This is a genomic window from Massilia glaciei (assembly GCF_003011895.2).
GTDB lineage: Bacteria > Pseudomonadota > Gammaproteobacteria > Burkholderiales > Burkholderiaceae_D > Telluria_A > Telluria_A glaciei.
In genome coordinates, this window is record NZ_PXWF02000297.1 from 1 (window position 1) to 55,949 (window position 55,949).

A 55,949-nucleotide genomic window follows, 5' to 3' on the forward strand; every position below is an offset into this window, starting at 1 on the left:
GATCGCTTTTGAATTGAGAACTGCTAATGCAGACCTTTGAATTTACGCCAATCAAGCGCAGCGATTTCGCGCTGGTGTTCCGGTGGCTGTCCGCGCCGCACGTCGCGCGCTGGTGGCACGACGACGCCTCGCCCGAGCGGGCCGGTTTCACGCGGGTCGCCGGCGGCGAGCTCGAGCCCGACAACCCCGCCGACAGCCGGCAACACCACATCTATGCCGCCGGGCCCGTCTTTGGCTTGGCGTAAGGTTGGCGCCGATATAATCGCTTGCATGCACATCCTGATCATAGAAGACGACCTCGACCTTGGCTTCGCGCTGCAGCAATCGCTCAAGGCCGAGGGCATCAGCAGCGAGTGGCTGCGCCGGCTGGCCGACGCGCCGCGGGTGGCGGCCGACCTGGCCTACGACTGCGCGCTGCTCGACATTTCGCTGCCGGACGGCTCGGGGCTCGAGCTGCTGGCGCGCTGGCGCCGCGCCGGCGTGACGCTGCCGGTCATCATGATCACGGCCCGCTCCGCGCTCGACGACCGCCTGGCCGGCCTCGACGGCGGGGCCGACGACTTCATCATCAAACCGTTCGCCACGGCCGAACTGGTGTCGCGCCTGCGGGCAGTGCTGCGCCGCTACGCGCAGCAGGCGAGCGGGATGTGGAACATCGGCGACTTGCAGATCGAGCCGCGCGGCTACAAGGTGCGCCTCGGCGGCGTGGCGCTCGAGCTGTCGCCGCGCGAGTTCCACCTGATGCTCGAACTGGCGCGCGAACCCGGCGTGGTCGTGCTCAAGGGCGTGCTGGCGCAGCGGCTCGAGCCGCTCGGCGAGGCGCTCGACTTCAGCGCGCTCGAAGTGCATGTCTCTAACCTGCGCCGCAAGATCGGCGCGCAGCGCATCCGCACCGTGCGCGGCGTCGGCTATATGCTGGCCGTATGAAGCTGCTCGAGCGCATCCTCAAACCGGTCGTCCGCCGCACGCTCGCGCGCCGCGTGATCATGACCTTGTTGGCGTCGTTCGCGGTGGTCTGGGTCGTGCTGGTCGCGTTCTATTATGCGCAAGAGACCGGGCAGGCCAATCTCGACGCCCAGCAGCGCAACCGCGGCGAGACCGTGGCCCTGGCGCTGGCGCAAATCGACAACGTCGAGCAGGCACGCACGGCCATGGCGCTGTATGCGGCGTTTTTCAACGCCAATTTGAAGCGCAACAACTTTCCCGGGACCTTTTTGCTGCAACTCGAGGACCGGCAGGGCAAGCGCCTGTATATGTCGCCCGGGGGGGGCGCGGCCAGCTTGCACGGCGTCGTCGGCGAACTCATCGACGTGAACGCCAACGGCCCGCGCTACCGCGTTTTCCGCGGCGACACCGCGCGCTGGACGGTGCTGGTCGGCGAACCCAGGCTCGACCCCACGCGCCTGCTCGAGCGCCTGTTCACCAACCTGGGCGTGTCGATTCTGATCTCGTTCCCGTTTGTGTTGCTGCCGACCTGGTTCGCGGTGTCGCGCGGCCTGCGCCCGCTGCGCCAATTGTCGGGCACCATCGAGGCGCGCGGTCCCGACGACCTCGCCTCCCTGGGAATCGACCCCAAGTACGAGGAACTGACGCCCGTCACCGCCGCGCTCGACCGCTTGTTCGCCCAGTTGCGCACCAAGATGGCGCGCGAGCACGCCTTCGTGCAGGATGCGGCGCATGAGTTGCGCACGCCGATGGCGGTGATCGCGGCCCAGGGCCACGTGCTGGCGCTGGCCGACGGCCTTGAGGAGCGGCGCGCGGCGGGCCAGCGGCTCGAGCTCGCCATTGCCCGCGCCTCCCACCTGATCCAGCAATTGCTCGACCTCGCCCACATCGACGCCCCGAGCGGCGCGGCGGGCGGCGCCGCGCGCGACGCCGCCCAATTGGTGCGCCAGGAGATGGCGAGCGCCACGCCGGCGGCGATGGCGCGCGTGATCGAACTCTCGCTCGAGGCACCGGACGTGTTGACGCACACGCTAGAAGCGCATGCCTTCGCGTCGATCGTGCAAAACCTGCTCACCAACGCCGTGCGCCACGGCAAGCAGGGCGGGCAGGTCGCGGTCGAATTGTTCAAGCACGAGGGCGTGCTGAACCTGACCGTGGCCGACGACGGGCCCGGCATCGCCGAGGCCGAACGCGCCCTTGTGTTCGAACGCTTCTACCGCGTGGCGGGCAACGACGCGCAGGGATCGGGTCTTGGGCTGGCGATCGTGGCGCAGGCGGTGGCGCGCTTGAACGGCTCGGTGCGCCTCGAGGCAGGACCCGGGGGGCGCGGCTGCAAATTCATCGTCAGGCTGCCCGACAAGTAGCAAGCGCGTGGCGCGCCACGCATCACCTTCATCACTATTTTCGGCGTTGTTCGCACGTCTTGGGACGCCATCGCCCGTCATTTTGCAAAACTTACTTACCTCACTGGAGAATCATCATGAAATGGATGCGCCGTGTATTAATCGCCGCCTTGGCCCTGGTGTTCGTGCTTGCCGGCGTGCTGTACTTTTCCGCTTTGCGCACCGAGAACCGGGTTGGCTTCCAGGGCGTCGAGGCGAAGGATAAGAACGGGCGCGCTTTCACCGTCGTCGTCTGGTACCCGACCACGGCGCGCACCTGGCCGGCATTTTTTGGTCCGATGCTGATGGACGTGGCGCGCAACGCACCGGTTGCCGGCCGCGCCTTGCCGCTCGTGGTGATCTCGCACGGCAACGGCGGCGGGCCGTTGGGCCACGCCGACCTGGCGATGGCGCTCGCCAACGCCGGCTACGTGGTCGCCGCGCCGATGCATATCGGCGACAACGTCGCGGACCAAAGCGCGGTCGGCACGGCCTCGTTCATCAGCGGACGCAACCAGCAACTGCGCGCGACCGTCGACCATATGCTCGAAAACTGGCAAGGGCGCGGCCTGATCGACCAGCGCCGCATCGGCGCGTTTGGATTCTCGATGGGCGGCTTCACCGTGTTGAATGCGGTCGGCGCCCGGCCCGACCTGCGCCGCATCGCCACGCACTGCGCCGCGGCGCCGGAATTCGCCTGCGAGGTGCTCGGCCACTTCAAGTCGCCACTATTAAAGGCCGATATGCCGGTTATCGGCGAGGCGCTGGTGCCGGACCCGCGCATCAAGGCCGCGGTGGTGGCCGCGCCCGGATTCGGTTTTGCCATGGCGCCGGACGGACTGGCCGATGTCAGCGTGCCGGTCCAGTTGTGGTCCGCCGATAAAGATGAAGGGGTGCCGTATGCGACCAATGCCAAGATCGTGCGCGACGCGCTGGGCGCCAAAGTTGAGTTCCATTCGGTTCCCGGCGCCAGCCACTTTTCGTTTCTCGCGCCGTGCAGTTTATTGATGCCGCCGCTTCCGATGTGCAAGGATCCAGGGGAGTTCGACCGGAAGGCCTTCCATGCCACCATGAACGCCAGTGTGGTCGCATTTTTCCACACCAACATGAAGCCCTCAGGCGCCGCCGGGAAATAAGCTTGTCCCGCAGCCATGGTGTGGGGGAGGGCAACGCAAGCCGCCGGTTGTACTGATCCTGTTTGTAGTGGATAATCCCTGCCCATGAACGATACCTCCACACTCCCCCCATTGCCCGACCGTCTGTCCATCGACCCGCGGAGCCCTCACCACGTCCCTGCCGTGTTCGAACACGATGTAGGCATCAAATTGAACGACAAAGAACGCATGGACGTCGAGGAGTACTGCATCAGCGAAGGCTGGATCAAAGTACCCGCCGGCAAAGCCGTTGATCGCAAGGGCAATCCGATGCTGATCAAGTTAAAGGGCAAGATCGACGTATTTTACAAATAAGAGAAGAAAGGCCGGTTCCGGTCTTGCACTAATTTCAAGAAAATGGCCAGCCTCGAACAGAGCGCTGGCCTTTTTTTGGCCAGGCCGGCCAGCCAAAAACGCAACCGGCCGGGTCAGCCAAGTTTGTTGTCGGCGATATGATAATGGGGATCTTCGAACTCGTTCACCTCCACCATCGCCTTGGCGTTGTCGAGCACTTCGAGGCAGTCGGGGCTCAAGTGCCGCAAGTGCAGCACTTTGCCCGCTTGTTGATAGCGCATGGCCAGGGCGTCGATCGCCTCGATCGCGGAATGGTCAACGACTTTGGCCTTGCCGAACTCGATGACCACATGTTGCGGGTCGTCTTTTGGCGAGAACAATTCTGCGAAATTTGCCGCCGAGGCGAAGAACAGCGTGCCCTCCAATTCGTACACTTTCCAGCCGGCGTCGTCGATGCGGGTCCGGACCGTGATTTGCTTGGCATGCTGCCAGGCGAACACGAGCGCGGCGAAAACGACCCCGCACAGCACCGCGATCGCCAGGTCGGTCAGGACGGTGATAACGGTCACGCCGATGACGATGATGGCATCCTGGCGCGGAATCTTGCGCAACGCTTGCAGGCTGCTCCACTCGAATGTTTTCTCGGCCACCACGAACATCAGGCCGATCAGCGCGGCGACCGGGATCATTTCGATCCAGCGCGACAGGAACAGGATGAAGCCCAGCAGGAAAAGTGCGGCCACAACGCCGGACAGGCGGTGGCGCGCGCCGTTGTTAATGTTGATCATGCTTTGACCAATCATCGCGCAGCCGCCCATGGTGGCGAAAAACCCCGCGACCACGTTGGCCGCGCCCTGCGCCAGCGATTCCTTGTTGGGGCGGCCGCGGGTATTGGTGATTTCATCAATCAGGTTCAGCGTCAACAGCGACTCGATAAGGCCGATGGCGGCAAGAATCAGGGAGTATGGCGCGATGATGTAGAACGTCGCGAGCGTGAACGGGACCTGCGGAATATGGAACAGCGGCAGGCCGCCGGCGATCGAGCCCATGTCGCCCACGGTCTTGGTTTCGATGCCGGCGCCGGCGACAATCCCGGCCACGATCAGAATCGCGGCCAGCGCCGACGGGACTGCGGTGGTGAGCTTGGGAAGCAGGTAGATGATCGCCATGGTCACGGCAATGAGCGCACCCATGACCAGCCACTGCCCGCCGTCCATCCAGACGCCGGCTGTCTTGAAATGGCCAAACTGGGCAAGGAAAATCACGATGGCCAGCCCGTTTACGAAGCCCAGCATGACCGAAAATGGCACCATGCGGATGAATTTGCCCAATCTCAGGGCGCCAAACAACAACTGGAACACACCCATCAGCACGACACTGGCAAACAGATATTCCACACCGTGTTGCACCACCAGGCTCACCATCACCACCGCAAGCGCGCCGGTGGCGCCGGAAATCATGCCGGGACGCCCGCCGAACAAGGCGGTGATGAGGCAAATGAAGAAGGCTGCGTACAAGCCCGTCAGAGGGCTGACATGGGCGATCAGGGCGAAGGCGATCGCCTCCGGCACCAAGGCCAGTGCGACGGTAAGACCGCTCAAGAAGTCAGTCTTGATGGCAAGAGCATTAAGATTTTTGGACAAAACGAATCTCCGGGAACGCGCGTGTACGAACGGCCATCAACAGGCGGCAAAAGGCACTGCGGCAATAGTAGGGGCGAGCAGAGGCGCTCAAAGGTGCAATACGGGGAACGGCGGCGCGCGGAGAACTACATCGGTGATGTCTCGATCAACTGCTGGAGGCTCACATTGTCGTACAAAATGAATTCTTTGTCAGCAACCCGTTGCTTCCGCCTCATTAAAATGCGAACGCAGGCCCCGCCGCGCCCACGCCCCGCCGCGCCCACGCCCCACATGTAGGATCTTTACTTGCGCACGCTTTCAACCGCGTGCAACTCGGCTGCCCGGTCGACCGACTGGTCGGCCTCCGCAAATCCCGCGCTGGTCGGAATTTTCAATTCGAGATGGCTGACGCTGGCGACCTGGACCACCCCTTTGAGCAACGACATCGACAACACGTGGCCGCCACCCTTGCGGTCGCGCGCGAGGTAATGCCAGTGGTAGCCGGGCACATTGAAGCCTTTGCTGAAACCCGGGCTGCGGAACGCCACCAGCGTGCCCGTCTGGGCGGGCAGATTGAACACCGACTGCGTCTTGCTCACTTCGGCCAGCGGCTTATAGGGTTTGTCCTGCGGCGAAATGGCGCGCGTCGTCAGTTCCCCGAACTGGCCGTCGAAGCGGATCGCATAGAACAGATTCTTGTTGGTCAGTTTCGTGTCCAGCCAGGCCTCGAGCGCCGCCATCGTCAGCGGGGCGTCGACGCGAAGGCGGGTCCCGGCCTTGAAGTGCGTGACGGTGGCGAACGGGGTTTTCTCGTTCGGCTTGGCGACGACCACGGTGCCGTCCGATTTCGCCTTGTATGCCACGCCGTCGACAAGCACCATCTCACCATCGATGCGATTGAAGGTGCCGATGCCGAAGTTCCCTTTTTTTCGCAATGCCGCGATCGTCAGGTCGCCTTCATACGCCCCCGCCAACAGGGCATCGATGGTGGCGTATTGGTAAAGCGTGGATTTGGGCGCTTGCGCAAATGCGCTGCAACCCAGTAGAAGCAAGGAGGCGGCGAGCGCGTTTTTCTTCATCCATTTCTCCGGCATTGATAGAATAATTTTGGCCAACTTCCAGCGTGGTTACAACTGCGCGATCAGCTCTTTCATCTTGAGTTTTGAGCCCATCTTGTGTTTGTGCTGTTTCAGCGTCTCAAGGATGAAGCGCAGTTCGTCGTCGCCTGGGCGTAAGGGACGAATGGCATCGGCCACCTGCGGGATGATTTTCTTTTGCATAAAGCGGCCGCCACTTCTGTATAGCTGGAAGCAAATGAAAAGGGCGACCACTGCGATAGCGCCGATCATGATTTCACCTTCATAGTCAGGTGCAATTAACCGTGCGGTGTCGGGAACGAACATCAGCAGTACGATCGAGCTGACAATCGAAAGAATGGTGACCAGATCGAACCGGATACTCTCGTAGTGCCTCTCGACTTTGGGTGACAGCGCCAGAAAGGCATCAAACAACACAGCCTGCCTTTCCTGCGCGGTCAGTTGTCCAGGTGTGTGGAGTACTTTGAGTTCCAAGCTGAGGCGGGTGGCCACCACCTCGTTCAAGTCCGGATACGTGTTCTCCAGCAGAACGTCGAGCGGCGCAGGCGTGGGATGAAACCCGGAATACACGTCGACATCCGTTTCGCTAACCGTTTTGCAAGTGGCGCAGGTGCGTCGATGGTAGCGCAGCGCGCCTTCGGTAAAGGTGAAGTAGTAGAGATGGAAGGCCAGTCCGACGCGGTCGATCTTGTGTGCGTCGATACCGCGGCAGTTAAGGCAAAAGTCCGCGACGTAACCTTTTTTTCGATAAACTTTCCTCTGTCCCCAAATCAACATTCAGGCTCCATCTTTTTTATTAATTGAAGTAAGCGGTTTTTTTGCTGCGGCCTTTGACGCTTCATTATGCGGGATATTTATTCACAAAAAGATAACAGGCAAAAAAAATCCCCCCAGAGCAAGCACATGGGGGGATGGTCGCGGCGGCGCGTGGTGTTACGCTGCGGCCGCTTCTTCCTTCGCCGGCAGCGCGATCTGGTTGTCGACGCTGAGCAGGTAGTCGTTGAAGACGTGCTCGGCCGACAGCATCTGGTAGCTGCCGTCCTCGCGCCTGTGGGTGGTGTCCTTGAGACGGTAGGTGTAGTGGCCGCAGGTCCAGCAATTGAAGTTGCGCATGTGCGTGCACAGGCAGGTCTTGTCCATCACCACGACGTTCTTCGCGTCGGGATTGGCCAGCACCTCGCGGTTGTAGGCATTGATGTACGAGCAGTTGCCGGTGGCGTCGAGCAGGTAGCCGTAGGACTCGCAGCCCGGGCGGATGCCCGAGCCGATCGCCGGCGTGCTCTTGAGCATGCGCATTGGATAGCCGGTCGGCGAGACGCCGTTGACGATGATGTCGTCCTCGGTCGCGCGCACGTATTCCTGCTTGACCTTTTCGGGCAGGCCGCACTCGTGGGTCATCGTGAAGCGGGTCGCGACCTGCACCCCGGAGGCGCCCTTTTCGAGGAAGGACACGGCGTCGGAACCGGTGAAGATGCCGCCGGCGGCGATCAGGGGAATGTCGAGGTTCTCGGCCTTGAGGAAGGCGTGGATCTCGTCCATGATGGTGTGCAGGTCGTAGTCGGCCCAGTCCATGCCGAAGCCGAGGTGGCCGCCCGCGAGCGGGCCTTCGACGATGACGTAATCGGGCAGGCGGTCGAGGCGTGAAATCTTGCGCAGGAACAATTGCAGCGCGCGCACGGAGGACACGATGATGCCCAGTTTGGCTTCGCGGAAGCGCGGATGGTCGGCGATCAGCGCGAACGAGCCCAGGTGCAGTCCGGCCGACATGGTGATGCCGTCGATGCCGGCGTCGAGCGCGGCCACGAGGCGCGTGCGCAGGGTTTCCTTCGGCGAATTCATGGTCAGCTTTTCCATGCAGTTCACGAAGATCAGGCCGGGGCCGCTCTTGGCCTCCATGGTCTTGCCGACGTGCAGGGCGGTCGCCTCGGCCAGGCGCGCCAGGTCGAACTGGACCACGGCCTTGTCCATGTTGTTGATGTTGAACTTGTAGGTCTTGGTCTTTTCCTTGACGAAGCTCGTGTCGAACTTGCGGTCGGAGACGTCCTGCACCATCGCGTCGGAAATGTGGCCGATGCCGCCCAGGCGCGCCGCTTCGAGGGCCAGTTCCGAGGTCGAGATGTCGACACCCATGCCACCGATCATGATGGGCACATATTGCTTGTCGCCCAGACGCAGGCGGAAATCATCAACACGTTTCATTGCTATCCTTAGACTACGGCGTTTCACGGATGCGCTAGCATGGCCGGCGGCGGTCGCTCTTGCGCATCCTCAATTCTACACGCATGCCCGCGCCGGTTAATGCCGGGACCGGCGCGCGCGGCTGGGATCAGTCGCGGAAGTTGTTAAATTCCAAGGGCATGTCGGGCACGTCCTTGCGCAGCATGGCCATGGCCGCCTGCAGGTCGTCGCGCTTGGCGCCGGTCACGCGCACGGACTCGCCCTGGATGCTCGCCTGCACCTTCATCTTGCTGTCCTTGATCACGCGGGTGATTTTTTTCGCGTCCTCGGTCTCGATGCCGTTCTTGATCTTGATGACCTGCTTGACCTTGTCGCCGCCGATCTTCTCGATCTTGCCGAGGTCGAGGAAACGCACGTCGACCTTGCGTTTGGATAATTTATTGGTCAGCACGTCGCGCACCTGCTCGAGCTGGAATTCGGCGTCCGCGAACGCGGTCAGCTCGACATCCTTCTGCTCGACCTTGGCGGAACTGCCCTTGAAGTCGAAGCGGCCGATGATTTCCTTGTTGGTTTGCTCGACGGCATTCTTTACTTCGACCATGTCTGCTTCTGAGACGACATCAAATGACGGCATAATAGAGTCCTTTATGTTGCAAATTGTTGAATGCCGATATTTTAACGGACATTGGCGCGGCGCCGCGCCAAAACCCTCGAAATACATGAATTAGTAGCCTTATTCAACAAAAAACTGGTAGCCAATGCACCCAAACCTCGCGATCACCCCCGATTATTCCCTGCGGCAACTCAACACCTTCGGCATCGACGCCCGTGCGCGCGCCTACTTGAAGGTCGTGTCGACGGCCGACCTGGGCGCCGTGCTGGCCGACCCCGTACTGGCCGCGATGCCGCGCCTGGTGCTTGGCGGCGGCAGCAATCTACTGTTCACGGGCGACTTCGACGGCTTGGTGTTGCATATGTGCATGCAGGGCCGCGGCATCGCCGGCGCCACCGACAGCCACACGCTGGTGCGCGCCGCGGCCGGCGAAAACTGGCACGGGCTGGTCCAGTGGACGCTCGCGCAGGGGCTCGGCGGACTCGAAAACCTGTCGCTGATCCCCGGCACGGTGGGGGCGGCCCCGATACAAAATATTGGTGCGTACGGCACCGAAATCAAGGACGTTTTCCACAGCCTGACGGTGTTCGACATGGCGACCGGCGAAACGCGCGCGATGGACGCGGCGGCCTGCCGCTTCGGCTACCGCGACAGCGTCTTCAAGCAGTCCGGCGGCGCCGGGCTCGTCATCGTCGATGTCACGTTCGCGCTGCCCAGGGCGTGGCGGGCCAATCTGCGCTACGCCGAACTGGCGCAGGCGCTCGATCAGGCCGGCGTGCGCGATCCGGACCCGCAACAGGTGGGCGACATGGTGGTGGCGATCAGGCGCCGCAAGCTGCCCGACCCGGCCGTGATCGGCAACGCGGGCAGCTTTTTTAAGAATCCGCTGGTCACCGGCGAGCATTGCGCGCGACTGCTGGCGGCGTTCCCGGCGCTGGTGCACCACGCACAGGGCGACGGCGGCGAGAAGCTCGCGGCCGGCTGGCTGATCGACCAGTGCGGCTGGAAGGGCAGGCGCATGGGCCAGGCGGGCGTCTATGAAAAGCAGGCGCTGGTGCTGGTCAACCATGGCGGCGCGCGCGGCGCGGACGTGCTCGCGCTGGCGCGCGCGATCCAGGCCGACGTGGCCGAACGCTACGGCGTCGCGCTCGAGACCGAACCGGTGTTCGTCTGATTTACGCGGCGCCCAGCGCCGCCATCAGCCGAAGTGGCAGACGTAGTCGACCTGGTCGACGGTCTCGATCTCAAACGAGGAGTTGGCCGCCACTTCGAACTGCTGGCCGTCTTCGTAGGCTTTCCATTCGGTCTCGTTGGCCAGGCGCACGCGGCACAGGCCGCTGACGATCTCCATGGTTTCCGGACGGCCCGTGTTGAACGTCAGCGAGGACGGGAAGATCACGCCGACGGTCTTCTGGCTGCCGTCGGCCAGCAGCAGCGTGTGCGAGATGCACTTGCCGTCGAAATAGACGTTCGATTTTTTGGTGACGGTGACGTTTTGAATCGTACTCATACAAATCCTTGAAAAGGCGTTAGCGGGAAGGGGGAAGGGCGGGCACGGTTGAGGCCTCCGGCGCGGCCACGACCACGCGGTCGCGCCCGTCCGATTTGGCCGTGTACAGGGCGCGGTCGGCGCGCCGGACCAGCATCTCGGTGCTGCCGCCGGGGCAGGGGATGGCGCTGGCGACGCCGATCGACATCGTCACGATCGGCCCGTGCTTGTTGGCCGGATGCGCGATCGCGAGCGCGCGCAATTGCGACAGGCAGGCCTCGGCGACCATGCGCGCGCCCTCGAGGTCGGTCTCGGGCAGTAAGATGGCGAATTCCTCGCCGCCATAGCGCGCGGCCAGGTCGGCCGGACGCCGCAGCTGCGAGGCGAGCAGGCCGGCCACCTGCCGGATGCACTGGTCGCCGGTCACATGGCCCAGGCTGTCGTTGTAGCTCTTGAAACTGTCGATGTCGCACATCAGCACCGACAGCGGCTTGCCGTCGCGCCGCCCGCGCTGCCATTCGGCGCCGATGGCCTCGTCGAAACGGCGCCGGTTGGCGATCCCGGTCAGGCCGTCGAGCGCGGCCAGGCGGCGCAGTTCGACATTCGCCTCGGCCAGCGCGGCTTGGCTTTCGTGCAGGCGGCGGAAGGCCTCGTCGCGCTGCATGCGGTTGATGTGGCCGGCCGAGTGGTAGCGCAGGCGCGCCAGCAGTTCGACCCGGTCGGGCAGCTTGATGAGGTAGTCGTTGGCGCCCAGGCCGAAGCTGTGGGCCTTCAGTTTCGGGTCGTCCTTGGCCGACAGCACGATCACCGGCACGTGTTCGAGCGTCGGCTCGCTGCGGTACTGGCGCAGCACGCCGAAGCCGTCGACGCCGGGCATGACCAGGTCCTGCAGGATCACGGTGGGCTGGAACTGGTGCGCCTCCTCGAGCGCGAGGGTGGCGTCGGTGAGGCTGTGGAATTCGATGTCGGCCTGGTTCTCGAGCATCCGGCGCACGGCCTCGCACACGATCGGCTGGTCGTCGACGAGCATGACGCGGACCTTGTAGTTGCTTGGCGCGGGTATGCGCGGGACGGGTGGCTTGATAACGGCGGGCATGGCGATCTTTGGTTTGGCTCGTTTTTTGGTTGTTCTTGGTTGTTCTTGGTTGTTCTTGGTTGTTCTTGGCGCGTTCTTGGACCGCTCTTGGAACGATCGTGCGGCCGCGCGGCGGCGTTCGGACGCCGGCCCGTGTTTACGGTCTGGCCCCGATTTTAACCCGCAACGTCTGCCCGATGTTTTCCAAAGGTAAAATCAATTGGGCAGCGCCGAGTTCGGCGGCCGCGCGCGGCATGCCGTAGACGGCGCAACTGGCCTGGTCCTGGGCGATCGTGGTCTTGCCGGCCAGCCGCATCTGGAGCAGGCCGGCGCCGCCGTCGCGGCCCATCCCGGTCAGCAGCACGCCGGTGGCCGGACCGCGCCACAATCGCGCCACGCAATCGAAAAACACGTCGACCGAGGGCCGGTACACATACTCGAGCGGCGCCGCCTCGTAGCGCAGGCTGCCGTGCGCGCCGAGCACGAGGTGGTCGTTGGTCTTGGCCACCTGCACCGCGCCCGGTTCGAGCCGCTCGCCGTGCTCGATCGCGCGCACCGGCATGAGCAGTTGCTCGCCAAGCCACTTGGCGAACTGGGGCGCGAAATTGGCGTCGATGTGCTGCACCACGACGATCGCGGTCCCGGGCGGCGCGACCCAGCCGGCCAGCACCCTGGCGACCGCCGCCGGGCCGCCGGTCGAGGCGCCGATCGCCAGCAGGTGTTTGACCGGGCCGTCGTTGGTGGCCTCGGGCGCGCGTTCGGGCGGCGGCTCGATGCCGCCTACCCGGATCAGTTTGCCGATGGTCTTGATCTTGGCCAGCAGCTGCTCTGGCCCGGCGCCGGGGCCGGCCTGGACCGGGGTGGCGGTGACGTCGAGCGCGCCGGCGCCGAGCGCGCGGAACACCTGGCTCACGTTGTCCTTGGGCTCGCTGGTCACGACCAATATCGCGCACGGCGAGGCGCGCATAATCTGGCGGGTCGCCTCGATGCCGTCGAGCTCCGGCATGTTCAGGTCCATCAGGATCAGGTCGGGCCGCCTCTCGGCGCACATGCGCACCGCCTCGAGGCCGGTGCGCGCGATCCACAGCACCTCGTGTTCGCGGGTGGCGGCGATGATCCGGCGCAGGCTCTCGGCGGCCATGGCGACGTCGTTGGCGATCGCGATCCTCACGGCCGGGCCTCGCCGATCAGGTCGCGCACGGCGTCGAGCAGGGTCTCGTCGTGGAAGCTGCCCTTGGTCAGGTAGTAGTCGGCGCCGGCCGTCATGCCGCGCGCGCGGTCCTCGGCGCGGTCCTTGTACGACACGATCATGACCGGCAGTTTGCGCAGGTCCGGGTCGTGCTTGATCAGGCCGACCAGCTCGATGCCGTCCATGCGCGGCATGTCGACGTCGGTGATGACCAGGTCGTAGCCGCCGGCGCGCACCATGTTCCAGCCGTCGATGCCGTCGATGGCGACCTCGACCTGGTAGCCGCGCCCGAGCAGCAGCTTGCGCTCCATCTCGCGTACCGTGAGCGAATCGTCGACCACCAGCACGCGCCGCGCGCGCCGCTCGGCCCTGCCGTCCTGGCTTAGGTGTTGCAGGACGCCCTCGCCGAGCAGCTTGTCGATCGACAGCAGCAGGTCGGGCACGTCGAGGACCAGCACCGGCGCGCCGTCGTCGAGCAGGGCGGCGGCGGCGATGTCGCGCAGCTTGCCGAAGATCGGGTCGAGCGCCTGCACCGCCAGGCTCTGCTCGCCGCAGATGCGCTCGACCACGAGCGCGTAGCGGCGCGGACCGGAGCCGATCACGACCACCGCCAGCTCGTCGGCGCCGGACTGCTCCTGGCCCAGTTCGAGCACCTGGGCGGCCGAGACCAGCCCCAGATGCTCGCCGCCGAAGTCGCAGAACTGCTTGTCCTCGAGCGTGTGGATGGCGCTTTGGGCCACGCGCAGCACGCGCTCGACCTTGACGATCGGGATCGCGTAGGCCTCGCCCAGCACCTGCACCACCAGCGCGCGCACGATCGATTGCGTCAGCGGCAGCGTGAGCAGGGCGCTGAAGCCGGCGCCAGGGCGCGCCTCGACCCGCACCGTGCCGTTCAACGCGCGCACGGTCGCGTGCACCACGTCGAGTCCGACGCCGCGCCCCGAGATGTGGCTGGCGCTGTCCTTGAGGCTGAACGCGGGCAGGAACAAAAACTCCATCAGCTCGGCCTGCGACAGCGCCGCGGCCATCTGGGCGTTGGCCATTTTGCGCTCGAGCACGCGCGCGCGGATGCGCTCCGGATCGACCCCGCGGCCGTCGTCGCTGATCTCGATGGCGAGCATGCCGGCGCGGTGCCTGGCCTCGAGCCGGATGGTCGCCAGCGGCTCCTTGCCGGCGGCGCGGCGCTGCTCCGGCGTTTCGAGGCCGTGGTCGACGGCGTTGCGCAGCATGTGGTTGAGCGGGGTCTCGATGCGCGCGAGGATGTCGCGGTCGACCAGCGTGTCCTCGCCGGTGATGATCAACTGGGCCTGCTTGCCGAGGCTGCGCGCGAGGTCGCGCACCATGCGCGGGAACGCCTGCACGCCGTCGCGGAAAGGGCGCATGCGCAGCGTCAGCACCTCGGTCACGAGCGCCTGCGACACGCCCAGCTGGCGCCGTTCGTAGGCTTCGATGTCGGCCATGTGTTCGAGCACGAACTGCTTGAGCGGGCGCGTCTTGGCCAGCGCCTGCAGCGAATGCTCGGCCAGGCTGGCGTCGCCGCCGGCCACGATCGCCTCGTGCAGCAGTTCGATCGAGTTGACCAGGCTGGCCTGGTTGCGCTTGAAGCGCTGCAGCGCCTGCACCAGGGGCTGCATCTGGTGCGCGTTGATGCGCGACTCGCTCGCCAGCCCGAGCAGGCGGTCGAAATTCTGCTGCGCCGCCTTGGGCGGCGCGGCGGCGGACGCCGGCGCCGCCTCGGGGTCGGCTTCGGGGCCAAGTTCGGGGCCAAGTTCGGGGCCGGGTTCGGCCGGCGTGGCCGACGGTGGCGGCGGTGGCGGCGGTGGCGGTAGCGGTGGCGGCGCGAGCGGCGGCGCCGATTCGATCGCGGCGATGCCGACGATCGCGGCGAGCGTGTCGCCGATGCGCTGGGTGTTCTTTGCCAGCCAATCGCGCAGCGCGGCGTCGGACAGGGTCGAGAACCGCATGATCAAATCGACCCCGGCCAGCAGCGCGTCGATGCGCGCCGGCGTCAACGCCAGCCGGCCCTGCTGGGCCGCGACGAACGCGTCCTCCATCGCGTGCGCCAGCTGCACCACCACGTGCAGGCCGACGATCGAGGCCGCGCCCTTGATCGAGTGGGCCGCGCGCATCAGGGCGTCGACGGTGCCGCCGTCGCCGGCGCCGGCCTCGAGGTTGAGCAGGCCGCCGGTCAGGATCTGCACCTGCATCTCGGCCTCGAGCCGGAACAGGTCGCGCATCGAGAACTGGCTCAGGTCGGCGTCGTCGCGCAAGACCTCGCGCATCTCGTCGCCCAGGTCGCCGCCGAGGTCATCGTCGCCCATCTCGTGGCTCATCGCAAAAGCCCCTCCAGTTGTGGTCCGACCAGGGCCGCGTCGAGCACACCGATCTGCAGCGCGCCGTCGGTCAGCACGCCGCCGATGAAGGGCTGGGCCCCCTTGTTGACGGTGGCGGCAGGCGCGCGCAACTGGCCCGCGCCGTGGCGCACGATGCCGCGCACATCGGCCACCGGGAGCGCGAACTGCTGGCCGTCCCACTCGACGACGAGCAGGCGCGCAAAGGTGTGGCGCCCGCTCTCGGCGGCGGTGTCGTGCTCGTCGATGCCGAGCAGGGCGCCCAGCGTGATCGCCGGCAGCAGGCGCCCGCCGACGTTGACGATGCCAAGCAGGCCGCGCCCGCCGCGGTGCGGCAGCCGGTGGCTCGGCACCAGCGGCGCCACCGAGGCGCAGATCCCGGTCGGCAGCGCCAGCCACTCGCGCCCGATGCGGAACACCAGCGACGACATCTCCGACGGCGCGCGCGCCGGCGCCGGCTCGCGCAGGCGGCCAGCCCATTCTTCGCGGTACTGTTGGCTCACGGGACGCTGCAGGTTGCGCTGGGCGGCGGCGGAATACACTTCGCAGTTGCGGCAATGGACATGCCGCACCAGCTTGTCGCAGCTTTGGTCGCCGCTCACGCCGATCCGGTTCCAGCAGTCGACTATCGGCACCGCGCCCGCCACGGAGACCGGATTGGCGACGGGATCGGAGGCCGGATTGGAGGCCGGATTGGCGCCGGATTCATGCCTCATGCGCCCACCCCGCGGCCGGCGTGGCGCCGTTCGTAGACGCGCGCGGCGCGCTGGCGCAAGGTCGCCGCCTCGTCTGGGTTGCCATCCTGCGCGACCCGCAGCGACAGGTGGCACAGGGCGTCGTAGTGGTCGGGCTGCAGATAGACGCAGCGGCGCAGATGGCCCTCGGCCGCCGCCTGGTCGTGCGTGAACTCGCTCACCAGGGCCAGGATGAAATAGGCCTCGGCGGTGTCGGGGGCGCCCGCCAGCACCGCCTGGCAGGTGGCCGCGGCCGCCGCGAATGCGCCCTGGTCGGCCTGGGTGCGCGCGTCGGCGAGCATGGCGCGCACGTCCTGCGGCGCTGGCGCCGCCGGCGAAGCGGGAGGCCGCAAATCGGGACGTGGCGCCGCCGCAGGTGGTGCAAGCGGTGGCGCAAGCGGCGCCGGACGCGCAGCCGGCGGCCGGACGGGGCGCGCCTTGCGCGGCGGCTGCGCCCGCGCCGGCGCCGGCCCATCCACGCCCAGCTTGTGCAGCGCGAAGGCGCCGGGCTGGCGCAACGCCTCGAAACCATGCCGGCAAAAGGCGGGCACTTCGGCATAGCCGGCAAACAGCAGGCCGTCGTCGGCCAGCAGCGCGCCCAGCTTGGCGATCGCGGCGGCGACGGTCGCCTCGTCGAAGTAGATCAGCAGGTTGCGGCAAAAAATCACGTCGTAGCAGCGCGCGTTGGCCACGCTGTCGATCGTGAGCAAATTGCCTTCGGCGAAATTGATCCGCGCGCGCAGCGCCGCGTCGATCCGGTAGTCGGCGCCCTCGGCCACGAAATGGCGCTCGCGGAAGGCCAGGTCGTCGCCGCGGAAGGCGTTGCGCGTGTATAGGCCGTCGCGCGCGCGCGCCAGCGCCACCTTCGACAGGTCGACCGCGTCGATGCGGCAGGCACCCGGCGCCACGCCGGCGTCGGCCAGCGCCATCGCCAGCGAATACGGCTCCTCGCCGCCGGCGCATGGCAGCGACAAAACGCGCAGCGTGCGGGCCGGGCGCGCGGCCAGGCGCGCGCGCAGGAAATCGGTGGCGGCCACGAAGGCCTGGGCGTCGCGGAACATCCACGACTCGGGCACCACCACCAGTTCGATCAGCGCCTGCAGTTCGACCGGCGACATGCGGCGCAGGTATTCGTCGCGGCCGGCGATGTCGCGCTCGGCCATGCGCTGGCGCAGCGCGCGCTCGGCCTCTTCGTCGCTCAGATTGAGGCCGGTGGCCTGCAGCAGCAGGGCCTGCGCCTTCACGCGGCCACCGCCTGCGGCTGGAACAGCAGCGCGCGCGCCTCGGCCGTGAGCAACTGGGCCGGTTCGATCAGTTGCAGCATGCCGGCGGCGGTGCCTGCGACCTGCCCGAGGAAGGGCGCGGCGCGCACGCCGCAGTCGCCGAGGGCGGCGTCGGGCACGGTTTCGACGCCGGTCACGTGCTCGGCGAGCAGGCCAAGCAGGCGCAGCCCGCCGTCGACCGGGTAGTCGAACAAGATGATGCGCGAATCGAAGCACGGCTCGACCGGCGCGCCGCCGGCCAGGCGCGCCAGGTCGATCACCGGCACCGGCTGGCCGTGGAAGTCGAGCACCCCGGCCACGAAGGCCGGCGCCAGCGGCAGCCGTTTTAGCTGGGCCGCAGGCAGCACGCGCGACAACGCGGCCAGGCGCAGGCCGTAGCGTTCGGCGCCGATCAGGACGGTGAGCACCTTCATGCGGCGCGCTGCTCCTCGACCGCGAAGGTGGCCACGCTCGACTGCAGGTCGCTGGCCGCGTACTGGAGCTGGTGCACCGCCTCGCTGGTGGCCTTGAGCGACTCGACCGTCTGCTGGGTGGCGTCGTTTAGCTGCATCATGGTGTTGGAGATCTGCGAGGCGCCGACCGCCTGCGACTGCATCCCCCGCAGCACCAGGTCGAACTGGGGCGCGAGCTTTTGCACCTGGCCCATGACGGAGGTCAGTTGCTCGCCGACCTGGCGCACCTCGCCCACGCTGCGCCGGATCTCCTCGGAGAATTTGTCCATGCCCATCACGCTGGCCGAGACGGCCGACTGCATCTCTTTGAGCATCTGCTCGATGTCCCAGGTCGAGACCGAGGTCTGGTCGGCCAGGCGCCGGATCTCGGTGGCCACGACCGAGAAGCCGCGCCCGGCGTCGCCGGCCTTTTCGGCCTCGATGGCGGCGTTGAGCGAGAGGATGTTGGTCTGGTCGGCGACCTTGGTGATCGTGATCAGCACGCTGTTGATGTTGCTCGCCTTTTCCGACAGCGCGGCCAGCTTGGCGTTGATCGAGTCGGTCGCCGACACCATCTGCTGCATGGTCTGGTCCATGCGCTTGAGGTTGCCCTGGGCGTCGGCGGTGGCGGCGGTGGTGTAGTCGGCCACGGCGGTCGCCTCCTCCATGGTGCGCAGCAGTTGCGAGGTGTTGGCCGAGATCTCCTTGGTGGTCGAGAGGATCTCGATGCTGGTCTGAGCCTGGGCCACGCCGGTGGCCTCCTGCTGTTTGGACGAGGCGGCGATCTCGGTGGCCGAGGTGGTCACCTGGATGCCGGCCTTTTGCACATTGTTGAGCAGCTTGCGCAGGTTCTCGACCATCGTGCGCAGGCCGTCGCCGAGGCGGCCGACGGCGTCGCTGCCGCTGATCGTGACGTTGCCGGTCAGGTCGCCCGAGGCGGCCTTCGAGACGACGTCGAGCAGGGCGTCGACCTTGGCGCGCAGCAGGTTGGTGGCGGCGCGCTCGTTGGCCTGGCTGTCCTGCATGGCCTGGGCCATGCGGTTGAATTCGACGCTGACCTTGCCGAGCTCGTCGTTGCCGACCACGCCCGCGCGCGCCGCCTCGTTGCCGGCGGCGATCTGGCCGACCGCGGCCATGAGGTTGTTGAGTGGCGTCAGCAGCGCGCGCGCGAGCAGCAGCGCGACCACGCCGGCCAGGCCGATGCACAGCGCGCCGCCGAGCGTGAGCAGCAGCTGCATGCGCTCCTGCAGCGCGGTCGACTCCTCGAGGCGCTTGGCGAGCAGCCGGCTTTCCTCGGCGCTGACCTGGTCGACCAGCCTGCGCGCCTGGGAGACTGCGGCAAAGCCGGAGTTCAGTTCCGGGAAGGCGCCCGCCGGCGGCTGGCCCGCGCCCAGCGCGCGCCGCTTGGCCAGCAGTTTGGAGATGACGTCGTTGTTCCAGGCGTCGATCAAAACGCGCAGTTGTTCGAAGCGCGCCTGTTGTTGCGGGTTGTCGGCGGAGAGGGCGATCGCCTTGTCGAGGTGGAACCTCAGCGCGGCCTGCTCGTCGTTGTCGGGCGTCAGGAAGCGCTCCTCGCCGGTGAGCAGGAAGCCGCGCACCTCGTTCTGGATCTCGAGCATCGCGGTCTGGACCTGCTCGGTTTCGCGCAGCACCTCGAGGGTGTGGCGGTCCCATTTGTTGGCCACCGACAGGCGCTCGAAATTCAGATAGGCCAGGCCGAGCAGGAACAAGATGATGAAAATGATCGAGCCGAAGCCCAGGTAAAGCTTGTTCCTGATGGTCAGGTCTTTGAACATGTCGGCTCCGTTGCGCTGTTATCGACCGAATGTTAACATTTTGCCGGGCAACATGGGCGTTTCGCGCGGCGCGCGCGGCGATATTTATCGGCGCGGTGATTCGGGTTGCGGCCGCCGCTCGCATTGCCGCTTACGTGGCCGCCTACATGGCCGCCTACATGGCCGCTTGCGGACCATTGCCGAACTTGGCGCGCAGGCGCAGGCCGGGCCGCTCGACGGCGAGGTAGAGCAGGGCGCCGGCCGCCAGCGCCGCGCCGTTGTAAATACAAAAAACTGAGCAGGTTCGAGCCCACCAGCGCGGGCCGCCAGTTGGCGTCGATCCAGTGGTAGACCTGCTTGTGCGTGAGGTACAGGCTGAAGGCCATGGCGGCGATCGGCGCGGCGCCCGGCACGGTCACGCGGCCAATCCAGCCGTGGGGGCTGGTGGCGGCGGCCACGATCAGCGCGAGGCTGGCGGCGAGCAGGGGGAAGCCGAACACGCTGCCGGCAAAGCTTGGGAAGTCGATCCAGGTCGCGGCGGACACGCCGCCGAGGCCCGCCGCCAGCAACAGCGGCGCGCGCGCCATCGCCCACGTCCACCATGCGGGGCGGAAGCCCTTGACCAGCGCCAGCAGCACGCCCGCCAGCAGGGCGTCGAGGCGCGCGTAGGTCGGATTGTAGATGCCTTCGATCCAGAGCAGGACGAAATCGTTCTCGCCGCCGCGCGTGTGCACGAATGGCGCCAGCTCGTGCTGCCAGATCCAGGCGCGCAGCAGCATGCCGCCGGCGAGCAGCAAAATGGCCACTGCCGCGGCCAAGGCCGTGGCGATCCCGTCCCGCGGCTGGCGCGCCAGCAGCCAGACCACGGCTGGCAGCAGCAGGTAGAAATGCTCCTCCACGCACAGCGACCAGGCGTGGGAAAAGGCGCGCGCGTTGAAGTAGTCGGGGAACAGATTGGTCGTGAAAGTGAGGAACTGCCAAAGCGGCGCCATCGACGCGGCTTCGGCGCTGGCCGGCAGCGCGACATACAGGGCGAGCACGGCCAGGTAGGCGGGCAGCACGCGCAGGGCGCGGCCGGCGAAGAATTGGGCCCAGCGCGGCTCGGCGCCGAGGGTGTAGGGTTTGAGCAGCTGCCAGCCGATCAGGTAGCCGCTCAACACAAAAAACAGGTCGACTCCCATGTGCCCATGTGCCCATGGCGCACGAATGCCGGCAGCGCCACGCCGAAGCGGCCATCAAGGTGGTACAGCATGACGGCGCCGACCGCGAGCGCGCGCAACAGGTCGAGGCCTGGCAGGCGGTGTGTGGATTCCTGCACCGGATTGCACCTGTTAAGTTGGAATGAAGCGGGCAAGGATGCCGGCCGCGTCCCCCGGCGGGAAGCGCGGTGCGACGTATCGACGGCGGCGGCGATCAATGGCGAGCTGGTGCGGATAAGCCACCCATGGTACCCAAAGTTTCGTAACCGGGGTCTGACCCCACTTACGAAAGATTCCTTAAGTGGGGTCAGACCCCGGTTGCGAAACTATTGCTTTTGCTCCAACGCTATCACTCGATTGGCGCACGGATTTCCGAGTTATTTCGCAACCGGGGTCTGACCCCGGTTGCGAAAGATTCCTTAACCGGGGTCAGACCCCGGTTACAAAATGTTGCTCATGCTCTGGCGTTTTTTGGTGGCGCCGGCCGCCTGTCCGACCCTGCCGCAAGGCGACCCGCACCGGTGCGGGACGTAAAAAATCCCTTCCCGCGTCGCCGCCGGAAGGGATTTTTTTTCGTCGCGCCCGACGCGAAGCCGTTACTGCCCGCGCTTCTCGCGCGCCACAGCCGCGATCCGCATGCGCAGCGCGTTGAGCTTGATGAAGCCGCCCGCGTCGGCCTGGTTGTAGGCGCCGCCGTCCTCGTCGAAGGTGGCGATGTTCATGTCGAACAGCGAGTCCGTCTTCGAGTCGCGCGCGACGACGATCACATTGCCCTTGTAGAGCTTGACGCGAACCCAGCCGTTGACGCCGAGCTGCGTGTGGTCGATCAGGGTCTGCAGCGCGAAGCGCTCGGGCGCCCACCAGTAGCCGTTGTAGATCATCGAGGCGTAACGCGGCATCAGGTCGTCCTTGAGGTGCGCCACCTCGCGGTCGAGCGTGATCGATTCGATCGCGCGGTGGCCCTTGAGCATGATGGTGCCGCCCGGGGTCTCGTAGCAGCCGCGCGACTTCATGCCGACGTAGCGGTTCTCGACCAGGTCGAGGCGGCCGATGCCGTGCTTGCCGCCGACCCGGTTCAGTTCCGTCAGCACCGTGGCCGGCGACATGCGCACGCCGTTGATGGCCACGATGTCGCCCTTTTCGTATTCGAGGTCGAGGTATTCGGCCGCGTCCGGCGCCGCCTCCGGACTCACCGTCCAGCGCCACATCGATTCCTCGGCCTCGGCGCTCGGGTTTTCGAGGTGGCGGCCCTCGAAGCTGATGTGCAGCAGGTTGGCGTCCATCGAATACGGCGCGCCGCCGTTCTTGTGCTTCATGTCGATGTCGATGCCGGCGTCGGCCGCGTACTGCAGCAGCTTCTCGCGCGAGAGCAGGTCCCACTCGCGCCACGGCGCGATGATTTTCACGTCGGGCTTGAGCGCGTAGGCGCCCAGCTCGAAGCGGACCTGGTCGTTGCCCTTGCCGGTGGCGCCGTGCGAGATGGCGTCGGCGCCGGTCTCGCGCGTGATCTCGATCAGGCGCTTGGCGATCAGGGGGCGCGCGATCGAGGTGCCGAGCAGGTATTCGCCCTCGTAGACGGTGTTGGCGCGGAACATCGGGAACACGAAGTCGCGCACGAATTCCTCGCGCACGTCGTCGATGTAGATGTTCTCGGGCTTGATGCCGAACTTGATCGCCTTGGCGCGCGCGGGCTCGAGCTCCTCGCCCTGGCCCAGGTCGGCGGTGAAGGTGACGATCTCGCACTGGTAGTTGTCTTGCAGCCATTTCAGGATGACCGAGGTGTCCAGGCCGCCCGAATAGGCCAGCACTACTTTTTTAATATCGCTCATGGTGGTTCCGATTTCGTTGAATGGGGGGAGGGCGGAGGGAAGGCGCGGTTATTCGCCTTCGATCCGGCCCAATAACAGGTATTCGATCAGCGCCTTCTGCACGTGCAGGCGGTTTTCGGCCTCGTCCCAGACCACCGACTGCGGGCCGTCGATGACCTCGGCCGAGACCTCCTCGCCGCGGTGGGCGGGCAGGCAATGCATGAACAGCGCGTCCGGCGCGGCGCGCGCCATTTTTGACGCGTCGACGATGAAACCGTCGAAGGCGGCCAGGCGGGCCGCGTTCTCCTTCTCGTAGCCCATGCTGGTCCAGACGTCGGTGTTGACCAGGTGGGCGAGCGCGCACGCATCCGACGGGTCGTCGAAGAAGGTGTAGCGGTCGGTCGACACCAGCGCGTGGTCGATGTCGTAGCCTTTCGGGGTGGAGACGTTCAGGTGGAAGCCGAACACCTCGGCCGCCTGCAGCCAGGAGTACAGCATGTTGTTGGCGTCGCCGATCCAGGCCACGGTCTTGCCGGCGATCGAGCCGCGGTGCTCGACGTAGGTGAAGATGTCGGCGAGCACCTGGCACGGGTGGTGTTCGTTGGTCAGGCCGTTGATGACCGGCACCCGCGAATGGGCCGCGAAGCGCTCGATGATCTCCTGGCCGAAGGTGCGCACCATGATGATGTCGCACATGCGGCTCATGACCTGGCCGGCGTCCTCGACCGGTTCGCCCCGCCCGAGCTGGCTGTCGCGCGTGTTCAGGTAGATCGCCGCGCCGCCCAGCTGGTGCATGCCGGCCTCGAACGAGAGCCGGGTGCGGGTCGAGTTTTTTTCGAACACCATGACCAGGGTGCGGTCGATCAGGGGGTGGTAGATCTCGTAGTTCTTGAACTTGCGCTTGATGACCTTGGCGCGCGCGATCACGTAGTCGAATTCGGCCAGCGTGAAGTCGGAGAACTGCAGGAAGTGCTTGATCGGTTTTTTGTTAGACATGTTGCAACTTGGAGGAGTTGACCGCCGGCCGCATGGCGCTGGCGGGGGGTAAGCCCGGGGTTAAGCGCTTCAATTATAAGGGTTTTCCCTTTGGCATGTGAAAGGCGGCGGCGCGCCTTTCGTCGATCGTTTTAGTAGATCTGCCCCGGCGCGCCGTCGCCGTGCGCCGGCGCCGACACCGGCAGCTCGAGCGTGAACGTGGTGCCGTGCTCGGCGCTGCTGCTGACGCTGATCTGCCCGCCCAGCAGCGAGGTCACGATGTTGTAGCTGATCGACAGCCCGAGCCCGCTGCCGCCTTGGCCCAGCTTGGTCGTGAAGAACGGGTCGAAGATGCGCCCCAGGTTCTCGGGCGGGATGCCGCGCCCGTCGTCGCCGAACTCGACGATCACGCGGCCCTCGGCCGTCATGCCCGCCGCCAGCCGCATGTGCCCGACCTGGCCGGGGCCGAACGCGTGCAGCAGCGCGTTGTTGATGAAGTTGGTCGCGACCTGGCCGAACGGGCCCGGGTAGCTGTCCATCCCGACCGCCTCGTCGACCGCGAGCGCGATCTCGTGGCCGCTGGCGCGGATCCGGTTCATCATGGTCGCGACGATCTCGTGGCACACCTGGTGCAGGTTGAAATTGCGGCGCTGCTCGGTGGTGCGGTCGACCGCGACCTGCTTGAAGCTGTTGACCAGGTCGGCCGCGCTGGTGAGCCCGCGCATGACCAGCGTGGCCGCCGTCTGCGAGTCGGCCACGAAGCTGGCCAGCTCGGAGCGCCGGATGCCCTGCCCCTCGAGCTGGGTGGCCATCCGCGTGGCGCGCTCCTGCATGGTGCTGGCGATCAGCAGGCTGTTGCCGATCGGGGTGTTGAGTTCGTGCGCGACGCCGGCCATGAGCGAGCCGAGCGCGGCGAGCTTCTCCTGCGACACGAGCTGGGTCTGGGCGTCCTGCAGCTGGCGGTAGGCCTCGGCGTTGTCGAGCGCGATGGCGCCGTAGGCGCACAGGGTGCGGAAGATCATGCGCTCGTTGTCGTCGTAGGCGTGCGAGCTGGGCGCCCGCACCGTCATGGCGCCGATCGCGCGCTCGCCCACCGTCAGCGGCACGCTCAGCGCGCTGACCTGGTCGAGCGTGATGATCTCGCGCCGCTCGCGCAGGCAGCGCGCCGGGTCCGAGCCGGGGTCCTCGGGCGGGCGCGCGCCGGGCGCCAGCTCGCGTCCCAGTTCGACCCCGTAGGCCAGGCTCAGCCCGGCGGCCGAGTCGTCGCTGCGGTAGATGGCGAAGGTGGTGGCCGCGAGCAGGGCGTGGATGTGGCGCCCCAGCGCGTGGAACACGGCCTCGGCGTCGAGGTGGGCGGTGATCTCCTGGCCGATCGCCGAGAGCCGCTCGAGCGCGGCGCTGGTGCGCTGCAAGAGCTCGGCCCGGCGCGCCTCGGACTCGGCCAGCTCGCGGTGGTGGTGGCCCTCGTTGCGCGCGTGCTCGGTGCGGTGGTGCACCTGCATCGCGACGGCGCGGTTGGTGGCCTCCTGGTTGTGGATTTTTTCGCGCGCCGCGCCCGCCTGCAGCGCCACCTCGTAGGCGCGCGTGTAGTCGCCGGCGCTCGCGTGCTCGCGCGCCATCTCCTCGTACAGCTCGCCCGGCACGGTGTAGCCGTCGATGGTCGCGGCGACCTCGAGCGCGCGCTGCAGGTAGTGCAGCGCCGCGCTCAGCTGCGCCATGCCGGGCGGGCCGGGCAGCCGGTGGCGCGCGTGGATCATGGCCATCACGCGCAGCGCCGCGATCTGGTTGTGCGCGTTGCGCCGTTCGCTTGCCATGTCGGCGGCCGCGCGCGCCACCGCCAGCGCCTCGAACGCGCGGTTCAGGTGGTTCAGCGCGTGGGCCTGGCCGCGCCGCGCGATGCTGCGGAAGTCGGACTGGTCGAGCGCGTCGGCCCGCTCGAGCAGGCGCGTGAAGGCCTCGAGCGCGCCGTCGAAGTCGCCCTGGGCCAGCGACAGGTCGCCCAGGTATTGCAGCGCGATGGCGTAGCTGCGCGCGTTGGCGAGCGGCTTGAGGATGCCCAGCGCCTCCTGCAGCATGGCGTGCGCGGCGTCGAGCTGGCCGAGGCGGCGCAGGGTGTCGGCGGTGTGCATCAGGCAGGCGCCGATGCTGCGCGGCCAGCCGGTCGGGCGCGCCAGCTCGAGCGCGCGCTGCATCCATTCGAGCGCGGCGTGGTGGTCGTTGAGCAGGGTGAAGTCCTCGCCGATGTTGGTGGCTGCCGTGATGGCCGCGCGCAGTTGGCCGGTCTCGAGCGCGGCGCCGTAGCAGCGGATGTAGTAGCCGGCCGCCACGCCGTAGTCGGTCACGTCGCTGGCGGCGAGCCCGAGGAAGTCGTTGACCCAGGTCGCCAGCGCCGGGTGCATCGGCGCGCAGGCGCGCTCGAACTGCGCGCCCCAGCGCGCCACGGCCGCGTTGCGGTCGCGCAGCACGGCCCAGCGCGCGGTGGCGGCGTCGGCCAGCTCGGCGCGAAGGCCGTCGCCGGCCCCGCGGGCGGCCTCGGCGGCGCAGTGGAAGTGGGCGTCGCTGGCGGCGTGCTCGCCGCGGTCGATGCTGATCCAGGCCAGCAGCCAGCAGGCGTCGGCGCGCCCGCGCAGGTCGCCCAGGGCGGTGAAGCGCCCGAGGACCGCCCGCGCCTGCAGGCCGGCCGCCTCGAGCGCGCCGGCGAGCCATTCGGATTCGGCCTTGATCAGGGTCATGCGCGCCTCGGCGCCGGCGCGTTCGGGTTCGGGCAGGGCGGCGGCGGGCAGCAGGGCGAGCACCTCGTCGGCCAGCGCCAGCGCGCGCGCGCTGTCGCGCTGGCGCAGGTGCCAGGACAGCGGTATCAGCAGGGGCAAACGGTCGACGCCGCGCAGGGGTGCCAGCGACGCCTCGAGGCGCGCCACATCGTCACTGACCGCGAACATGTCCATCTGCCGGCGCTCCCCAGGATTTTTGAGCAATTGTATGCCCTTTTATGGGCAAGCTGCCAACACGATCGCGAAAAAATCAACAAAAGAACCGGCGCCGCAAACCGGCGCGGGGCCGGCGCCGGTGTCAGAGGCTAAGAGTTTTTCTGGCGTGATGAGCGGTCATGATCGAAAGACTCTCAGCCTCTCAGTACAGCGTCTGCGCCGATTCGTGCAGCAGCTGGCCGTACAGGGTGTGGCGGAAGCGCGCGATCTTGCCCTCGCCGAGCGCGGCGAGGATCGCGCATTGCGGTTCGATGAGGTGGCGGCAATTGTAGAACTTGCAGCCGCCGAGGTAGGGCCCGAACTCGCGGAAGGCGCGCTCGAGCATGCCTTCGCTGAGGTGGTACAGGCCGAACTCCTGGAAGCCGGGCGAATCGATGATCGAGCCGCCGAACGCGAGCTGGTACAGGCGCGTGAAGGTGGTGGTGTGCTTGCCGGTGTCGAGCGCGGCCGAGATTTCGCGCACGGCGATGTCGGCGTCGGGCACGAGCAGGTTGATCAGCGAGGACTTGCCCATGCCCGACTGCCCGATGAAGATCGAGGACTGGCCCTGCAGCAGCGGCATCAGGATCGCCACCGCGTGCCCGGGTTCGGCCCGCGCCGAGACCTCGTGCAGCGGGTAGCCGAGCGAGGTGTAGGTGAGCAGGCGCTCGCGCGCCTTGGCCAGCGAACCGGTGACGTCGGTCTTGTTGAGGATCAGGTGGGCGTCGATGCCGGCCGCCTCGGCCGCCACCAGCGAGCGCGAGATCAGGTCGTCGGCGAAGCCGGGCTCGGTCGCGACGACGATGAACAGGCGCGTCAGGTTGGCCGCGAGCAGCTTGGACTTGTACTGGTCGGAGCGGTACAGCAGCGTCTTGCGCTCGGCGGTCGACTCGATCACGGCCTGGTCGTCGGAGGTCTTGACGATGTTGACGATGTCGCCGACGGCGATGTTGGTTTTGCGCTGGCGCGTGACGCACTGCAGTTTCTGGCCCTCGGCCACGGCCACGTAGTGGCGCCCGTGGCCGGCGATGATGGTGCCGCTCAGTTTGCTCATGCGGCCGGCCGCCCCGCGTACAGCGCGTTGGCCCTGGCCGCGCAGATGAAGTCGTTTTGCGAGATGCCGTCCACGGAATGGGTCGAGAAACCGACCTCGCACTCTTTATAGGTGACCAGCAGGTCGGGGTGGTGGTCCTGCTCGTGCACCATGGCGGCGAGCAGGTTCACGAAGGCGATGGTCTCGTGGTAGTCGCGCAGCGCGAAGGCGCGCACGATCTTGCCGTCGGTGTGGGTCCAGCCGGGCACCTCGGCCAGCAGGGCGGTGATGGCGTCGGCCGGAAGGGCCGTCGCGGCACGGGTGCAGTGTTGGTCGAGCAGGGTCATGGGGCCGCCGTGGTGAGGTGTGCGATCCGGACCGAGGCCGGAGGATGGGAGTCGTAGAAGGTGGAGTGGAGCGGGTCCGGCGTCAGGGTCAAGGCGTTGTCTTCGTACATTTTGACCAGCGCCGAGACCAGGTCGCGCGCGTCGGTGTGGGTGGCGGCGAAGGCGTCGGCCTCGAACTCGTGCTTGCGCGAGCTGATCGAGGTCAGTGGCGAGAGCACGAAGGTGAACACCGGCAGCACCAGCATGAACAGCAGCAGGGCCATGGCGTCGGTGCCGTGGCCGTGCACCGGGTCGACCCCGAGGCCGAGGTAGAACCAGTCCTGCGCCTTGAGGTAGCCGAGCAGCGCCAAAAAGCCGAGCGAGACGGCGAACATGACGGCGATGCGCTTGACGATGTGCTTGAGCTTGAAGTGGCCCAGCTCGTGCGCCAGCACCGCCTCGATTTCCTCGGGGGCGAGGCGGGCCAGCAGGGTGTCGAAGAAGACGATGCGCTTGTTGGCGCCAAAGCCCGAGAAATAGGCGTTGCCGTGGGCGCTGCGCTTGGAGCCGTCCATCACGAACAGGCCCTTGGAGGAGAAGCCGACGCGCTCCATGAGCCCCTCGATGCGGCTCTTGAGGGAGGCGTCGTCGAGCGGCGTGAACTTGTTGAAGAGCGGCGCGATCAGGGTCGGGTAGACCACCATCATGAGCAGCTGGAAGCCGCTCCAGAACAGCCAGGCGTAGAACCACCACAGCGGGCCGGTCTTGTCCATGAGCGTGAGCACCACCCAGATCAGGGGCAGGCCGATGGCCGCGCCCAGCAGGGCGCCCTTGAGCATGTCGGCCAGCCACAGCTTGATGGTCATCTTGTTGAAACCGAAGCGCTGCTCGAGCACGAACTGGCGATGGTATTCGAACGGCAGGTCGAGCGCGGCGGAGGCGAGCGCGAACGCCACCAGCAGGGCGAGCTGGTGCCACATGCCGGGCCCGGTTTGCGCGAGCACGGCGCCGGACAGCCATTGCAGGCCGCCCAGCAGGGTGAAGCCGATCAGCAGGGCGCTGTTGAAGAGCAGGGAGGCGATGCCGAATTTGGTCTTGGCGACGGTGTAGTCGGCCGCCTTCTGGTGCGCCCCGAGCGCGATGCTGGACGCGAATTCGGCCGGCACGGCGGCGCGGTGCGCCAACACGTGCCGGATCTGGCGGTTGGCGAGCCAGAACCGCAGGCCCAGCGTCAAAATGAAGAAAGTAACGAACAAAACCGAAAACGCGAGTGAATACATTCTGTGCCTGTGAGAAAATGCAGGATTGATTAGGCTAAGAGAGAATTATGTCACAAGCGACCGAAATGGCAGCACCGGCAGTCCCGGTCCGCCCAAATGAATTCAACCTGGTGTGGTGCGACATGGAGATGACCGGGCTCGACCCCGACACCGACCTGATCATCGAGGTGGCCGTCGTCGTCACCGACATGCACCTCAATATCATCGCCGAGGGCCCCGTGTTCGCGATCCACCAGTCGGACGAGGCGCTCGACAAAATGGATGCGTGGAACAAGGGCACGCACGGGCGCAGCGGCCTGATCGAGCGGGTCAAGGCATCGACCGTGACGGAGGCGCAGGCCGAAGCCGAGCTGATCGCCTTCCTCAAGCAGTACGTGCCGGCCGGCAAATCGCCGATGTGCGGCAACACGATCTGCCAGGACCGCCGGTTCATGGTGCGCGGCATGCCCAAGCTCGAGGCGTTCTTCCATTACCGCAACCTCGACGTGTCCACGCTCAAGGAACTGTGCAAGCGCTGGAAGCCCGAGATCGTGTCCGGCTTCAAGAAGCACCAGAAGCACACGGCGCTGGCCGACATCCTCGAATCGGTGGCCGAGCTGGCCTATTACCGCGAGCATTTCATCAAGCTGTGATGCCCCGGCGCCGGGTCGCCCTTCGCCCCGGCGCGGAAATTGTCCCCGTATGATCTAATTGCCTTCCTTTAATTTTTGACTGCGGTGCGCGGGATGGAGAACGACCACATCGGATGGCTGGGCAGGCTCTTGCCGCCCACGAACACCGCGGGCGCTCTCGAGCGCGTGCGCGCGGGCGTGGGCGCCCTGTTCGGGCTGGCGCTGACGGCCATGCTGACCGTGATGCTGCTCGGCGAGAGCGCCGCGGCGCCGTTCCTGGTGGCGCCGATGGGCGCGTCGGCCGTGTTGCTGTTTTGCCTGCCCGCCAGCCCGCTGGCCCAGCCCTGGTCCGTGATCGGCGGCAACACCATCTCGGCGCTGGTCGGCATCGCCTGCGCCCAATCGATCGCCGCGCCGATGGCGGCCGCGCCGCTCGCCTGCTGCCTGGCGATCGGCGCCATGTTCTCGCTGCGCTGCCTGCATCCGCCGGGCGGGGCGGTCGCGCTGACGGTGGTGCTGGCCGGCCCCGCCGTGCACGACGCCGGCTTCGGTTTCGCCGTGTTTCCAATCGGCCTCAACGCCGTGCTGATGGTGCTGGCGGCGTTGTTGTTCAACAACCTGACCGGGCGCCGCTATCCCCATCCGCAGCAATCGGTGATGCAAAATGTGCATGAAACCAAGGATGTCGTCGCGACCGCGCGCGTCGGCTTCAGTTCCGAAGACCTCGACGTGGTGCTCAAGCGCTACGGCCAGGTGCTCGACGTCAGCCGCGGCGACCTCGAGGACATCATCCTCGAGACCGAGATGCAGGCCTACGGGCGGCGCTTCGGCGTCATCAGGTGCGCCGACATCATGTCGCGCGACGTGGTCACGCTCGACTTCGCGACCGAGCTCGACGAGGCCTGGCGGCTGCTGCGCCTGCACAAGGTGGGCACCTTGCCGGTGCTGAACCGGGCGCGGCGCCTGATCGGGATCGTCTCGGTCGTCGATTTCCTCAAACGCATCGACGTCGGCGCCTACGCCGCGCTCGGGGCCGGCATGCGCCGCCTGCTCAGCCGCACCCCCTTCGTGCACTCGGAAAAACCCGAAGTCGTCGGCCAGATCATGACCGAGCGGGTGCACACCGTGCGCGACGACACCCCGATCGTCGAACTGGTGCCGCTGATGGCCAATCTGGGCGTGCACCAGATTCCCGTGGTCGACGCCGAAGACCGCTTCGTCGGGATCATCACCCAATCGGACCTCATCGGCGCACTCTACGAGAGCCGGCTCAGCGAGGCCCCTGTGTTGGCTGGCGCACGGTAAGGCGGGGCGCTTGCGCGTATCATGGTCCCGGTGATGTCGAACGGCATTGCCCCACACACGAGGAGAACCACCATGACGAACGACACCAAAGATACCCAGCAAAAAGGTCCCCAGCCGCAAGGTCCGCAAAAGGGCGACCTGAACGCGAACGAACAGAAGGCGCATGAAGACGAGGTCGCTGGTCGCCACCAGAACGATGGCCAGAAGGGGCACGAAGGCGCGAACAAGGGACCGCACCGTAATTGATTGGGTTAATTTCTGTCGCGGCCCGGTTTAGCGCGCGGCCCGACCGGGCGCGCCCTGACTGCGGCCCGACCGTGCGCGGCCCGACCGTTCGCGGCCCGACCGTTCGCGGCCCGACCGTTCGCGGCCCGACCGTTCGCGGCCCGACCGTTCGCGGCCCGACCGACCCCACCGCAGGCGGGACCGGTGTTAGTGCTTACTCGGCGGCGGCGTCGGCGCCGCAGCACTTCTTGAATTTTTTGCCACTGCCGCAAGGGCAGTCGTCGTTGCGGCCCACTTTTGGCTCGTCGCGCTTGATCGTCTGCACCGCCGGCTTGCGCAGCGGCACCCAGAAGCGGTAGATCGCCGGCAGGTTCGCCTCGATCTCCACGGCCAGCTTGTGGCCCTTGACCGGGTTGTCGACCAGCGTCATTTCGGCTTCCTCGATCTCGTCGGCGCCCAGCAGGTAGATCGGGCGCATCAGCGGCGCGAGCTCCGAGTCCCAGATCGGCTGCCACGAACCAGGGCGCAACTCCATGCCCTCCCAGAAACCCCAGCACCACGCCTCGGCGTCGATCAGCATCTCGCCGTCCTGCTCGTGTTCGCAGAACAGGGGCTCGAATTCCTTCGGCGCCACTTCGAACGTGACCAGCACCTCGTTCATGAAACGCATGATCAGGTTGATGATCTGTTCGGACTCCTTGGCGTTCTTCCATTTGGGCGCGCAGCCTTCCTCGTCGCCCCAGACCTTCGGCAACCATTCGGCCGGCATGATGGTCTCGGGGCCCATCGCGATCGCGGTCAGGTAGCCGTGCAGGGTGTCCATCGTCATCGCATCGTCGGGGCTGCGCTCCGACAGGAGGAATTGGTCGAGGTCGTTGAATTCTTTTTCTGACAGGGGCTGATCGAGTTGCATGGCGTGCTTTAAAGGGAGGGAAGGCGCTAGTTTAACCCGCGCGGGGGAACGGCGCGCGAAACTTGTGCTCCCCGATTACAATGGGTGCATGAATATCGCCCCCCCCGAGCACGAACCAGCACCGGCAGCGCCGCCGCCCCACCCGTTCGCCGCGCTGGGCCCCGACCGCGTGCTCGACGCGCTCGACAGCGTTGGGCTGCGCGGCGACGGCCGCCTGCTCGCGCTCAACAGCTACGAAAACCGCGTCTACCAGGTCGGCATGGAGGACGGGCCGCCGGTGGTGGTCAAGTTTTACCGGCCAGAACGCTGGAGCGGCGCCGCGATCCTCGAGGAGCATGCCTTCGTCGAGGAGCTGACCGAGCGCGAGGTGCCGGTGGTGCCCGCGCTCACGCTCGGCGGCGCCACCCTGCACGGCTTCGACGGCTTCAAGTTCGCCGTGTTCCCGCGCCGCGGCGGGCGCGCGCCCGAGCTCCAGGACCCGAAGACGCTCGAGTGGGTCGGGCGTTTCATCGGCCGCATCCACGCCGTCGGCGCGCTCAAAGGGTATGCCGAGCGCCCGGCGCTGACGCCGCAGTCGTTCGGCCACGCGTCGCGCGACTACCTGCTGGCCAACGATTTCATCCCGCGCGAATTGCTGCCGGCCTACACCAGCGTGGTCGAGCAGGCCCTGGCCGGGGTCGACCATTGCTACGCGCGGGCCGGCGCGACGGCGCAGCTGCGCCTGCACGGCGATTGCCACGCGGGCAATGTGCTGTGGACCCCGGACGGCCCCCATTTCGTCGACTTCGACGACAGCCGCACCGGGCCCGCCGTGCAAGACCTGTGGATGCTGCTGTCGGGCGAGCGGCCCGACATGGTGCGCCAGATGGGCGACATTCTGGCCGGCTACGAGGACTTTTCCGACTTCGATCCGCGCCAGCTCTACTTGGTCGAGGCGCTGCGCACGCTGCGCCTGATCCATTATTCGGCCTGGCTGGCGCGGCGCTGGGACGATCCGGCGTTTCCGGCGGCCTTTCCGTGGTTTAACACCCAACGTTACTGGCAGGACCGTATCCTCGAGCTGCGCGAACAGGTCGCGCTCATGGACGAACCACCGCTGTGGCCCGCGTAGCGGGGAATTGGCGCGGCAAAGCCACGCCCCCGCGCAGCGAATCGGCCATGCGGGGCCGATTTTCCCATGGTCCCTTTGCCAAGATGTAAGTTTCGAAATATTCCCCATTCGCCCCGGGCAAACCAAGAAGTCAGTTTTGAACGCTTCCCCAGTCGCCCCGGCCAAACGGTCGATTTGACCGGTTTTTCCGCATCTGCTTGCCGCTCCACGATGGGCCCGCCTGTTTGATAATCGTTCCATGCCATGACGTGCGCATTCCGCGTCCGCCCTAGGCATCGCCCGAGACTAACATGCCCGACACGCACCATCAGCACGACGACGCCACACTGATCATCGAACTGCCCACGCTCGCGGTGCGCGCGCCGGCGTTCGTGGCGGCGGCGCCGGCGGTCTCGCTGATGCAGGTGGCGATCGCCAGGGTCGAGGCCGAGGCGAAGGCGCTAAGCGCGTCCGAGCTGCGCGTGGCCGCCGAACAGCGCGCGCAGCTTGCCGCCGAGGAGCGCGGCGCGCTCGACGCGGCGCTGGCAGCCGCCGCCGAGCAAGCGGCGCGCGACGCGCAGGCGTTCATCGACGCCAACCGCGAGCACCTCTCGAGCATGCACGAGGCGGCGCGCGCCAACGCCGAGCGGCTCGCCGCGCTGCGCCGCGAAACGGCGGCGCTGCGCGCGCAGGCCGAGTCCGACACCGTGGCCGCGCTGCAAGTCGACGCCCGCGCCGAGGCCGGGCAGGCCGCGCGCAGGGATGAGGAGGCGGCGCAGATGGCCGACGCGCTGAGCGAGGCGAACCAACAATTGATGGCCGAGACCGAGCGCGCGCGGCTGCAGGCGCTCGAGCGGATCGCCGCCGTGCACGCGGCGCGCGAGGAGGTGCGGCGCAGCGCCGGCTGCGACGCGCGGCTGGCGATGCTGGCGCGCGAACGTGAGCGCGACGCGCGCGCGGCGCGCGAGGCGGCCGAGTTGCTGGCCGAAACCGAGAACGAGGCGCGCGCGCTGACCTCGCAGCGCGAACAGGCCGACCAGCGCGCCGCCGACGCCGCCTTCGCGCGCGCGATCGCCGAAGCGCGTGCGCTCGAAGAGGCGCGCGCGCTGGCCCATATAGAACAGGAGCGCGCGGCGATGGCGACCGCGCAGGCCGAAGCGGAGCGTGGCCGCGCCTGCGCGCTGGAGCTGCGTTTGCAATGGGAAAAGGAGGCGCGCGCCACGGCCGAACAGCGCGCGCGCGCCGAACGGATCGCCGCCGCCGGCGCTGAGGCGCGGCGCGACGCCGAGGCCCGCATGTTGCAGGCGACCGAACAACGGATCGCGCTCGAGCGTCAACTACACGAGGCCGCGTGCGCGCGCGCCTGCGCCGAGGAGGGCGCCAAGCAATATTTGCAAACAGACATCGGCGTCCCCGGGCGCAAGCCGGACCAGGGCGCGGGCGGCGGTCCGCGAGCCTTGCCCGAGCCGGCGGGCGGGGCGGCAAAGCGTGTCGTCGGGCAGCGCGATAAACCGCGTGACAAGCCGAACGCTAAGCCGCCCGCTAAGCCGCCCGACAAACCGTCCGACAAACCGTCCGAAAGAACGTCCGTCAAACCGTCCCACTACGCCGAAATACAACACGCGTGCGCCGCCGCGGCGACCTTGGACGGGCACGGCCCGCCAGGGCATGGCGCCGCCGTCGGCACGGCCGTGCTGCCGGGCACGGACGCCGTGGCGCCGGACGCGCCCGCGGGCGACACGTCGGCGCTGGTGGCCCGCGCGGTCATTGGCCGCCTGACCCAGTCACTCGTGACACCTTGTCCAATGTAAAAAGTCACGAATGGTATTTTTTGCGGGCAAGCTTGCTGGTGTATGATCCAAGCTGGGTGTTCGTAAAAAGACTTCGATGCTTTCGTTCCGTTTGCCGATCTCGTGCGTTCTGCTTGCCTGTGCGCTCAACGCGCAAGCGCATACCGTTGCGCTCGTGGTGCTGGTCGACACCGCGACCGAAATGCCGATGGCGAGCTTCAAGCAATTCCGGCTGGTCGACGGCATCCACAAGGATATCGGCGAGGCGCTCGCCGCGCGCATGGGCCGCAGCGCGCGTTTCATGGCGCTGCCGCGCAAACGCATCACCAAGGCGCTCGAGACGGGAGAGGTCGACCTCGTGTGCAGCTATGTGCCCGAATGGTTGCCTGGCCGGTTTGGCTGGAGCATCCCTTTCATTCCCATCACCCAGGTCTTGATCACCCGCAGCGACGCCACGCGGCCGCGCAAGCTGGCCGACCTCAAGGGGCGGCGCGTCGGCACCGTGCTCGGCTATTCACATCCGGAACTTGAACAGGCGCTCGGCGACGGGTTCTTGCGCGAGGACGCGCCCAGCAGCGAGGCCAACCTGAGCAAGCTGACGGCCGGCCGGATCCAGCACGCCGTCACGGGCAAGAGTTTCATCGAGTACCGCCTGAAAAAGAGCGACCCGCCGCTGGCGCTGCATCCGCCGCTCGACGTGACGCAATACATGGGGCAGTGCGCGGTGTCGCCCAAGGGCCGCGTCACGCTGGCCGAGGTCGATGCCGCGTTGACCCAGATGGTGCACGACGGGACCATCAACACCATCGTCGCCCACTACCGCTAAGGCCGCTCGGCCGGCGCCGCCCCTGCCGCGCCTACTGCGACAACGTCACTTTCTCGATGAAATATTCGGTCTCGCCGAAGCAGTCCGAGGGCACGCCCTTGTGCTGGGCGTACACGAGCAGCACGCGTTTGCCGGTGGCGGCCTCGAGTTGCTTGACGACTTGCTCGTCGCGCACCGAGAAGGTGAAGCGCTCGGGGATCGCGCCGGGCATGCTGCTAAGCAGGATTTCGCCCTCCCACGTCTTGCAAATCCAGCCCTTTTTGGATAGCTTTTGCAGGTAGCCCGCGCGCGTGCCCTCGGAGTAAGAATAGCTCAGCGTGATCCAGGTGTAGAGGGCGAACAGGACGACGACCCCGCCGATTAGGGGCAGCAACAGCACGGCGGCGCGTTTTGGAATGGGCATGATGGCGTTTTTCTTCTGTTGGAATGTCGGTGGAGAAGTCTCCATGGCGCCCCCGACCGTGGCCTCGGCGCGCCGCGTGGTGCCGGAGCGTGCTCATTCTGACATGTCCGCAAGAATTTTCAAGCCATTTGCTCGGCCACCGAGGCGGCGGCGGGCTTGTGCCGGGGGCTTCAGGAAGGCATGGCACGGCGCCCCGGCATACGTATTGCATATTTGAATCGCGCGCCGTAGGAAAGAGCGGAGGCGAAGCGGGGAGGCGAGCGGGGACGGGTCGCCCCGCGCGGGCGCGCCCCCGCGACCGTTGCCGGGTCAGGCGGACACGCCGTACGAGCGCGCCAGCGGACCGAGGCCGCCCTTGAAGCCCTGGCCGACGGCGCGGAACTTCCATTCGGCGCCGGCACGGTAGAGCTCGCCGAAGACCATGGCCGTTTCGGTCGAACCGTCTTCGGACAGGTCGTAGCGCGCGATCTCGGCCTCGCCCTCGGCGTTCAGGCAGCGCATGAAGGCTTTGCCGACCATGCCGAAATTCTGGCCGCGCTGCTCGGCCTCGTGGATGGTGACGCCGACCGATATGCGGTCGATCTCGGGCGGCACCGTGGACAGCTCGACCGTGATGCGCTCGTCGTCGCCCTCGCCCTCGCCCGTCAGGTTGTCGCCCGAATGGGTCACGGCGCCGTCGGTGGACTTGAGGTTGTTGTAAAAAATAAAATCGGTGTCGGCGCGCACCTTGCCGTCGGCCCTGAGCAGGAAGGCGCTGCCGTCGAGGTCGAAGACGGCGCCGTCGGTCGCGCGCGGGTCCCAGCCGAGGCCGATGATGACTTTTTTGAGGCCCGGCGCCTCTTTGCTCAGGTTGACGTTGCCGCCCTTTTGCAGACTGATTGCCATGTCGGACTCCTCGCATTTATAGTGGATGGTGGACGGGTTGTTGGCGCCGTGTTCGCCCGGTTTTTGTTCGTTCAGCTTGTTCGATCAAGTTGTTCGATCAAGCCGGGCCGGCGAAGTTCCTGCCCGTCGGCGGCGCGCTCGGGCGTGGCCGGCCCGCAACTGGCGCAACGCGGGCCGCACCGGAAGGGGGGCGATCTGCGATAATTCCGCACGGCATTTCACCTCATGGAAAATCAATGGACCTCATCTATCTCGTCACTCCCGTGCTGACCTGGCTTGCAGTCGGCCCGATCAAGTTCCTGATCAACAGCGCGCGCCAGCGCCGCTGGGCCTTCGACCTGATCGGCAACGGCGGTTTCCCGAGCAACCACAGCAGCGTGGTGACCAGCATGGCCACCGTGATCGCGATCCAGGAGGGCATGCGCGAGCCGGCCTTCGGGGTGGCCGTCACGCTCGCCTTCATCGTCATGATCGACGCCAACAGCCTGCGCCAGCATGTCGGCCGCCACGCCGCCGGCCTGAACCGGCTCTCGGGCGAGGACCCCACGCACATCCTGTTGCGCGAGCGCATGGGACACACGCTGGTCGAAATCTGCGGCGGCATCGCCACCGGCATCGGCATGGGCTTCGCCATCACGTCCCTGTTCGCACAGTTGTAAACACGCCCGGCGCGGCGCCGGCGGTAAGCCGGGCGCTGAAGTTTCCGCAGTTCAAGTGCCTGAAATTGCATTTCATCCCGCCATTTGCGCCTTTCAGGTATCGAAAAGCGCAACAGGGCGGCCGGCGATTGACGATCCCGGCGGGCTCAAGGATACTGCGCGATCGAAGCTGCGCCGGCGTGCCCACGCCGCCGCGAAAAAATAACTACATAGTGAATGAAAAGTAAATACATTGTCACAACGCTGTAACGACCACCCCCATCCCCGGAGAACCAACCATGCTGCGCAAAACCATCCTTGTCCTCGCCATCGCTACGGCGCTCGCCGCCTGCAGTAAGGGGGGCAAGGATCCCGAAAAGGGCGCCGACGGCAAGGTGGCCAAGGAGAAGCCGGCCGATCTGATCGTGGCGAAAGAGGATCTGATCACGGTCGCGCCCAACGCGCTCGCCTCGGGCCCGGTGATCACCGGCTCGGTCCAGCCCGAACGCAAGGCCGACCTGCGCGCCGAGGTCTCGGCCGTGGTGCTGCAGGTGCTCAGGGAGAACGGCGAAGTCGTCAAGCGCGGCGACGTGCTCGTCAAGCTCGACGAGACCGCGATCCGCGACAGCCTCGCCTCGGCCGAGCAGTCGGCCCGCTCGGCCGGCCAGGCGCTCGAGCAGTCGAGCCGCACGCTCGAGCGGCTCAAGACGCTGCGCGCCTCCGGCATGGTGTCGCTGCAGGCGCTCGACGACGCCGAGGTGCGCCGCAACGCGGCCCAGAGCGAGGTCTCGGCCAGCCGCACGCGCGCCGTGCTGGCGCGCCAGCAACTGTCGCGCACCTCGGTGCGCGCCCCATTCGACGGCGTCGTCAGCGAGCGCAAGGTCTCGGCCGGCGACACCGCCTCGATCGGCAAGGAATTGCTCAAGGTGGTCGACCCGGCCAGCATGCGCTTCGAGGGCCGCGTCGCGGCCGACCAGATCAGTGCCGTCAAGCTCGGCCAGGCGGTCAGCTTCCGCGTCAACGGCTACCAGGGCCAGGAGTTCCGCGGCGCCGTCAAGCGCATCGACCCGGCCGCCGACGCCGTCACGCGCCAGGTCGAGGTGACGGTCGGCTTCGCCGACGCGGCGCGCCCGAGCGTGTCGGGCCTGTTCGCCGAGGGCCGCATCGAGGCCGCCAGCGTGGCCACCCTGATGCTGCCCGAGGGCGCGCTGGTCAAAGTCGGCGACAAGACCTACGCCTGGCGCATGAAGGGCGACAAGCTGCACAAGGTCGAACTCGGCATGGGCGTGCGCGATACCCGCACCGGCGACTTCGAGATCCGCAGCGGCCTGTCCGCGGGCGACCTGATCATGCGCAGCGCCAATTCGAAATTTTCCGACGGCCAGAAGGCGACCATGGCGCCGGGAAAGATGGCGAGCGCCGTCGCCGCGGCCGCCGCGGCACCTGCCGTCGTCAAGGGAAAATAATATGTTCTTATCCGATTTCAGTGTCAAACGGCCCACCGTCACGATCGTGCTGATCATGGCCATGATGGCTTTCGGCCTGCTGGCCCTGTCCAAGCTGCGCGTGAACCAGAATCCCGACGTCGACTTCCCGGCCCTGTACGTGAGCGTGTCCTACCCCGGCGCCTCGCCCGACACGGTCGAGCGCGAGATCGTCAACCGGCTCGAAAAGCCGCTCATGTCGATCCCCGGGCTCGACGAGATCGAGTCGAGCGCGAACGAGGGTAACGCCGGCTTCTTCATGAAGTTCAACTTCGGCAAGAACCTGATCGAAGCCTCCGACGACGTGCGAAACGTCATCGCCGGGGTGCGCTACAAGCTGCCCAACGAGATGCGCGAGCCGATCGTGCAGCGCATCGACATCGGCGCCGACCCGATCATGAGCCTGGTGTTGTCGTCGAGCTCGCAGTCGCACGCGGCCATCTCGCGCATGGCCGAGGACCAGCTGGTCGACCGCCTGCGCGGCATCGACGGCGTGGCCACGGTCAACGTCAACGGCGCCCTCAAGCGCGAGCTGTCGGTCCTGCTGCGCGCCGAGAAACTGCGTGAATACAATGTCTCGGTCGGCGAGGTGGTGGCCGCGCTGCGCGCCCAGAACACCAACGCGCCGGTGGGCAAGGTGCGCGGCGAACTCGACGAGCAGAGCATCCGCCTGGTCGGGCGCCTCGAGTCGCCCGCCGAATTCGAGACCATCGTCGTCAAGCGCCGCGGCGACGAGATCGTGCGCCTAGCCCAGGTCGCCACGATCGCCGACGGCTTCGCCGAGTCCAACAGCCTGAGCATCCGCAGCGGCAAGCCGAACGTGGGCCTGCAGGTGATCCGCTCGCGCGAGGCGAGCACCGTGTCGGTGGCCAAGCAGGTGCGCAAGCTGGTCGATGAGGTCGGCAAGGAGCTGCAGGAGGGCACCAAATTCGAGATCGTGCGCGACGGCGGCAAGCAGGCGCAAAACAGCCTCAACAACGTGATCGAGTCGCTCGTCTTCGGCGCCATACTGACCATCTTCGTGGTCTACGCCTTCCTCAATTCGTGGCGCTCGACGCTGATCACGGCGCTGTCGCTGCCGACCTCGGTCATCGCCGCCTTCATCGCGGTCTGGCTGTGCGGCTTCACGCTCAACTTCATGACCCTGCTCGGCCTGTCGCTGGCGATCGGCGTGCTGATCGACGACGCCATCGTGGTGCGCGAAAACATCGTGCGCCACATGCAGCGCGGCTCCGACCGCCGCACCGCCGCGCTCGAGGGCACCGCCGAGATTGGCCTGGCGGTGGCCGCCACGACGTTCTCGATCATCGCCGTGTTCATCCCGGTGGCGTTCATGCCGGGCGTCTCGGGCGAATGGTTCCGCCCGTTCGCGCTGACCGTGACGTGCTCGGTGATCGTCTCGCTCGGCATCTCGTTCACGCTCGACCCGATGCTGTCGGCCTACTGGGGCGACCCGGCCGACCACCACACGGCGCCCAAGAAGGGCCTGAGCCGGGTATTGCAGCGCTTTAACGACTGGTTCGACCACCAGGCCGACCGCTACGGCAACGTGATCGCCTGGGCGCTGCACCACCGGATCGTGATGGCGGTCATCGCCGGGTTGACCTTCGTCGGCGCCATCGTGCTGCAGGCCACCGTCGGCGGCAACAGCTTCCTGCCGGCATCGGATGTCGGATTCGTGATGATCGAGGTGCGCACCCCGCCCTCGTCGAGCCTGGAGTATTCGCGCCTCAAGCTCGAGGCGGCGGCCGCCGCCGCGCGCACCATCCCCGAGACCCTCGACACCAACAGCAGCATCAACCCGAACGGCGGGCGCATCTATGTCGACATCGGCAAGCGCAAGGAGCGCGAGCGCGGCGCCAAGGAGATCGCCGAGGAGCTGCGCGGCAAGGTGCGGCGCCTGGTCGGGGCCGAGTACGTGGTGCTCGACGACATCGCCAACGGCTCGCGCAAGCCGGTCCAGATCGAATTCACCGGACCCGATTCGCGCAAGCTCATGGAGATCACCAACGACTATATGGATAAGCTGCGCCAGGTGCCGGGCGCGGTCGACGTCGGCCTGTCGCAGCAGGACCCGAAGAACGAGCTCAAGATCGAACTCAACCGCGGCCTGGCCAACTCGATGGGCATCTCGGCCGGCGACGCGGCGCAGTCGCTGCGGGTCGCCTTCGCCGGGGTCGAGGTCGGCGACTGGGTCGACCCGACCGGCGAGACGCGCGACGTGGCGGTGCGCCTGCACCCCGACGACCGGGTCAGCCTGGCCAACATCGAGCGCCTGCCGATCGCGGTGGCCGGCACCAACCAGATGGTGCCGCTCGAACAGATCGCCACGATCACCATGGGCAAGGGGCCGTCGGGCATCAACCACACCGACGGCAAGCGCACCATCACGGTCTCGGCCAACGTGCAGGGCCGCTCGAACGGCGAGGTCACCAGCGACGCGATGAAGCTGGCCAAGTCGCTCGACTATCCGCCCGGCTACGGCCTGGCCCTGAGCGGCTCGGGCGAGGAGCAGGCCGAGCTGATGGCCGCGATGGCCGTCGCGCTGCTGTCGGGCATCGGCCTGATGTACCTGATCCTGGTGATCCAGTTCGGCTCGTTCACGGCGCCGCTGGCGGTCATGATGTCGCTGCCGCTGTCGCTGATCGGGGTGGTGCTGGCGCTGATCGTGACGCGCAACACGCTCAATCTGATGAGCATGATCGGCATCATCATGCTGATGGGGCTGGTGGCCAAGAACGCGATCCTGCTGCTCGACGCGACCCGGGTGCGCGAGGCCGAGGGCATGGAGCGCGAGGCGGCGCTGATGGAGGCCGGGCGCATGCGGCTGCGCCCGATCCTGATGACCACCTTCGCGCTGATCGCGGGCATGTTCCCGATCGCGCTCGGGCTCGGCGAGGGCGGCGAGTTCTACCAGCCGCTGGCGATCGCGATCATCGGCGGCACCATCACCTCGACCTTCCTGACGCTGCTCGTGGTGCCGACCTTTTATGACAGCATCGAAATCTCGCGCGACCGCATGGCCGCCAAGTTCCAGCGCCGCGCCGCGCGCCGTCCGGCGCTCGTGGCCGGGGTGCAGACCCTGGGCGAGGCGCTGCTGACGCTGACGCTGGTGCGCTTCGTGTACCGCAAGCTCATGTGGGTGGTCGGCAAGGCCGGCGGCCGCGGCAAGGCGGCCCCGCTGGACGCCGAGGCCAAGCGGCGTGCGGTGGTCTGAACCGCGCCTGAGAGGCTGAGAGTCTTTCGACCATGCCCGCTCTGCACGCCGGAAAGCGCCCGCTCGTCGTTGCAAATGTTCGCCATAGCCCGAGCTATGGCTGTGCTTTGCGCCTCGATCGGCCACCTTCTGGCGCGCTGCTCGGCCACGTCCGAAAAACTCTCAGCCTCTGAGTAGGCGGCCGGCCTGTCCGGCACGCCAGCGAACAAGGCCCGCCACGTTGCAACGTGGCGGGCCTTGTTGTTGGTGCTGTTGTTATTGGCCCCTGTTTGTTGCCTGCCAGGGCCGGGCCCCCGGCTGCGTCGCGGCCGGTCGGTTGGCCGCCGCGCGCGCGCGAGGCGGGGGCTGCGAGCCGGTCGAGAGTAGGATCGCCGGCTGCAAAAAGTGCCGGACGGCCCATATTTTGCCGCTTGCTCGGCCGATGGCATGCTATCGGCTTCGCGAAATCGTCAAAATCTGTCCTCGTCCGGCACTTTTTTGGCTTCGACTACCGAAATCCGAGAGCCTCCTAGCGGCGCGCCGGCTCGGGATCGACGACGATGACGTCGGGGTTGTCGGTGGTGCCGGTGCCCGAGGTGCCCGAGGTGCCCGAGGTGCCCGATGAGGTGCCCGATGAGGTGCCCGATGAGGTGCCCGCGCCGGCGTCCGGCATCGGTTCGACCGGCGTGGCGGGCGTGGTGGGTTCGGCCGGTGTGGTCGGTGTGGTGGGCGTGGCAGCATCGCCGCCCGTGGTGCCGGTGGTGCCGCTGCTGCCGGAGGTCGCGCCCGGCGCCGGCGTGATGATGGTCGTGTCGGTGGCTGGAACCGGTTCCTCCCTCCGGCATCCGCCCAGGATGCCTGCCAGTACTGCCGCCGTTAGCAGGGCTTTGCTTGTGCTTGAAAGTGCTTTCATTGGTTTACTCCTCGTTCACGTCAATTTTTGCCGCCGCCGGTCTTGCGCTTGCGCCCGCCCGGCGGCGACGCCAGTACAGTCCCGCACCTGAGCCTGATTCAACCCACAGACGGGACCATCAGGGAACCGACGCAGCGAGACACGCGGCCCCGTTCAGTGCACGAATACGACTGTGAAAATTAGACGTGGAACATCGGCGCCAGTTCGTCGATTTGGCCCGCCCGGGGCCAAATCAGACCGGATGCGTTTCAGGCCTTGAGCGGTGTCAAACGATGGGGTGGGCGGTGGATGGACGGGTGCGCCGCCGGCCGGCGCGTCGCGCCCGGAGACGCCGGCCGGGCGCGCGCGGGATTGCCCAAGCGGGCCGGCGGGCCTACGCCTTCGGCGCGCAGGGCACGTCTTTTTGCACGGTGACGGTGGTGCCGGCCGCTTCGAGCGGGGCGACGAAATTAGTCAATTGCAGTACCAGCTTGCCGTTCCTGCCCACATGGCGGTCGAAACCGTACGAGGTCACGGCGCAATTTGGGACGTCGGCGTCGCGGTCGAATTCGAGGATCTTCGATTCGTCGAGCCGCTCGAACAGGTAGCGCAAGCAATTGACGATGACCTGGTGGGCGACGATGAGCACGCGCTCGCCGCAGTATTCGCGCGTGATGGTGTCGAGCACGCTGCGCAGGCGCAAGATGACGTCGCACCAGCTCTCGCCGCCGGGCGGGCGGAAGTAGAACTTGCCCACGTGCTCGCGCTGCACGTGGAGCTCGGGATACTTGAGGGCGATGCCGTGCGTGGTGAGGCGGTCGAGGATGCCGAATTCCTTCTCGCGCAGGCGTTCGTCGGACGAGACGGCGAGGGCCGCCGGCGGGCCCATGTGGTTGACGATGATGCGGGCGGTGTCGGCCGCGCGCGCATAGGGCGAGTGCAGCACCACGTTGGGGCGCACGGCGGCCGGCAGCGCGGCGAACCAGCCCGCAAGCGCGTGCGACTGCGCCAAGCCGAGCTCGGACAGGGGGACGTCGACGTCGCGCGTGTCGATCTCGATGTGCAGGCCGGCGCGCGCCTCGGCGGCGTCGCGCGCGACGTTGCCGGCGCTTTGGCCGTGCCGGACCAGCCAGATTTGTTGCGGCCATTTTTGTTGCGGCATATTTCGTTGCGGCGTATTTCGTTGCGGCATATTTGGTAGCAAAACCCGTCCGCCGTCACCGTTGACACCCGGTCATCATAGACGGATCGGGCGGCCGCTCAGCGCACGATACGCGGCCCCGGGGCGCGCTTCACGCGGGCGCGCCCTCGGTGTCGAGGTTGGCCTCGGCGTCGCTGTCGAACACCGCCATGTCGGTCTGCCCGAGCAGGCGGCTGGTGACGGTGCCGGCGGTGATCGAGCCGCTCACGTTGAGCGCGGTGCGGCCCATGTCGATCAGCGGTTCAATCGAGATCAAGAGGCCGGCCAGCGCCACCGGCAGGTCCATCGCCGAGAGCACGATCAGGGCGGCGAAGGTGGCGCCGCCGCCGACGCCGGCCACGCCGACCGAGCCGATGGTGATGATCGCCAGCAGCGGCAGCAGGAAGCCGATGGTCAGCGGGTCGATCCCGACGGTCGGCGCGATCATCACCGCCAGCATGGCCGGATAGATGCCGGCGCAGCCGTTCTGGCCGATGGTCGAGCCGAACGAGGCGGCGAAATTGGCGATGCCGGGCGCGGTGCCCAGGCGCGTGGTCTGGGTCTGCACGCTCATCGGGATGGCGCCGGCGCTGGTGCGCGAGGTGAACGCGAAGGCGAGCACCGGAAACACTTTTTTAAGGTAGCGCGGCACGCTCAGGCCGACCGCGGCGATCAGCGCCAGGTGCACGCAGAACATGATCAGCAGCGCGCTGTAGGAGGCGGCCACGAAGCCGGCCAGGTTCATGATGTCGGCCAGGCTCGAGCTGGCCACGACCTGCGCCATCAGGGCGAACACGCCGAACGGGGTCAGGCGCAGCACCAGGGTGACCATGCGCATCACGATCGCGTGCGCGACCTCGGTGAAATGGTTGAACGAGGCGAAGATGGCCGGCTTCCTGGCCGCGATGCCGGTCGCCGAAATGCCGATGAAGATCGAAAACAGCACCACCGCGATGGTCGAGGTCTTGCGCGCGCCCGTCATGTCGAGGAAGGGGTTGGCCGGGATCAGGCTCAGCACCATGCCCGGGAACGAGATCGCCTTGGCCGCCGGCAGCGTGCTTTGCAGGTATTCGCCGCGCGCCACCTCGGCCGCGCTGGCGGTCAGGCCGACCGCGCTCAGGCCGTAGGCGCTGGCCATCGCGATGCCGACCGCGGCCGCCACCATCGTGGTCAGGATCAGGATGCCGATCGTGAGGGCGCTGATCTTGCCGAGCGAGGCGGCGTCCTTGAGTTTGAGGATGGCCGAGACGATCGAGACCATGATCAAGGGGATGATGATCATCTGCAGCAGCCGCACATAGCCGGTGCCGACGATGTCGAGGTACTCGCCGGTCTGCCTGACGACGTCCGAGCCGGCCCCGTACAGCGACTGGAACACGACCCCGAGCAGCACGCCCACGCCCATGCCGGCGAACACGCGCTTGGTGAACGACACGTGCAGCGTTTGCATGCGTGCCAGCAGGAAGCACACGGCGAGCGCGGCGAGCAGGTTCAGGATCAGGGCGGTCGGCATGAATTCCTCGGGTTGTCTGTCTGGGCCTAGGGCGCCGGCGGCGCGCCCGGGATCGAGTGCATGAGCACCGTCGTGACGCTGCCGTCCTTGTCGATGGCTAACTGGTACAGGCGGTCGTATTCGGTGTCGGCGATGTCGGCGCCGGGCTCGCCGCCGAGCAGTCGCACCAGCTCGGTCAGGGTGTTTGAATGGCCGACCACGAGCGTGTTGCCGGGCAGCGCTTTCAATTGCGTGGCGAATTCGGCCTGCCTGGACGGGTCGTAGGTCCGGACCGGCACGGCGAGCAGGGTGGCCAGCGGCTTGGCCGTCATCTGGGTGCGCATCAAAGCGGTGCTGTAGATCTGGGCCACGCCGACCTTGCGCAGCGTGGCGGCGATGTTGCGCGCGCGCGCCTGGCCGGCATCGGTGAGCGCCGGGTCCTTGCCAACGCTCTCCTTCTCGGCGTGGCGCACGAGGTAGATCGTGCCCTGGGCCAGGGCCGCGGACGGTGCCAGCACGGTCAGCGCCAGGGAGAGGGCGCACAGTAATCGCATCGCTTTTTTCATAGTCGAACTCGCCTTTCGTGGGATGGGCCGGCCGGCTTCGCCTCCTTGAGCCATATCAGACTTGATTGCTGGCATGACTGACAGTGCGCGGGCGCCGGATTAAGATCGCCCAACAGTATATATTGATTTCAACCAAGGAACTCCATGGTCGAACGCCGCGCGCAAAACAGGTCACTGGGCATCCGTCCCAGCCTTTTTTCGGAGAACGAAACGGGCAATCCCAATCCGAGCCGGATCCTCAACGATCTCGAGCGGCGCGGCCGCGGACAGTCCGGCGGCGGGCGCAGGCCCTGGCGCCGGCGCGCCTTGTGGACGCTCGCCGCGGTGTTGCCTCTGCTCACACTGGGCCTGGGCTGGTGGTGGGCCACCGCCACCTTCGAGGACGCGGCGCCGTTGGCGATCGTGATCGAGGCGCCGCCGGCGCTGGCCGAGGCGCCGGTGCCGGCGCTGGCCGAGTCGCCGGCGGCGCCGGTGGCCGGGGAGTCAGTCGCGGCCGGGTTTGAATTGCCCGCCGCGGGCGGCGACAGTTTTGCCGATGCCGCCGAGCAGCCCGAGGCGCCGGCGCCGGCCGCGTTGCCCGAGCCGTCCGCAGGGGACGAGGCGCCGGCGCTCGCCGCGCCGGTGCGCAAGGTCTCCGCGGTGGCCGGCAAAGGGGGGCGGCGCGCGGCCGGCGCCAAGGGCGCCCGGAGGGCGGCGTCGAAGGCGGCCAGGCCGTCCGAGGCGGCGCCGAGGTCGGCGGCGAAGACGGTGGCGCCGACGGCCAAGGCGGGTGCCGAAGCGCCGGGCGGCGCGACCGTCGCGCGCGAAAAGGATGTGGTCCTGCTGTCGGCGATGGTGGCGCACCGGAAACCGGGCGTCGTCACCGGCATCATCCCCAAGACCTCCTACAAGGAGTGCCTCAGTCTGAGCGGCAAGGCCGGCGAGCGATGCCGCGTGCGTGCCTGCCGCAAGATCGGCAAGGACGAAGTGACCTGCAGGTTGGAAAGCAGGGACCCGCCGCGGGCGAGGATGCTCAAGCCCGTCTGATCCGCCCGGCACGCCTGCCTGCGTGGTTCGCCGGCTGCAGCTTCGGCACCGGTGTGGAGCCGCTTCTAGCGGGCCCCGCCCTCGCGCGGAACGTGTTGCACCCGATCGCGCAGCAGTTCCAGCAGCGCCACCTCCTCGGCCCGCAAACCCCGCGTTTCCTCGTCTGGCGCCTGGCCGGCGCCCCCGCCCGGCATGGCGAGCGTGGTGCCCTCCAGATACGCCTCGATGACCGCCGGGTGCACATAGCATTTGCGGCAGATCGCGGGCGTGTTGCCCAGCCGCTCGGCCACCGATTCGATCGCCCGCACGATGTTTTTCCTGGCCTGGGCCTGGGTCTTTGCCTGCTCGAATTCGCGCAAGGCGAGGGCGGCGAGCACGGTCCCGAACCAGGTCCGGAAATCCTTGGCCGTGTAGTCCTCGCCCGTGATTGCGCGCAGGTAGTCGTTGACATCGGCCGAGCCGACCGCATGGATGGCGCCGTCGTCGCCGACATATTGGAACAACTCCTGCCCGGGCAGCTCGCGCATGCGCCCGATGAGGCGCGCGAGCCGCCGGTCGTGCACCTTGACGGCGTGGAACACCCCGCTCTTGCCGCGGAAATTGAATGCGATGTCGCTGCCGTCGATGCGCACGTGCCAGCTGCGCAGGGTGGTCAGGCCGAACGATGCGTTGGTGCGCGCGTATTCCTCGTTTCCGATCCGCATCATCGTCGTCTGCAGCAGGTGGACGATGGTCGCGAGCACCTTTTCGCGCGGCAGGCCGGGCCGCCCGAGAGCGGTCTCGACCGCGCGCCGCAGCGCCGGCAACGCCCTGCCGAAGTTGAGCATGCCCCCGTATTTGGCTTCGTCGCGCACGGCGCGCCAGCGCCGGTGGTAGCGGTACTGCTTGCGGCCGCGGACGTCGCGCCCGGTCGCCTGCAGGTGGCCGTCGTCGCGCGCGCAGATCCAGACATCGGTCCAGGCCGGGGGGATAGCGAGCGAGGCGATGCGCGCGAGCGCCGCCCGGTCGCGCAGCGGCTTGCCGTCGGGCCAAGTGTAGCGGAAACGCTTGCCGAACGGCTTGCGCACGATGCCCGGGGTGCCGTCGTTCACATAGCGCAGGCCGGCCTGCCTGGCGACGGCGCAGGCGTCGACGTGGGGCAGGGCGAACGGCGCGGACGGGGCGGATTTCATCATCAATGGCGGACTTCGGACAAACCCGGCGCCGATTGTCTGCCGACGGCGCCGGGATTGCGTCGAGTTTGCGCCGAGTTTGCGTCGAGTTTGCGTCGGGATTTCTTTGGGATTGCGTAAATTATGCGGCGCTCGCGCAGATTCGCCCACGCGATACAATCTGGCCGGCGAATTCGCATTGAATTCGCATTGAATTCACATTGAATTGGCCTTGAATTCGCATCGAATTTGCGTCGCAAAGCGCGCCGGGCCTGAGAGGCTGAGAGTCTTTCGATCATGCCCGCTCAGCACGCCAGAAAGCGCCAGTTCGTCGTTGCAAATGCTCGCCATAGCCCGCTATGGCTGTGCTTTGCGCCTCGATCTGCCACTTTCTGGCGGGCTGCTCGGGCACGCCCGAAAAACTCTCGGCCTCTGAGCAAACCGGCGCCCGCAGTGGTCCAACCCTTGCCGCCTCGGCCGCAAGGGGGAAGCCATGGAATGTTGGTTGTCAGGACCGTGCATCGTGATCTCGCCGCATCTCGACGACGGCGTGTTCTCGTGCGGCGAGCTGATCGCGCATATGCCAGGCACCGTCGTCGCGACGGTGCTTGCCGGCATTCCCGACCCGTCCCCGCGGGTGACCGGCTGGGACGCGGCGGCCGGCTTCGACAGCGCCGCGCGCGCCGTGGCCTGTCGTCGCGGCGAGGACCGGGCCGCGCTCGCGCTGTTGCGGGCGCGGCCGCGCTGGCTCGATTTCTTCGACGGCCAGTACGCGGGCTCGCCCAGGTGGGAAGCGCTGGTGGACGGACTCGACGCGCTGCTTGGCGCCGAGGATCCGCACGCGGTGTTGTTTCCGGCGGGGCTGCGCCATCCCGACCATGTGCTGGTGCACCGCGCCATGCTGGCCGTGCGCCGGCGTCGCCCGCACGGCATCTGGCTGATGTACGAGGACGCGCTGTACCGCTGCCTGCCGGGACTGATGCAGCTGCGCCTGCTCGCGCTGGCGCGCCAGGGCCTGGTGGCCACGCCCGTGCCGGCCGCGCCCGCGGGCCGGCTCGGGCGCAAGCGGGCGGCCGTGGAATGTTATCGGAGCCAGTTGCGCGTGCTGGTGTCGCACGCGCGCGGTTACGCCGACGCGCTCGCCCCCGAGCGCTATTGGCGCATCGACGCGGCGGCGGAAAACCGGTTTCCATGAGCGCGCCGGCGCGGCCCTGTCGGACTGCAAACGATGGGTTGTTCGTTTCAGTCGCTATGGCGCTGTGCGTCACAGTCGCTATGGCGCTGTGCGTCACGGTCGCGATGGCGCTGTGTGTCACGGTCGACTACACCTTGCGCGGGCCGGCCAGCAGGCCGCGCACGGCATCGGCCACGCGCGCCGGCGCGATTTTCGCCAGGCAGTCGTTGTGCCCCTGCGGGCACACGCTTTTGTAGCAAAAGCGGCACGGCAGGTCGTGGAACAGCAACTGGTGCTCGACCTGCCAGGGCGCGTGTTGCGGGTTGGTCAGCGCGTACAGGGACACGATCGGCGTGCCGAGCGCGGCCGCCATGTGGGCCGGCCCGGTGTTGTTGGCCACCACCAGCCGGGCCAGCGCGATGGCCGCGCCGAGCTGGCCGAGGTCGAGCTGGCCGGCCAGCGAGCACACCGGCACGCCGCACGCGGCGCGGATCTGGTCGATCAGGTCGCGCTCGTCGGGGCCGCCCGTGAGCACGATCGGGTAGCCGGGCGCGGCGGCGAGCGCGGCGATCAGCTCGGCCCAGCGCGCCGGCGGGTAGCGCCGCGACGGCGCGCTCGCGCCCGGGTGCAGCAGCAGCCACGGCCGGCCGGCGCCGATGCCGGCCATCGCCAGCCGGCAGCGCACGTGGTCGAGGTCGTGCGCGCGCACCCTGAACGAGAGTTTCGCGCTGTCTGGCCCGCAGCCGACGCCGGCCACCAGGTCGAGCTGGCGCCGCACTTCGTGGCGCACGCCGGTGTCGGGTTCGCGCTCGGCGACCCAGTCGGTCAGCAGGTGGTAGGGGTTTTCGCGGCAGTGCGCCAGCCGGTTCGGGATCCCCGCCAGATGGCACAGCAGCGCGGCCGGCAGCGCGCTCTGGCTGAACGAGGTGAAGATGACGGCGGCGTCGAAGCCGCCCGCCTGCAGCGTGCGCACGAAGGCGAGGTCGGCGCCGGCCGGCTGCGGCGTGCCGCTTTTCATCCACGGGGCGCGGTAGCTGATCACCCCGTCGAGCTCGTCGATGAAGGGCGCCACCGCGGCGCCGGCGGCGGACGCGAGCAGGGTCACCGAGCGGCCCGCGCGCGCCTGCTTGAGCGCGCGGATCGCGGGCGTGCACATGAGCACGTCGCCAAGCCCGTCGAGGCGCACGCACAGCACCTTGCGGACCCGGTCCCAGCGCACCGGGTTCATCGGGGCGGCCCGTCCTCGCCCGCGATCTGGATCGCCGCGCTGTAGAGGTCGCTGGCGATGCGGGTCGGCACCCGGCGCGGCCCGAGCTTCCATTCGGTCTCGTTGCCGTTGTCGATGAGCACGGTGCGACAGCCGGCGCGGTTGCCGGCCTCGACGTCGTGCAGGATGTCGCCGATCATCCAGGAGGAGGCGAGGTCGATGTCGTGCTCGCGCGCGGCCGTGAGCAGCATGCCGGGCATCGGCTTGCGGCACAGGCAGGCCAGCGCGTACTGGGCGCGCGTGCCCTCGGGGTGGTGCGGGCAATAGTAGAAGCCGGCCAGCTCGACCTGCTCGCGGAACAGCAGGTCGGACAGGCGGTGGCCCACATGCTCGAGGTCGGTCTCGCTGAAGTGGCCGAGCGCAACGCCGGCCTGGTTGCTCACCACGAAGAAGCGGTAGTCGAGGCGGGCCAGCAGGCGCAATCCGGCGCCGGCGCCGTTGCGCAGGGTGATGCGGCGCGGCTCGACGTTGAACGGGATGTCGTCGACGAGGGTGCCGTCCTTGTCGAGGAAAACCGCCTTGATGGTCACGGCCATGACGACTCTTGCAGCGGCAGCACGGTGATCTCGGCGACCACGCTCTCGGGCAGCAGCAGCACCGCCTTGATCGCCTCGGCCACGTGGGCCGGGTCCTGAAGGCTGGCCGGGTCGAGCCCGGGGAAGCGCTCGAGCAGGAACGGGGTGCGCATGCCGCCCGCGACCACCGCCGTGACCTTGATGCCGTATTGGCGCAACTCGGCGTGCAGCGCGTGCGACAGCCCGAGCAGGCCCCATTTGCTCGCGTGGTAGGCCGAGGCGTTGGGCCAGGCGCGCTTGGCGGCGGTCGAGCAGACGTTGACGATGTGGCCACCGCCGCCGCCGCCGCCCTGGCCGCCGCCCGCTTGGCCGGCGGCGCGCCGCATGTGGGTGGCGGCGAACTTGGACAGCAGGAACGGGCCGTTGAGGTTGGTGTTGATCACGCGCAGCCAGTCGTCGGCGCCGAGTTCGTCGATGGGCAGGGTGACGTCGGTGCCGGCATTGTTGACCAGCACGTCGAGGCGGCCGAAGGCGTCGAGCGTCTCGCGCACGGCGCGCTTGGCGCTGCCCGGGTCGCCCACGTCGAGCCCGATGGCGTGGGCGCGCGCGCCGGCCTCGCGCAGCGACCCGGCAACGGCCTCGGCATGGTGCTGGCGGATGTCGGCGACGGCGATGTCGGCACCGGCGGCGGCCAGCGACCGGGCCAGCGCCGCGCCCAGGCCGCTTGCCGCGCCGGTGATCAGGACCGATTTGCCGGCCAGGCCGTGGATCGGCTCGGCCATGGGGTGGTGTGCGGCGGCCTGCGCTGGCAAACCTTGCTGCGGCGTGTGCATGAGTTGCTCCTAGTGTGCGGACATGTGGGGAAGGGCGCGCGCCCTGGCGTCGTCGACGGCGGCGGTGTAGATCTGGGCGGCCCGCCCGGCCACGCTGCGCCAGGTGTAGTGCTGGTAGGCGCGGCGCAGGCCCTCCTGGCCCATGCTGCGCGCCAGCGCCGGGTCGCGCGCGAGCATGGCGAGGCAGGCGGCGGCGGCCTGCGGGTCGCGCGGCGGCACCAGCAGTCCGCTGTGGCCGTCGGCGACGGTGCTCTTGATGCCGCCCACGGCCGCGCCCACCACCGGGCGCGCGCAGGCCATGGCCTCGACCGGGGTGATGCCGAACGGCTCGTACCAGGGCGTGGTGATGAAGACGTCGGCCGCGCCGTAGTAGTAGCGCAGCTGGGCGCGCGGGCGCCGGCCCGTGAAGTGGACCTGGTCGCCGACGCCGAGCTCGGCCGCGAGCGCGCGCAGGCGCGCCAGTTCGGCCGCCTCGGGCGTGGGGCCGGCGCCGGGGGCGCCGGGAATGCCGCCGGGGTGGCCGGGAATGCCGCCGAGGTCGCCGCCGACGACGAGCAGCTCGGCGTCGACGCCGAAGCCGGCGCGCAGCAGCGCGAGCGCCTCGATGACGTTGTCGACGCCCTTGCGCGGCACCATCCGGCCCAGTTGCAGCACGATGAATTTGTCTTGCGGCAGCCCCAGATGGGCGCGCGCGGCCGCGCACGCCATGGGCCACAATTCCTGCGGGTCGAAACCGCAGGGGGCGATGCGGATGCGGCCCGGCGGCGCGTCGTACAGGGTCATCATGTCGATTCGGTCTTGCTCGCACTCGGCGATGATGCGGTCGGCGTCGCGCATCAGGCTGTCTTCGATGTCGAGGCGCGCCGGCGGGAAGGTGTCGGCCGCGCCCTGCGCGATGCGGCGCACGTGCCCGAGCGCATGGAAGGTGATCACGAAGGGGATGCCGAGCACGGCCTTGAGATGCTGGGCCACCATGCCCGACATGAAGAAATTGGCGTGCGTGAGGTCGTACAGCGAGCCCTGGCGGCGCGCGAAGCGGGCCACGAAGCGCGCGAACGCGTCCATGTGGGGCAGCATTTGCTCTTTCGGGACGTAGCTGGCGGGCCCGGCCGGCACGTGGATGACGCGGATGTTCTCGCGCCACTGCACCAGCGGCTTGTGGCGCGGCGAGTCGCGGCGCGTGAAGATGTCGACCAAGTATCCGGCCAGGGCGAGCTCGCGCGCGAGGTGGGCCACGTAGACGTTTTGCCCGCCGCTGTCGATGCTGCCGGGCGCGGCGAGGGGCGATGCGTGTTCGCTGACGATCGCGATTTTTTTCACGGATGGGCTACGCACGCGCCCGATCACATGGTTCTCATGCAGTTTCATGCCGGCTCCTATGCTGTCAATGCTGGGCGCCGGCATCCGGCGTGGTGTTTCCGCTTGTTGTGCTCGTTCCGCTTGTTTTGCTCGTTCCGCCTGTCTGGTTTGGCCCGCCGGTCTCGCCGGTCCCGCTCGTTTCGCCGTTCCCGTCCGTTTTGTTTGCGCGCGTCCGGGCAGCGCCGGTGCCGGCCGGGTTGAATCGGCCCCGGCCCGTCTTGATTCCCGTGACCTCTTGCAGGGCCGCGTTCCAGTCGGCGCCGAAGCGCGCGATGCCGAAGCGCTCGCGCGCGCGGCGGCGCCCATTGGCGCCGAGCCGGGCCGCCAGCGCGCGGTCGCGCAACAGCTCTTGCATGCGCGCCACGAGGGGCGCGACATCGGTGTCGATGAAACCGGACTCGCCGTCGTCGATGACGGTCGCCATCTCGGTGGTCGCCAGCGCGACGACCGGCACGCCGACCATCATGGCCTCGATCACGGCCAGCCCGAGGCTGGTGTAGCGGATCGGGTTGAACAGGAAACGGTAGTCCGCGGCGAAGGCGGGCAGCCGCGCGTGTTCGATCTCGCCGATGCCGCCGAGTTGCTCGGCCTCCATGCCGACCAGGTCGAGCGGCACGCGGGTGCGCGCGTGCTCGAAGATGTCGCCGCCGAGCCTGCGCCCGCGCCGCGCCAGGTGGTTGATGACCACCAGCCCGCGTTCGAGCCCGCCGTGCCAGGCCACGCCGTCGGGCACGCACACGCCGTGCTCGATCACGCGCACCGGCGTGCGGCCGTTGTTCCACATCAGGGCGTTGAAATGGGTGACGTGGACCAGCAGCACCTCGGGGCTGTCGATCGGGTGCCACTCGTCGGTCGGGTGCGCGCGCGGGGGATCGTGTTCGATGTAGATGCGCGGCAAGGCCCGTTGCGCCGGGCTCAGGAATTCGTACTGGTCTTTCTCGTATTGGGCGTCGTCCTGGAAGATGATGCAGTCGAACTGTTTCGTGCGCGCCTCGTCCACGGGCAGGTCGTGCACGTTGTCGCCCCACGGCATGTGGCCGCAGCGGCCGCCGTAGCCGGCCGGCCGGCCCGGCCGCGACAGCACGTGGAACTGGTGCGGCAGCTGCGTCAGGTAGTACAGATAGCTGCCGTGCGTGTGCCAGGTGAGGATGTTGAGGGGGCGCATTGCGTGGCCTCAGGCAAGCCACACGCGGAAGCGGATGGCCCCTGCCGCGCGCCAGAACACGGCCAGCGGGGGCAGCAGGGCGGCCGTGACGACGGCCTCGGCCAGCAGCGCGGCCGAGCCGGACCGCCCGCGCAGGCGGCGCCGGCACAGCACCGCGAGCGCGCTGGCCCAGGCGGCGGCGCCGGCGAGCGCGAGCGCACGGTTGCCGGCGGCCAGCCCGAGCAGGGCCAGCAGCAGGGCGGCCGCGGTCGCGTAGTAGTCCCAGCGCGGCGCGCCGCGGATTTTTTGGCGGTACATCAGCGGGTGTTTTTTGTAGAGCAGCGCGTCGAACGCGATCTTGTCGGCCTGCATGAGCCGCGCGCCCCAGGAGGCCGGACGCGGCGGCTGCGTCACGCTCGCGTGCGGCGCGTGCGTGAGCCTGGCATTGATGGCGGCGAGGCGGAACTGGAGGTCGGTGTCGTCGCGCCACGCGAGGCGGAAGCGCTCGTCGAAGCCGCCGACGGCCGCCAGCACGCTTTTGCGGCAGAAGCAATTGGCTGCGGCGAACTCGAGCGTGGTGGCACGGGCCGCGCAGTGGACCCCGGCGTGGTCGATGCGTCCGTAGAGCGCGTCGATGTGGTCGTCGAAGGCGTCGAGCGCGTTGAGCAGCCAGTCGGGCGAGGGCACGGTGTCGTCGTCGGTGAAGCCGATGATGGTGCCGCGCCCGCTGCGCCAGCCAAGGTTGTGGGCGGCGGCCCGCCCTTGCGTGCCGGAACCGTGGAGGT

The 55,949-nt window shown here is 67.6% G+C and carries 51 protein-coding genes and 1 pseudogene (1 of these 52 running past the window's edge); 17 read left to right on the top strand and 35 right to left on the bottom strand.

Annotated elements, in window-relative coordinates; translation table 11 throughout:
- Positions 1-26: 26 nt before the first annotated feature.
- From C7C56_RS22615 to C7C56_RS22635, 5 genes are all read left to right on the top strand, one after another.
- On the top strand, positions 27-245 hold the full coding sequence (locus tag C7C56_RS22615; protein WP_106759622.1) for an acetyltransferase: 219 nt from the start codon (positions 27-29) through the stop codon (positions 243-245).
- A gap of 25 nt (positions 246-270) precedes the next feature.
- Positions 271-927 (top strand): response regulator, encoded by a 657-nt coding sequence (locus C7C56_RS22620; protein WP_106759623.1) that lies wholly within the window; start codon positions 271-273, stop codon positions 925-927.
- Entirely contained in the window at positions 924-2,309 is a 1,386-nt protein-coding gene (locus C7C56_RS22625) for an ATP-binding protein (RefSeq protein WP_106759624.1), read from the top strand. The genes C7C56_RS22620 and C7C56_RS22625 overlap by 4 nt, the downstream gene beginning before the upstream one ends.
- Positions 2,310-2,425: 116 nt before the next feature.
- The gene (locus C7C56_RS22630; RefSeq protein ID WP_109246596.1) at positions 2,426-3,463 is read left to right on the top strand and encodes an alpha/beta hydrolase family protein; all 1,038 of its coding nucleotides are present in this window, start codon (positions 2,426-2,428) and stop codon (positions 3,461-3,463) included.
- 84 nt (positions 3,464-3,547) lie between these two features.
- Positions 3,548-3,796 (top strand): DUF3297 family protein, encoded by a 249-nt coding sequence (locus C7C56_RS22635; protein WP_106759626.1) that lies wholly within the window; start codon positions 3,548-3,550, stop codon positions 3,794-3,796.
- A 113-nt stretch (positions 3,797-3,909) separates the two neighbouring features.
- Here C7C56_RS22635 and C7C56_RS22640 read toward each other — a convergent pair whose 3' ends face one another.
- The 5 genes from C7C56_RS22640 to C7C56_RS22660 form a co-directional block, all read right to left on the bottom strand.
- The gene (locus C7C56_RS22640; protein ID WP_229458935.1) at positions 3,910-5,376 is read right to left on the bottom strand and encodes a SulP family inorganic anion transporter; all 1,467 of its coding nucleotides are present in this window, start codon (positions 5,374-5,376) and stop codon (positions 3,910-3,912) included.
- Positions 5,377-5,699: 323 nt separating this feature from the next.
- Entirely contained in the window at positions 5,700-6,476 is a 777-nt protein-coding gene (gene budA / locus C7C56_RS22645; RefSeq protein WP_181373309.1) for an acetolactate decarboxylase, read from the bottom strand.
- Between the two features lie 48 nt (positions 6,477-6,524).
- On the bottom strand, positions 6,525-7,271 hold the full coding sequence (locus C7C56_RS22650) for a hypothetical protein (RefSeq protein WP_106759629.1): 747 nt from the start codon (positions 7,269-7,271) through the stop codon (positions 6,525-6,527).
- Positions 7,272-7,427: 156 nt separating this feature from the next.
- Entirely contained in the window at positions 7,428-8,693 is a 1,266-nt protein-coding gene (locus C7C56_RS22655; RefSeq protein WP_106759630.1) for a nitronate monooxygenase, read from the bottom strand.
- Between the two features lie 127 nt (positions 8,694-8,820).
- Positions 8,821-9,306 (bottom strand): YajQ family cyclic di-GMP-binding protein, encoded by a 486-nt coding sequence (locus C7C56_RS22660; protein ID WP_106759631.1) that lies wholly within the window; start codon positions 9,304-9,306, stop codon positions 8,821-8,823.
- Between the two features lie 124 nt (positions 9,307-9,430).
- Here C7C56_RS22660 and murB point away from each other — a divergent pair, with 124 nt between their 5' ends.
- Positions 9,431-10,459, top strand: a complete 1,029-nt coding sequence (murB, locus tag C7C56_RS22665; protein WP_106759632.1) for a UDP-N-acetylmuramate dehydrogenase — start codon at positions 9,431-9,433, stop codon at positions 10,457-10,459.
- Between the two features lie 24 nt (positions 10,460-10,483).
- Here the strand turns inward: murB and ppnP are convergent, their stop codons facing one another.
- From ppnP to C7C56_RS22740, 16 genes are all read right to left on the bottom strand, one after another.
- Entirely contained in the window at positions 10,484-10,795 is a 312-nt protein-coding gene (ppnP, locus tag C7C56_RS22670; RefSeq protein WP_106759633.1) for a pyrimidine/purine nucleoside phosphorylase, read from the bottom strand.
- Between the two features lie 19 nt (positions 10,796-10,814).
- Positions 10,815-11,870 (bottom strand): diguanylate cyclase domain-containing protein, encoded by a 1,056-nt coding sequence (locus C7C56_RS22675; protein WP_307719074.1) that lies wholly within the window; start codon positions 11,868-11,870, stop codon positions 10,815-10,817.
- A gap of 136 nt (positions 11,871-12,006) precedes the next feature.
- Positions 12,007-13,020: a chemotaxis-specific protein-glutamate methyltransferase CheB gene (cheB, locus tag C7C56_RS22680; RefSeq protein ID WP_106759634.1), complete on the bottom strand. Its 1,014-nt coding sequence runs from the start codon at positions 13,018-13,020 to the stop codon at positions 12,007-12,009.
- Positions 13,017-15,359 carry a hybrid sensor histidine kinase/response regulator gene (locus C7C56_RS22685; RefSeq protein WP_229458936.1) on the bottom strand — a complete coding sequence of 781 codons (2,343 nt, stop codon included), beginning with the start codon at positions 15,357-15,359 and terminating at the stop codon, positions 13,017-13,019. Before C7C56_RS22685 ends, cheB begins: the two co-directional genes overlap by 4 nt.
- An 8-nt stretch (positions 15,360-15,367) precedes the next feature.
- On the bottom strand, positions 15,368-16,105 hold the full coding sequence (locus C7C56_RS22690; protein WP_106759635.1) for a chemotaxis protein CheW: 738 nt from the start codon (positions 16,103-16,105) through the stop codon (positions 15,368-15,370).
- A complete protein-coding gene (locus C7C56_RS22695) occupies positions 16,102-17,367 on the bottom strand; it encodes a CheR family methyltransferase (protein ID WP_229458937.1) in 1,266 nt (421 codons plus the stop codon). The genes C7C56_RS22690 and C7C56_RS22695 overlap by 4 nt, the downstream gene beginning before the upstream one ends.
- On the bottom strand, positions 17,364-17,819 hold the full coding sequence (locus tag C7C56_RS22700; RefSeq protein WP_106759636.1) for a chemotaxis protein CheW: 456 nt from the start codon (positions 17,817-17,819) through the stop codon (positions 17,364-17,366). The genes C7C56_RS22695 and C7C56_RS22700 overlap by 4 nt, the downstream gene beginning before the upstream one ends.
- Positions 17,816-19,633 carry a methyl-accepting chemotaxis protein gene (locus tag C7C56_RS22705; protein ID WP_106759637.1) on the bottom strand — a complete coding sequence of 606 codons (1,818 nt, stop codon included), beginning with the start codon at positions 19,631-19,633 and terminating at the stop codon, positions 17,816-17,818. Before C7C56_RS22705 ends, C7C56_RS22700 begins: the two co-directional genes overlap by 4 nt.
- 32 nt (positions 19,634-19,665) lie before the next feature.
- The gene (locus C7C56_RS22710; RefSeq protein WP_219933210.1) at positions 19,666-20,793 is read right to left on the bottom strand and encodes an acyltransferase family protein; all 1,128 of its coding nucleotides are present in this window, start codon (positions 20,791-20,793) and stop codon (positions 19,666-19,668) included.
- Entirely contained in the window at positions 20,766-20,930 is a 165-nt protein-coding gene (locus tag C7C56_RS29445; protein ID WP_219933211.1) for a hypothetical protein, read from the bottom strand. Before C7C56_RS29445 ends, C7C56_RS22710 begins: the two co-directional genes overlap by 28 nt.
- A gap of 477 nt (positions 20,931-21,407) precedes the next feature.
- Positions 21,408-22,640, bottom strand: coding sequence for an argininosuccinate synthase (locus C7C56_RS22715; RefSeq protein ID WP_106759638.1), 1,233 nt, complete (start codon positions 22,638-22,640; stop codon positions 21,408-21,410).
- A 48-nt stretch (positions 22,641-22,688) separates the two neighbouring features.
- Complete coding sequence (gene argF / locus C7C56_RS22720) at positions 22,689-23,615, bottom strand: ornithine carbamoyltransferase (RefSeq protein ID WP_106759639.1); 927 nt, start codon at positions 23,613-23,615, stop codon at positions 22,689-22,691.
- A 131-nt stretch (positions 23,616-23,746) separates the two neighbouring features.
- Positions 23,747-26,533 (bottom strand): tetratricopeptide repeat-containing sensor histidine kinase, encoded by a 2,787-nt coding sequence (locus C7C56_RS22725; RefSeq protein ID WP_229458938.1) that lies wholly within the window; start codon positions 26,531-26,533, stop codon positions 23,747-23,749.
- A gap of 190 nt (positions 26,534-26,723) precedes the next feature.
- Positions 26,724-27,614, bottom strand: coding sequence for a ribosome small subunit-dependent GTPase A (gene rsgA, locus C7C56_RS22730; protein ID WP_106759641.1), 891 nt, complete (start codon positions 27,612-27,614; stop codon positions 26,724-26,726).
- On the bottom strand, positions 27,611-27,940 hold the full coding sequence (locus tag C7C56_RS22735) for a 4a-hydroxytetrahydrobiopterin dehydratase (protein WP_106759642.1): 330 nt from the start codon (positions 27,938-27,940) through the stop codon (positions 27,611-27,613). The genes rsgA and C7C56_RS22735 overlap by 4 nt, the downstream gene beginning before the upstream one ends.
- A complete protein-coding gene (locus tag C7C56_RS22740; RefSeq protein WP_106759643.1) occupies positions 27,937-29,199 on the bottom strand; it encodes a M48 family metallopeptidase in 1,263 nt (420 codons plus the stop codon). Before C7C56_RS22740 ends, C7C56_RS22735 begins: the two co-directional genes overlap by 4 nt.
- Positions 29,200-29,246: 47 nt before the next feature.
- On the opposite strand from C7C56_RS22740, the gene orn reads away from it, so the two are divergent.
- The 3 genes from orn to C7C56_RS29080 all read left to right on the top strand — a co-directional run bounded on the left by orn (position 29,247) and on the right by C7C56_RS29080 (position 31,361).
- A complete protein-coding gene (gene orn / locus C7C56_RS22745; protein WP_106759644.1) occupies positions 29,247-29,831 on the top strand; it encodes an oligoribonuclease in 585 nt (194 codons plus the stop codon).
- A 93-nt stretch (positions 29,832-29,924) separates the two neighbouring features.
- Positions 29,925-31,115, top strand: a complete 1,191-nt coding sequence (locus tag C7C56_RS22750) for an HPP family protein (RefSeq protein ID WP_106759645.1) — start codon at positions 29,925-29,927, stop codon at positions 31,113-31,115.
- A 72-nt stretch (positions 31,116-31,187) separates the two neighbouring features.
- Positions 31,188-31,361: a hypothetical protein gene (locus C7C56_RS29080; RefSeq protein ID WP_181373310.1), complete on the top strand. Its 174-nt coding sequence runs from the start codon at positions 31,188-31,190 to the stop codon at positions 31,359-31,361.
- A 193-nt stretch (positions 31,362-31,554) separates the two neighbouring features.
- Here C7C56_RS29080 and C7C56_RS22755 read toward each other — a convergent pair whose 3' ends face one another.
- Positions 31,555-32,253: a UPF0149 family protein gene (locus C7C56_RS22755; RefSeq protein WP_106759646.1), complete on the bottom strand. Its 699-nt coding sequence runs from the start codon at positions 32,251-32,253 to the stop codon at positions 31,555-31,557.
- A gap of 88 nt (positions 32,254-32,341) precedes the next feature.
- Here C7C56_RS22755 and C7C56_RS22760 point away from each other — a divergent pair, with 88 nt between their 5' ends.
- The 3 genes from C7C56_RS22760 to C7C56_RS22770 all read left to right on the top strand — a co-directional run bounded on the left by C7C56_RS22760 (position 32,342) and on the right by C7C56_RS22770 (position 35,959).
- Positions 32,342-33,364, top strand: coding sequence for a serine/threonine protein kinase (locus tag C7C56_RS22760; protein WP_106759647.1), 1,023 nt, complete (start codon positions 32,342-32,344; stop codon positions 33,362-33,364).
- A 290-nt stretch (positions 33,365-33,654) separates the two neighbouring features.
- Positions 33,655-35,154: a coiled-coil domain-containing protein gene (locus C7C56_RS22765; RefSeq protein WP_106759648.1), complete on the top strand. Its 1,500-nt coding sequence runs from the start codon at positions 33,655-33,657 to the stop codon at positions 35,152-35,154.
- 76 nt (positions 35,155-35,230) lie between these two features.
- Complete coding sequence (locus C7C56_RS22770) at positions 35,231-35,959, top strand: substrate-binding periplasmic protein (RefSeq protein ID WP_106759649.1); 729 nt, start codon at positions 35,231-35,233, stop codon at positions 35,957-35,959.
- A 31-nt stretch (positions 35,960-35,990) separates the two neighbouring features.
- On the opposite strand, the gene C7C56_RS22775 is transcribed toward C7C56_RS22770, so the two are convergent.
- Complete coding sequence (locus tag C7C56_RS22775) at positions 35,991-36,362, bottom strand: DUF8785 domain-containing protein (RefSeq protein ID WP_106759650.1); 372 nt, start codon at positions 36,360-36,362, stop codon at positions 35,991-35,993.
- Positions 36,363-36,671: 309 nt separating this feature from the next.
- Positions 36,672-37,247: a TerD family protein gene (locus C7C56_RS22780; RefSeq protein ID WP_106759651.1), complete on the bottom strand. Its 576-nt coding sequence runs from the start codon at positions 37,245-37,247 to the stop codon at positions 36,672-36,674.
- A gap of 236 nt (positions 37,248-37,483) precedes the next feature.
- On the opposite strand from C7C56_RS22780, the gene C7C56_RS22785 reads away from it, so the two are divergent.
- The 3 genes from C7C56_RS22785 to C7C56_RS22795 all read left to right on the top strand — a co-directional run bounded on the left by C7C56_RS22785 (position 37,484) and on the right by C7C56_RS22795 (position 42,586).
- Positions 37,484-37,906, top strand: a complete 423-nt coding sequence (locus C7C56_RS22785) for a divergent PAP2 family protein (protein ID WP_106759652.1) — start codon at positions 37,484-37,486, stop codon at positions 37,904-37,906.
- Positions 37,907-38,184: 278 nt separating this feature from the next.
- Positions 38,185-39,351: an efflux RND transporter periplasmic adaptor subunit gene (locus C7C56_RS22790; protein WP_106759653.1), complete on the top strand. Its 1,167-nt coding sequence runs from the start codon at positions 38,185-38,187 to the stop codon at positions 39,349-39,351.
- 1 nt (position 39,352) lies between these two features.
- The gene (locus C7C56_RS22795) at positions 39,353-42,586 is read left to right on the top strand and encodes an efflux RND transporter permease subunit (protein WP_106759654.1); all 3,234 of its coding nucleotides are present in this window, start codon (positions 39,353-39,355) and stop codon (positions 42,584-42,586) included.
- Between the two features lie 508 nt (positions 42,587-43,094).
- Here C7C56_RS22795 and C7C56_RS29085 read toward each other — a convergent pair.
- The 4 genes from C7C56_RS29085 to C7C56_RS22815 all read right to left on the bottom strand — a co-directional run bounded on the left by C7C56_RS29085 (position 43,095) and on the right by C7C56_RS22815 (position 46,683).
- Positions 43,095-43,478: a hypothetical protein gene (locus tag C7C56_RS29085; RefSeq protein ID WP_181373311.1), complete on the bottom strand. Its 384-nt coding sequence runs from the start codon at positions 43,476-43,478 to the stop codon at positions 43,095-43,097.
- A 373-nt stretch (positions 43,479-43,851) separates the two neighbouring features.
- The gene (locus C7C56_RS22805; RefSeq protein ID WP_106759656.1) at positions 43,852-44,619 is read right to left on the bottom strand and encodes a histidine phosphatase family protein; all 768 of its coding nucleotides are present in this window, start codon (positions 44,617-44,619) and stop codon (positions 43,852-43,854) included.
- Positions 44,620-44,749: 130 nt separating this feature from the next.
- Complete coding sequence (locus C7C56_RS22810) at positions 44,750-46,150, bottom strand: L-cystine transporter (RefSeq protein WP_106759657.1); 1,401 nt, start codon at positions 46,148-46,150, stop codon at positions 44,750-44,752.
- A 26-nt stretch (positions 46,151-46,176) separates the two neighbouring features.
- A complete protein-coding gene (locus C7C56_RS22815) occupies positions 46,177-46,683 on the bottom strand; it encodes a phosphoglycerate mutase family protein (protein ID WP_229458939.1) in 507 nt (168 codons plus the stop codon).
- 156 nt (positions 46,684-46,839) lie between these two features.
- Here C7C56_RS22815 and C7C56_RS22820 point away from each other — a divergent pair, with 156 nt between their 5' ends.
- A complete protein-coding gene (locus tag C7C56_RS22820; RefSeq protein ID WP_106759659.1) occupies positions 46,840-47,721 on the top strand; it encodes a hypothetical protein in 882 nt (293 codons plus the stop codon).
- Positions 47,722-47,786: 65 nt separating this feature from the next.
- Here C7C56_RS22820 and C7C56_RS22825 read toward each other — a convergent pair whose 3' ends face one another.
- Positions 47,787-48,896, bottom strand: coding sequence for a DNA topoisomerase IB (locus tag C7C56_RS22825; RefSeq protein ID WP_229458940.1), 1,110 nt, complete (start codon positions 48,894-48,896; stop codon positions 47,787-47,789).
- Positions 48,897-49,395: 499 nt separating this feature from the next.
- Between C7C56_RS22825 and C7C56_RS22830 the strand changes: the two genes are divergently transcribed.
- The gene (locus C7C56_RS22830) at positions 49,396-50,067 is read left to right on the top strand and encodes a PIG-L deacetylase family protein (RefSeq protein ID WP_181373312.1); all 672 of its coding nucleotides are present in this window, start codon (positions 49,396-49,398) and stop codon (positions 50,065-50,067) included.
- A gap of 127 nt (positions 50,068-50,194) precedes the next feature.
- Here the strand turns inward: C7C56_RS22830 and C7C56_RS22835 are convergent, their stop codons facing one another.
- From C7C56_RS22835 to C7C56_RS22860, 6 genes and pseudogenes are all read right to left on the bottom strand, one after another.
- Positions 50,195-51,274, bottom strand: a complete 1,080-nt coding sequence (locus C7C56_RS22835) for a glycosyltransferase family 9 protein (RefSeq protein WP_106759662.1) — start codon at positions 51,272-51,274, stop codon at positions 50,195-50,197.
- On the bottom strand, positions 51,271-51,849 hold the full coding sequence (locus tag C7C56_RS22840) for a D-glycero-alpha-D-manno-heptose-1,7-bisphosphate 7-phosphatase (protein ID WP_181373313.1): 579 nt from the start codon (positions 51,847-51,849) through the stop codon (positions 51,271-51,273). Before C7C56_RS22840 ends, C7C56_RS22835 begins: the two co-directional genes overlap by 4 nt.
- Positions 51,840-52,661 (bottom strand): SDR family oxidoreductase, encoded by an 822-nt coding sequence (locus tag C7C56_RS22845; protein ID WP_307719075.1) that lies wholly within the window; start codon positions 52,659-52,661, stop codon positions 51,840-51,842. The genes C7C56_RS22840 and C7C56_RS22845 overlap by 10 nt, the downstream gene beginning before the upstream one ends.
- Positions 52,662-52,670: 9 nt before the next feature.
- Positions 52,671-54,029: a glycosyltransferase gene (locus C7C56_RS22850; protein ID WP_106759664.1), complete on the bottom strand. Its 1,359-nt coding sequence runs from the start codon at positions 54,027-54,029 to the stop codon at positions 52,671-52,673.
- 217 nt (positions 54,030-54,246) lie between these two features.
- Positions 54,247-55,185: pseudogene (locus tag C7C56_RS22855) on the bottom strand (glycosyltransferase family 4 protein); the annotation flags it as partial.
- 9 nt (positions 55,186-55,194) lie between these two features.
- On the bottom strand, positions 55,195-55,949 hold the 3' portion of the coding sequence (locus C7C56_RS22860; RefSeq protein WP_181373314.1) for a glycosyltransferase family 2 protein. Its footprint extends 346 nt past the window's final position; the window shows 755 of its 1,101 coding nt (coding positions 347-1,101); its start codon lies beyond the right edge, outside the window; its stop codon occupies positions 55,195-55,197.

What these genes read in the sequence shown, in the direction of transcription:
- C7C56_RS22765 (WP_106759648.1), top strand. Translation starts at nt 33,655, where the DNA reads ATGCCCGACACGCACCATCAGCACGACGACGCCACACTGATCATCGAA.
- C7C56_RS22685 (WP_229458936.1), bottom strand. Translation starts at nt 15,359, where the DNA reads ATGGGCGACGATGACCTCGGCGGCGACCTGGGCGACGAGATGCGCGAG.
- C7C56_RS22840 (WP_181373313.1), bottom strand. Translation starts at nt 51,849, where the DNA reads ATGGCCGTGACCATCAAGGCGGTTTTCCTCGACAAGGACGGCACCCTC.
- C7C56_RS22615 (WP_106759622.1), top strand. Translation starts at nt 27, where the DNA reads ATGCAGACCTTTGAATTTACGCCAATCAAGCGCAGCGATTTCGCGCTG.
- C7C56_RS22725 (WP_229458938.1), bottom strand. Translation starts at nt 26,533, where the DNA reads ATGTTCGCGGTCAGTGACGATGTGGCGCGCCTCGAGGCGTCGCTGGCA.
- C7C56_RS22625 (WP_106759624.1), top strand. Translation starts at nt 924, where the DNA reads ATGAAGCTGCTCGAGCGCATCCTCAAACCGGTCGTCCGCCGCACGCTC.
- C7C56_RS22735 (WP_106759642.1), bottom strand. Translation starts at nt 27,940, where the DNA reads ATGACCCTGCTCGACCAACACTGCACCCGTGCCGCGACGGCCCTTCCG.
- C7C56_RS22760 (WP_106759647.1), top strand. Translation starts at nt 32,342, where the DNA reads ATGAATATCGCCCCCCCCGAGCACGAACCAGCACCGGCAGCGCCGCCG.
- C7C56_RS22710 (WP_219933210.1), bottom strand. Translation starts at nt 20,793, where the DNA reads ATGGGAGTCGACCTGTTTTTTGTGTTGAGCGGCTACCTGATCGGCTGG.
- C7C56_RS22660 (WP_106759631.1), bottom strand. Translation starts at nt 9,306, where the DNA reads ATGCCGTCATTTGATGTCGTCTCAGAAGCAGACATGGTCGAAGTAAAG.
- C7C56_RS22835 (WP_106759662.1), bottom strand. Translation starts at nt 51,274, where the DNA reads ATGAACCCGGTGCGCTGGGACCGGGTCCGCAAGGTGCTGTGCGTGCGC.
- C7C56_RS22785 (WP_106759652.1), top strand. Translation starts at nt 37,484, where the DNA reads ATGGACCTCATCTATCTCGTCACTCCCGTGCTGACCTGGCTTGCAGTC.
- C7C56_RS22845 (WP_307719075.1), bottom strand. Translation starts at nt 52,661, where the DNA reads ATGCACACGCCGCAGCAAGGTTTGCCAGCGCAGGCCGCCGCACACCAC.
- C7C56_RS22820 (WP_106759659.1), top strand. Translation starts at nt 46,840, where the DNA reads ATGGTCGAACGCCGCGCGCAAAACAGGTCACTGGGCATCCGTCCCAGC.
- C7C56_RS22815 (WP_229458939.1), bottom strand. Translation starts at nt 46,683, where the DNA reads ATGCGATTACTGTGCGCCCTCTCCCTGGCGCTGACCGTGCTGGCACCG.
- C7C56_RS22805 (WP_106759656.1), bottom strand. Translation starts at nt 44,619, where the DNA reads ATGCCGCAACAAAAATGGCCGCAACAAATCTGGCTGGTCCGGCACGGC.
- C7C56_RS22775 (WP_106759650.1), bottom strand. Translation starts at nt 36,362, where the DNA reads ATGCCCATTCCAAAACGCGCCGCCGTGCTGTTGCTGCCCCTAATCGGC.
- murB (WP_106759632.1), top strand. Translation starts at nt 9,431, where the DNA reads ATGCACCCAAACCTCGCGATCACCCCCGATTATTCCCTGCGGCAACTC.
- C7C56_RS22790 (WP_106759653.1), top strand. Translation starts at nt 38,185, where the DNA reads ATGCTGCGCAAAACCATCCTTGTCCTCGCCATCGCTACGGCGCTCGCC.
- C7C56_RS22650 (WP_106759629.1), bottom strand. Translation starts at nt 7,271, where the DNA reads ATGTTGATTTGGGGACAGAGGAAAGTTTATCGAAAAAAAGGTTACGTC.
- C7C56_RS22795 (WP_106759654.1), top strand. Translation starts at nt 39,353, where the DNA reads ATGTTCTTATCCGATTTCAGTGTCAAACGGCCCACCGTCACGATCGTG.
- C7C56_RS22630 (WP_109246596.1), top strand. Translation starts at nt 2,426, where the DNA reads ATGAAATGGATGCGCCGTGTATTAATCGCCGCCTTGGCCCTGGTGTTC.
- C7C56_RS22810 (WP_106759657.1), bottom strand. Translation starts at nt 46,150, where the DNA reads ATGCCGACCGCCCTGATCCTGAACCTGCTCGCCGCGCTCGCCGTGTGC.
- C7C56_RS22740 (WP_106759643.1), bottom strand. Translation starts at nt 29,199, where the DNA reads ATGTATTCACTCGCGTTTTCGGTTTTGTTCGTTACTTTCTTCATTTTG.
- rsgA (WP_106759641.1), bottom strand. Translation starts at nt 27,614, where the DNA reads ATGAGCAAACTGAGCGGCACCATCATCGCCGGCCACGGGCGCCACTAC.
- C7C56_RS22635 (WP_106759626.1), top strand. Translation starts at nt 3,548, where the DNA reads ATGAACGATACCTCCACACTCCCCCCATTGCCCGACCGTCTGTCCATC.
- C7C56_RS22715 (WP_106759638.1), bottom strand. Translation starts at nt 22,640, where the DNA reads ATGAGCGATATTAAAAAAGTAGTGCTGGCCTATTCGGGCGGCCTGGAC.
- C7C56_RS22755 (WP_106759646.1), bottom strand. Translation starts at nt 32,253, where the DNA reads ATGCAACTCGATCAGCCCCTGTCAGAAAAAGAATTCAACGACCTCGAC.
- C7C56_RS22825 (WP_229458940.1), bottom strand. Translation starts at nt 48,896, where the DNA reads ATGATGAAATCCGCCCCGTCCGCGCCGTTCGCCCTGCCCCACGTCGAC.
- ppnP (WP_106759633.1), bottom strand. Translation starts at nt 10,795, where the DNA reads ATGAGTACGATTCAAAACGTCACCGTCACCAAAAAATCGAACGTCTAT.
- C7C56_RS22655 (WP_106759630.1), bottom strand. Translation starts at nt 8,693, where the DNA reads ATGAAACGTGTTGATGATTTCCGCCTGCGTCTGGGCGACAAGCAATAT.
- argF (WP_106759639.1), bottom strand. Translation starts at nt 23,615, where the DNA reads ATGTCTAACAAAAAACCGATCAAGCACTTCCTGCAGTTCTCCGACTTC.
- C7C56_RS22690 (WP_106759635.1), bottom strand. Translation starts at nt 16,105, where the DNA reads ATGAGGCATGAATCCGGCGCCAATCCGGCCTCCAATCCGGCCTCCGAT.
- C7C56_RS29085 (WP_181373311.1), bottom strand. Translation starts at nt 43,478, where the DNA reads ATGAAAGCACTTTCAAGCACAAGCAAAGCCCTGCTAACGGCGGCAGTA.
- C7C56_RS22700 (WP_106759636.1), bottom strand. Translation starts at nt 17,819, where the DNA reads ATGAAGGTGCTCACCGTCCTGATCGGCGCCGAACGCTACGGCCTGCGC.
- orn (WP_106759644.1), top strand. Translation starts at nt 29,247, where the DNA reads ATGTCACAAGCGACCGAAATGGCAGCACCGGCAGTCCCGGTCCGCCCA.
- C7C56_RS22850 (WP_106759664.1), bottom strand. Translation starts at nt 54,029, where the DNA reads ATGAAACTGCATGAGAACCATGTGATCGGGCGCGTGCGTAGCCCATCC.
- C7C56_RS22705 (WP_106759637.1), bottom strand. Translation starts at nt 19,633, where the DNA reads ATGTTCAAAGACCTGACCATCAGGAACAAGCTTTACCTGGGCTTCGGC.
- C7C56_RS22750 (WP_106759645.1), top strand. Translation starts at nt 29,925, where the DNA reads ATGGAGAACGACCACATCGGATGGCTGGGCAGGCTCTTGCCGCCCACG.
- C7C56_RS29080 (WP_181373310.1), top strand. Translation starts at nt 31,188, where the DNA reads ATGACGAACGACACCAAAGATACCCAGCAAAAAGGTCCCCAGCCGCAA.
- budA (WP_181373309.1), bottom strand. Translation starts at nt 6,476, where the DNA reads ATGAAGAAAAACGCGCTCGCCGCCTCCTTGCTTCTACTGGGTTGCAGC.
- C7C56_RS22675 (WP_307719074.1), bottom strand. Translation starts at nt 11,870, where the DNA reads ATGCCCGCCGTTATCAAGCCACCCGTCCCGCGCATACCCGCGCCAAGC.
- C7C56_RS22620 (WP_106759623.1), top strand. Translation starts at nt 271, where the DNA reads ATGCACATCCTGATCATAGAAGACGACCTCGACCTTGGCTTCGCGCTG.
- C7C56_RS22780 (WP_106759651.1), bottom strand. Translation starts at nt 37,247, where the DNA reads ATGGCAATCAGTCTGCAAAAGGGCGGCAACGTCAACCTGAGCAAAGAG.
- C7C56_RS22770 (WP_106759649.1), top strand. Translation starts at nt 35,231, where the DNA reads ATGCTTTCGTTCCGTTTGCCGATCTCGTGCGTTCTGCTTGCCTGTGCG.